Source organism: Flavobacterium sp. 38-13, from assembly GCF_001899155.1.
GTDB classification, from domain to species: Bacteria; Bacteroidota; Bacteroidia; order Flavobacteriales; family Flavobacteriaceae; genus Flavobacterium; species Flavobacterium lindanitolerans.
The window spans coordinates 57,672-115,342 of record NZ_MKVG01000016.1 but is presented as its reverse complement, the minus strand read 5'-3'; the positions used below and the strand labels follow the sequence as shown (position 1 = coordinate 115,342).

Genomic DNA, 57,671 nt, shown 5'->3' with positions numbered 1-57,671 from the left:
TCAAGCTCAGGAAGTCAAATGGATGACATTAGACCAGGCTTTGGCAGCACAGAAGAAAAAAGCAAAACCAATTTTTATGGACGTATACACAGATTGGTGCGGACCATGCAAAATGTTAGATAAGAATACTTTTCAGGCAAAAGAAGTAGCAGATTATATCAATGCTAACTACTATGCTGTGAAATTTAATGCAGAAGGCGATTCTGAAGTGAATTACAAAGGGAAAAAATATACAAACCCAAAATACGATGCTACCAGGAAAGGACGTAATGCAGTTCACGATTTTACAATGTTCCTGAAAGTACAAGGTTATCCTTCAATGTATATTTTTGACAGCAAAGGAGAAGTAAAGAGCCCTATTGTAGGATACCATACTCCTGAGCAGCTTTTACCGCTAATTAAAGTCTAAATCATTTTTAGATAAACTATAAAATCCCTTTTCAACAGTTGAGTGAAAAGGGATTTTTTCTTTTACGCATGTTCTTTTCCATCTTTCCACATCAGTCCGGTAATTGGAAGCATCTGCAATAACCATTTTTGGCTTTGCATCTTGTATAGTCCTTTCAAGGTTTATTTTTGGCGATTGTGACAGGATAATAATATCAGGCCGCTGGCTTTTAGGAAAAACGCCAAGGCTGTCAATGACCAAAATTTTATTCTGATTGAAATACATTAAATTCCCAATTTTTTCAGTTGAAGCAATCCGGCTAAAACTTCCAACCAGATAAGGTTTCAGGATGAAGTTTATTGTTTGTTCCGATAATTCCTGATGGCTAAAAACGCTTAGTTGCTCTCCTTTTTTTCGGGCAATAATCGTATTCCTTTTGGCATTAAATACTATCAGTTCTTCATGGTTTTTTGTAAAGTATCTATTTCCCAGATAAGCCAGTTGAAACAAAATTATACTCGCCAGTGCAAAGGCAAGTTTTTTGAAATTTGGTTTTTTGAGCCAAAAAACAGCGGTAAACAAAAACAGGTAGCACGTTACCAGCATTTGCCAATTGAAAGGAATGTCCTGAAACACGAAAGATTCAAAAGAAGCAACCTTACTAATTATCTTATTCAGGATATAAAGGCTCCATTCCAGGCATTTGACAAGATAGGACGGTACACTGCTAAAAGAAGCCCACAACATCACAAAAACGCCCAGAGCCATTATAATTCCCAATAAGGGAAGAATAAGAAGGTTAGTTATAAAGAACAGTCCGGGGAATTGATGGAAATAATAAAGGCTTAGCGGGAAAGTACCCATCTGGGCTGCCAACGAAACGGTAAGTATGTCCCAAAAATACTTTCCGATTTTATTTTTAGGTTGCCACAAGGAACTTAACAATGGCTGTAACCATACAATAAAAAACAGGGCACTATAACTAAGCTGAAATCCTACGTCAAAGATAAAGGAGGGTTCAAACAGCAGTATCATAAAAACAGAAACCAAAAGTGTATGGTAAATGTTGGTTTTACGCCGGGCATATTTCCCTATGGCAACAAAGCTGAACATAACCACAGAACGCGTAACCGATGGTGAAAAGTTGGCTATCAAGGCAAAAATCCAAAGAAAAGACAAGAGAATAGCAAGTCTTAGAATATTTCCTGTTTTGGTTTTGGGTAAAGGACTGAGAAGAAACCCGATAAAAAGCATCAGACATCCTACATGAAGTCCGGACACCGACAAGATATGCACGGCACCGGCAAACTGATAATCTTTCATCAGTTCCGGAGAAATGTCCTGTTGCTGCCCTAAAATTAAGGCTACGGCTACGTTAAGCTCTTCGTTTCTAAATCCGGAATCTTTAAGGTTTTTGATAATGGTATTTCGAAAATCTGCAGCATAATACCAAATGTTTTTTTCTTTTTTCGGGCTTATTTGTATTGTGGATACATCAGCATACATTTGCCCATAAACAGATTTAAATGCCAAATACTTTTTATAGTCAAATTGGTGTGGATTTCCAGGTGCCTGGGGTTCGTAGATGGTTCCTGTAATCAAAAGCCTTGTTCCTACAGGAAAATCCTGTGGCAGATTTTCTTTTTTGACCTGAAGCACAATTTTGCCTTCGGCTATTGCCGAATCGATTGCGGTAACTTTAGCAATATAACGGTGGTTGTAGGGATTGCTCCTGAGTTTTTCAAGAAGGACTACCTCTACGGAATGTGTATGTCCGTCTAATTTATGCCCATAATGATATTTGGAAAGCCTTTCATTATGTATAGCATGGGTAGTAATTCCAATACAGAAAAAAACGAAATAGGTTGCGTAGCCAAAATAGGACTTCTGGATAAAGTCTTTTCCGGAAAAATAAAAGGCCGTTCCAAAAAGGAGGATACTGACTCCGCAAAGAATCAGGGAGAGTAGTGGAATCGGTTCAAAATAAAATGCGGCGAGTACTCCTAGAACAAACCAGATGGTAATTCTAGCTAACGGGAATTTCAATATTTTCATAAACCGAAAATACCGAAAATATAACAAAAAGTGAAATTATTGCTGGATGATTCTGTTTACCTGAGCAAATGTTCTTTTGTAGTAAGGCTCACTTGTGGATGAAACCACGACACCTTTACTAGTTGAAGAGTGGATGAATTTTATTTCATCACCAATTTTTTCGATAACAACACCTACGTGGTTGATAACTCTTCTTCCATTGGTTCTGAAGAAAATCAGGTCTCCTTTTTTGATATCGTTCGTGTCAACTTTTTCACCAATCAAAGCCATGTCATGCGAACTTCTAGGCAATTTGATGTCAAAAAGATTAAAAACAGCAGTAACCATTCCTGAACAATCCATACCGGCAGTAGTAGTTCCGCCTCCACGGTATCTTACACCCAGGAAATTCATTGCGTTATTGATTAATTGAAGAGAAATGTAACTTTCAGTTGGAGCCACAGATGCGATAAGTTCCGGGTCTTCCTGTTCTACAATTACATTTTTTTTATTTTTAACCGTTTTGGTATTTTTTGTAGCTTTTGCTTTGTCTGCAACAGCAACGGGAGCCGGAGCAGGTTTATCTGCAGCAACAGTAGTTTTCTTTTCTACAGGTTTTTCGTAAACTCCTTTTTTAAGAGCTTCTTTTTTAGTGGTAATAATTTGCGAGTGGCCTGAGGTCGATACCAATAAAAATAGTGGTAAGAACAGTAAAAAGATTTTTTTTGCAGACATATTTATTTTTTATTTTTCAGCAAAAACAAAAACTTAGGGGCGAATTTGCTTTAGATTTATTAATAAAAATTCCGTAGAATTATTCGTTTTTCAAATGCTATATGTTTAGATATACAACGAGTTAATAACCTGATTATTATATAACAGATTCCAAATATAATGTAAAATTCATAAAACCAGCAAAAATCTTTTCAAGAAATTGTTGATAACTAATTTTTTAAAAGATTTTACGGATTGTAATAGTTTGAATTCTAGCGGATTATTTTTGGTGTTAAATAAGTGTTATTTTTTAAGCTTATCAACAATCAAACGCGCTGTTTTCTCGCTTGCGCCAATGCCTCCGAGCTTTTTTTCAAGAATTTCATAATCCTGCAAAAGCTTTTCCCTTTGGCTGGTTTCTAAAATTTTATGCAGCTCTTTCCTGATTCTTTTCGGATTGCATTCCCCCTGTATTAATTCGGTTACCACTTCTTTATCCATAATAAGATTCACCAGCGAAATGTATTTTAAAGTGATAATTCGCTTGGCAATCTGATAGGAAATCCAGTTTCCTTTGTAACAGACAACTTCCGGAACCTTAAATAATGCCGTTTCTAACGTAGCCGTTCCGGAAGTAACCAAAGCCGCAGAAGCTATGCTCAGCAAATCATAAGTTCGGTTGGAGATAAAATGTACATTTTGGTCTTTTAAAAATTGCTGATAAAAAGCAAATTCCTGGCTTGGAGCACCGGCAATCACAAATTGATAGGCCGGAAAGTCTTTTACAACAGCAAGCATTTCGGAAAGCATTTTTGAAATCTCCTGTTTTCGGCTTCCCGGTAGCAGTGCAATGACAGGCTTGTCATCCAAATCAAATTCTTTTCTAAAGGAATCTTCATCGATATGTTCTCTGTTGTGAATGGCATCAATTAGTGGATGGCCAACAAATTCTACAGGGAAATGGTGTTTCTTTTCGTAGAAATCTTTTTCAAACGGAAGAATCACATACATAAAATCGACATCGCGTTTGATGGCTTTGATACGATTTTCTTTCCAGGCCCAAATCTGTGGGGAAATATAATAATGGGTTGGTATTCCTATTTCTTTTGCCCATTTGGCTATCCTCATGTTGAATCCCGGATAATCAATAAAAATGATAGCGTCCGGCTTGAATTCCTGTATATCGGCCTTACATAATTTAATGTTATTAAGTATGGTTTTGAGGTTCATGACTACTTCTGCAAATCCCATGAAAGCCAAATCGCGGTAATGCTTTACTAAAGTGCCGCCGGCTTCCTGCATCAGGTCGCCGCCCCAAAACCGTATTTCGGCTTGAGGGTCTTTTTTGAAAATGGCTTTCATCAGGTTGGAACCATGCAGGTCGCCTGAAGCTTCTCCGGCAATAATATAGTACTTCATATTTTTGGGCAATTTTAATTGATATAATCAACTATTGTCATTTAGTTTCCAGCTGTTCAGGTTCTGTATGGCATGATGGGCTGTCAGGTCAAACTGAACCGGAACCAAAGAAATATAGCCATGTTTCAGAGCCCATTCATCAGTATCTTCGCCATTGTCCTGATTGACAAACTTTCCGGTTAGCCAGTAATAATCACGTCCCATTGGTGATGTCCTTTTGTCGAATTTCTCAGACCACATAGCCTTGGCCTGTCGGCATACCTTGATACCCTTAATATCTTTTTCAGATAATTTCGGGAAATTGACATTCAGGATTACACCTTCCGGCAGTCCGTTTTCCAGTACTTCCATTGCAATTTTTTTGACAAACTTTTTAACCGGTTCGAAATCGGCATTCCAGTCATAATCCAATAAAGAAAATCCAATGGCAGGAATCCCTTCAATCCCTGCTTCAACAGCGGCACTCATGGTTCCGGAGTAAATTACGTTTATGGAAGAATTCGAGCCGTGATTAATTCCTGAAACGCAAAGGTCGGGCTTTCTTCCCAATACTTCATTTACGGCAAATTTCACACAATCAACCGGAGTTCCGGAGCAGGAGTATTCAACCGGAGTTACATCTCCGTGGCTAATCTTGTTAAGGTATAAGGTGCTGTTAATGGTAATGGCATGGCCGGTTCCTGACTGTGGACTGTCTGGTGCTACGACAACAACTTCGCCAATTTCTTTCATTACGCTAATCAGAGCGCGGATTCCGGGAGCCGAAATCCCGTCGTCATTGGTAACTAAAATCAAAGGTTTCTTTTTCATGGATAATTTTTGTCTCTAAACGGGATGGAATGTATTTGTCTTGCTGTGGAATTTTGCCTTAAAAACGATAACACAGATTACAAAAATAACTTTTTTTAAAGTTTTTCAATGTTACAAAATTGTATAACTTTGAATCTTATAAAAATGTCATTACCTGCAATGATTTAACCTTATCTCTCAATCAAAATCATCTTTAACAAAAAATTATGCGGTTTAAGAAACCGTGGCATAATTTTTTCAGTAATTTAGAACAAAATTTGATGAATGCTATAATGGAGTTTATGAAAAGAAATTATAAGATAGTACTGGTTGTAGTTGCACTTTCTGCAGCCTTATGGAGTTTCGTTCCAAGAGAAGTAAAAAATGATCCCGAGAAAGATAGATTGCTTATTGAGCTTTTGACATTTGTCATTGAACGCGGACATTATGATCCTGCAAAAATTGATGATACCTTTTCAAAAGGAGTATACAAAGATTATTTGGAGGCGATAGATCCTTCCAAAAGATTTTTCCTTCAGTCGGATATTGATGAGTTTTCAAAATATGAAACTAAGCTTGACGACCAGATTTTGGCCAGAGACCTTACGTTTTTTGATTTGACATACAATCGTTTACTTCAAAGAATTGAAGAGAGCAAAAAATATTACAAAGATATTTTGGCAAAGCCTTTTGATTACAAAAAAGACGAGACCTTCAATACTGATTATGCAGAGCACTCGTATGCTAAAAATTCGGATGAGTTAAGAGACAGATGGTATAAGCAAATCAAACTTTCAACTCTGGCTTCGCTTACGAATAAACTGGAAATTCAGGAAGGTAAAAATGTAGCCGATAATGATGATTTTTCGGATTTGACAACTACAGAAAAAGCTAAAAAGGAAGAAGAACAGAAAAAAGAGAAAAAGGAAATTGAGAAAAAACCTTTTGATGTTCTTGAAAAAGAAACCAGAGAAAGCCAGTTGAAATCCTTAAATGAATATTTCGGATTTATTAAGGATCTGGACAGAGATGATTGGTTTTCGGTATACATCAATTCGATAGCAACCCGATTTGACCCGCATACTTCTTATTTTGCTCCAGACGACAAAGAGCGTTTTGATGTGAGCATGAGCGGTAAATTGGAAGGAATTGGAGCACGTCTGCAAAAGAAGAATGATTTTACCGAAATCACAGAATTGATTTCCGGAGGACCAGCATGGAGAGGAAAACAATTGGAGCCTGGTGATGTGGTTCTGAAAGTAGCTCAAGGTGATAAAGAACCGGTTGATGTGGTAGGTATGAGAATTGACGATGTGGTTAAGAAAATCAAAGGACCAAAAGGAACAGAGGTAAGACTTACCGTTAAAAAAACAGATGGTACCATCAAAATAATCTCGATTATTCGTGATGAGGTAGAAATCGAGGAAACCTACGCTAAATCAAGCGTTGTTGAAAAAAACGGCAAGAAATACGGAATCATCTATCTTCCTAAATTCTATATCGATTTTGAAAATGCAGACAGTCGTGATGCCGGAAAAGATATTGCCCTTGAAGTTGAAAGATTAAAACAGGCCGGAGTTGATGGAATTGTTATGGACGTTCGTGATAACGGAGGAGGTTCTTTGAAAACCGTTGTAGATATTGCAGGATTATTTATTGAAAAAGGACCTATTGTTCAGATTAAATCGGCTGGAAAAAAGAAAGAAATTCTGTATGATAAGGATTCAAGAGTACAATGGGACGGACCATTGGTAGTTATGGTGAACAGCTTTTCAGCATCGGCATCAGAGATTTTGGCGGCAGCCATTCAGGATTATAAGCGAGGTGTGATTATTGGAAGTACACAGACTTATGGAAAAGGAACCGTACAGAATGTAATTGACCTGAACCAGTTCTTAAGAAGCAATTCAATGGGAGATTTGGGTGCCTTAAAAACAACAACCCAGAAATTCTATAGAATTAACGGTGGTTCGACACAGTTGAATGGAGTTTCCAGTGATGTTGCCTTGCCAGACCGATATTCGTATATCAAGATGGGCGAACGCGATATTGACAATGCCATGCCATGGGACAAAATTGATGCAGCCGATTATAAAGTTTGGGACAAGCAGCCTAATTTTGACCTTGCCGTTGAAAACAGCAAGAGAAGAATGGAGAAAAGCGAACAGTTCAAACTGATTGAAGAAAATGCCAAATGGCTTAAACAAAGACAGGATGAAAAAGAATTTAGCCTGAATATTGATAAATTCAAACAGGAACAGGCTCAGCTTGAAGAAAAGGCAAAAAAATACAAAGCTATTTCCAACTATAAAAACAACTTGAAATTTACTTCATTGCCATACGAAAATGAAATGGTAAAGAACGATAATCTTTTAAAAGAAAAAAGAGATCGTTGGCATGAAAGCCTTTCAAAAGATGTTTATGTAGAAGAAGCTTTAAATGTTTTGGATGATTTACAGCCAAATGCATCTATTAAAGGAACTGTAAACGTTAAAAAGAAAGATAAGTTAGTGAAGTCATAAATTGGCTTAAAGGCATTTGAATGAATAAATCCACACAATCATTAACAGGAATAGCGCTCCGGAAATTCAAAAAGAATTTCTGGGGCGTTTTCAGTTTAGGGTTTATACTATTGCTCATGCTGCTTTCGATTTTTGCCTATGTTTTAGCGCCTGATAATTCAGAAAATGCCAATTGGGGCGATCTGACTATTCGTTCCAAAAAACCGGGATTTGAAGTGAAAATTCTTTCCATTCCTTTAAAAGAACAGGCAGAATCCGGATTTTGGGATTTCTTTTTGGGACACGAACAGCAATTCTCAAAAGAACCGATTTCGGATTTTAAAATTGAAAAAGACAAAATCGTTTATACGTTATATAATGACGACCCGAAAGTCATTATCCAAAAAGAAACCACCCTCAAAGATTTCCCGGGATATAACAGCCTAGAAGAGGCTGCAAAAGACCACATAAAAAACCAAAAATTTTATTTGGGAACCGATAAAGCCGGAAGGGATTATCTAAGCCGAATGCTGGTAGGTTCACGCGTTTCCATAGCAATTGGTTTCGTGGCTGTTTTTATCTCTCTTGTTGTAGGGCTCTTTTTTGGCGCATTGGGAGGGTACTATGGTGGAAAAGTAGATGCATTTGTGATGTGGCTCGTCAATATAATATGGTCGATTCCTACCTTATTGCTGGTTATTGCAATTACATTAAGCCTTGGAAAAGGATTCTGGCAGGTTTTTGTAGCAGTTGGACTTACAATGTGGGTTGAAGTAGCCAGAGTCGTTCGCGGGCAGATTATTTCTGTAAAGGAAATGCAATATGTTACGGCGGCCAAAGCCTTGGGATATACCAATTGGAGAATAATAATCCACCACATACTTCCTAATATTATGGCTCCGGTTATTGTCATTTCTGCGGCAAACTTTGCTTCGGCAATCCTGGTCGAAAGCGGACTTAGCTTTTTGGGTCTTGGGGCTCAGCCTCCGGTTCCTAGTTGGGGAGGCATGATAAAAGATTATTATGGCGATATCATTCTCGACAAGCCTTACCTTGCAATGGTTCCGGGAACAGCTATAATGTTGCTGACCCTGGCCTTTATGATGATGGGTAATGCATTGCGGGATGCATTGGATGTCAGGAATTAAGAGAATTAGGGGCTTACCGTTCATCGGTTTTTTCATGTTATTAGGTCTTAGTGAAAAAAAATAGTATATTTTTACTATAACTAAACTTAACGCTATGTACTTAAAAATTACTTGCCTCCCCCTAAAGGCTGGATTTTTTCAGTTACTCCTTTTTACTTTTTTTCTCTTATCCTGTAACCTGACCAAAGCCCAATGTGCTGGTGAAGATGCATCCATCACAATATGTAATATTCCGGATCCAACCAATCAAAACATCAATCTTTTCAATCTGCTTGGCGGGACACCCACACCCGGAGGAACATGGACAGACCTTCAGCAATCCGGCGGTCTCAACATTTCAACAGGAATTCTCAATGTTTGGGGCATTAACGAAAGCGATACCTATGTTTTTGTATACACCGTAAATGATGCCTCCTGTGCTGATAATGTAGCTACGGTTACAGTTACTATAGGCGGTTACGCAGGAATTAGCAATCCAAATGCTTCTGCCTGTGACGATAACAATAGTGTCAATCTTTTCCAGTTTTTAGGGAATTTCCCAAATCCGCAACAGAACGGTTATTGGAGAGATGACAGCGGAAGTGGGGCATTAAGAGGAAACTTTCTGGATGCTACAGTATCAGGTTTGGGAACTTTTTCATTTACCTACACAATGCCGGCTATTGGATCATGCCCATCTGTTTCTGCTACTGTTGATGTGACCGTACACCCGGCTCCGGAACCGGGAGTAACATCAGACCTGATTTTATGTGATTCCGACGATATGTCTATATATACCAACCTCAATCTGCTGGATTATATTTTTGGGCAGGATCCCGGAGGTAAATGGTCAGAAGGTGGTACTTCAGAACTGTCCAGCCCTGAAGATACTTTTATTAATGTCCAGAACATATACAATACTTTTGGTCCCGGAGAATACGGATTTACTTACACAGTACAACCCTCACATCCGGTATGTAACCCGAAATCTTCAACAATCAAAATAATTATCGAAGAACAATTGGATTTCACAGGCTCTACGTTGGTGATAGCTTCTGATATCTGTGAAGATGAAATTGGAAGGGCTACTTTTGTTGCAACGCTCACACAGGGTTTGGAAAATATCCCAAACGGAAACTACAATTTGCAATATCAGATTACGGGTCCCATTTCCTCCGGTAACACTATATTGGTCCGGTTTGAAAATGGAGTGGTGACTTTTCCTATACCTGCTATTTCTTTTCCTTTTGTTGGAGCCTATACCGTAAGCATTGTCAACATTCACGAAACTACCGGATATAATGCCTGTGACCATATCATTGGTGATATTTCGGATATTCTGAACGTATATCCATTGCCAAAGATTAATGCCGGAACATTGACCATTGAAAATGCCTGCCAGGAATCTGATGTTGAGGTAAGGCTGTCCGGAAATATAAATTTGGCCGACGGCAATTACAGGATTACATACGATTTGGGCGGAAGCAATACCGCATCGGCACAACAGGTGGTCATGACAGTTGTAGGTGGCGTAGGGACTTTTATTTTGCCGTCCAGTCTGCTCAGTAATCCGGGCAATATGACGATTGTTATTACCCATATCATTAATTTGCAGACACTCTGTGAAAACACGGCCTCATTATCCCAATCTTTTATGATATTGCCAAAACCTGACGTTTCAAATGTAAGGGTAACGATTAACGATGTTTGTGAAAGCCAGCCCGTCATAGCAAATTTTTCAGGATTTGGGATGCTGACAAGTATCCAGATTACTTATTCTTTGACCGGAGCAAATACGGCTTCCGGAATTGTAACCATAGCAGCGGTAAATGGAACGGCGGTGTTTACCATACCGGCAAACCAACTTTTGAATACCGGAACAACAACTTTTACGATTTCGGAAATCGTCAATAATGAAACTTCTTGCGGAGCAGGAAATCTTTCCATAACCGACAGTTTTACGATTTACAGGCTCCCTGAAACTCCGGTTGTAAATAATATGGAGTTTTGCCAAAGCGAAAATGCTACGGTAGCCGACCTGGTTCCAAATGGCACATCTTACATTTGGTATGCCAGCGAGAGTGGTTCACCATTAAGCAGTGATACGGTATTGACGTCTGGAAATTATTATGTTGCCACAGTTTCTCCTTTTGGCTGCGTATCACAAAAAGCAATTGTAGCAGTAATAATAACAGATTTACCGCCACCTGTTTTAGAAACTGGCGGACAGAATTTTTGTGGTTTGGATTCACCTGCGCCAACGTTGGCCAATCTTTCGGCCAATGTAAACGGAACCGGAACCATAGTCTGGTTTGATGCCTTACACAATGGAAACCAATTGCCGGATTCGCAGGTTTTACAGGATGGAATGACCTATTATGGATTTGATTCCTCAGCGACTTCCAGTTGTATTTCAGAAAATGCATTGGCGGTAACGGTTTCTTTATCTCATTGTGGCGAGGATGAATATGAACTGATGATTCCGGACGGATTTTCGCCTAATGGGGACGGTATCAATGACACGTTTAATATTCCAAACATAGAGTTTTTATTTCCTGATTTTACGCTTGAAATATACAATCGCTACGGAAATGTGATGTATAAAGGAAACCGCAATACGCCCGATTGGGACGGAAGAAGTAATCAGTCGACTGTAATTGATGGAGTAGCCCCAAATGGAGTTTACTTCTACATCGTTAATTTCAACAAAGGCAACAAGCCTGCGAAGCAGGGAAGGCTTTACTTGAATCGGTAATTTAATCGGAACCAGATGAAAAAAATACTACTCCTTATACTTTTTACAGGCTTTTTAAATAGGGCGACGGCACAGCAGGATCCGCAGTATACGCATTACATGTATAATTTAAGTGTAGTGAATCCGGCCTATGCAACCGCTACGCCGGGAGTGCTTAATTTGGGCGGATTATACCGTACGCAATGGGTTGGTGCAGTTGGAGCGCCAAAAACATTTACCTTTTTTGGGCACATGCCGGCAAGCAAAAATGTTGAACTCGGTCTTTCTTTTATTTCGGATGATATTGGAGACGGTGCCAAGAAAGAAAATAACATATTTGGCGATTTCGCTTATGTATTACAATTGAATAGTAACCACAGGCTTTCTTTAGGTCTGAAAGCAGGAGTGACTATTTTTGAAACCAACTTTAATGGTTTTGTATTGGAAAGCGGTCCGAATGGAACAGACCCTGCTTTTGCCCAGAATATCAACAGCGTTTTCCCAAACCTTGGAGCCGGAGTGTTCTATTTCACGGATAACTATTATATAGGTTTGTCTGCTCCCAATCTTCTGAATACGAAACATCTGGAAGAGCGGCAGGGAATCAACCGTTTTGGTTCTGAAAATGTCCATGTTTTTTTTACCGGGGGTTATGTCTTTCAGATTAACCAGGACCTGAAACTAAAACCATCATTTATGGCCAAAGCAGTGAAAGGCGCTCCGGGCGTAGTTGATGTTTCTGCAAATGTTTTGCTGTATGATAAATTTGAGCTTGGCGCTTCCTACAGACTCGATGATGCTATTTGTGGTTTAGTGAATATAAAAGTTACGCCCGATTTAAGAATTGGATATGCCTATGATTACACTACAACCAATTTAGGGCAATTCAATTCAGGAACCCATGAAGTGTTTCTGTTATTTGACCTGAATTTTATGAAAAAAGGATATGATAAATCTCCAAGATTTTTTTAAAATGAGAATCATGAAAAAGATACTATATGTGCTGATTGTCATTCTTAATTTTCATAATGGGAATGCACAGGATTTAAAAAAAGCAAATGCTTATTTTGAACGGACTTTCTATAGCGAAGCCATTCCGTTATATGAAAACATTATTAAGGATAATCATAGTTTTGAAGTCGTAAATAATCTGGCCAATGCCTATTATTATACGAATGACCTTAAAAATGCTGAAAGATGGTATCGTTTTCTTTTAAAGAACCATAGTGCTGATTTTGGAGACGATTATTATTTCCGGTACATGCACGCGCTAAAGGCTATAGGAAAATACGAAGAAGCCAATGCTTTAGCAAGAAGCAGGATAGAGTTGAGAGGCAAAACAGAAGATGTCGCAGCATTTGATAAACAGGTTGACATTCTGGAAGATATAGCGGCTTTGGGTAAACGTTTTGAAATCAAAAATTTGGAAATCAATACCAAAAACTCTGATTTCGGAGCAGTAAAAAAAGGTTCGGACCTGATTTATGCTTCGCCTGGAAAAAGTAAAGTTTATAAATGGAATAATGAGAACTATCTGGACTTGTATGTAATTCCAATTGAGAATGTCAAAAAAGGCGATTCGATAGCAAAAGACTTTTCCAATTCGATAAATACTAAAATGCACGAATCCAGTGCGGTCTTTACCAAAGACGGCAAGAAAATGTATTTTACCAGAAACAATTTTAATAACGGAAAAAAGGGGAAGGATAACAAAAAGGTTTCGCATTTGCAGATTTTCAGTGCTGAATTTGAAGATGGCGAATGGAAAAATATAAAATCATTGCCGTTTAACAGCGATAATTATTCTACAGAGCATCCGGCTTTGAGTCCTGACGAACAGACGCTTTACTTTGCTTCGGATATGCCCGGAAGTATAGGCTCTTTTGATATTTATTATGTAGCGGTTAATGAAGGTAAATTCAGTACGCCTGTGAATCTGGGTACTAATATAAACACCATACACAAAGAGCAGTTTCCTTTTATTTCAAAAGATGGGAAGCTCTATTTTTCATCTGATGGACATCTTGGATTTGGCTCGTTGGACGTATTTGTTTCGACTGGTGATAATGGAGAATTTTCAAAACCGGTAAACATTGGATTTCCTGTCAATTCAGAATATGATGATTTTGCTTTTACCATCGATTCAGATACAAAAGAAGGATACTTTTCTTCCAATCGCATTGGTGGGAAAGGCAATGATGATATTTATCAGATTAACGAAACCAAACCTTTGATTGTTAAAGATTGTAAGCAATTGATTTCGGGTGTTATTACCGATGAAATTACAAAACTGCCTTTAGAAGGAGCTTTGGTTGTTTTGCAAAACTCAGAAAAAGTAGAAGTCCAAAGAAAAATTACGGCTGCGGATGGGAAGTTTCTTTTTGACGCAGCCTGTGCGTCTGCTTATACGGTTTTGGCATCAAAAGAAAAATATACGGATAATTCAAGAAGTTTGAAATTATCAAAAGAACGGAATAAAAATAATGATGCTTCAATGGCCTTGAAGTCGTTGGCAACCATTAAGCAGGAACAGGAAACAGCATTACAGCAAAAGAAAAAAGAGGAAGAGGCTGCAAAGCAAAAAGAAAAGGAATTGGCAGAAGCCGATAAAAAGAAACGCATTGAAAAACTTCTGGCTGATGAAAAAGATGTGGTCAGGGATAAAGACAGGCTGCTGATTAAGACAGAACCGATTTATTTTGATTATGATTTGTGGTATATCCGAAAAGAATCCAAACCGATATTAAACAAGGTAATCGCCCTGATGAAAAAATATCCGGATATGGTTGTCGAAATTGGTTCGCATACGGATGTACGGGGCAATAACAAGTACAATCTTGATTTATCCGAAAAGCGTGCTGCTTCAACAAGAGAATATTTTATAGAACAGGGCATACCGAACAGCCGAATCTTTTCGCGCGGTTATGGTGAAACGGTGCAAATTGTAAAATGTGTACCCGAAGAGTCCTGCACAGAAGAACAGCACGAATTAAACCGTCGTAGTGAATTTGTTATTAAAGGAATATAAAAAAACCGCCTGTATTGGCGGTTTTTTGTTTTTAGGACCTTACTTTGATAAGGCTGCTTTCTTCGTTTTGTACTTTTAGCTCCAGTTCTTTGATTTTGACTTCCTGTTTGCTGATTTTGATTTCTTCTTCCTGAATTTCAATAGGAGTAAGTTTGCCCTTGGCTTTCTTTTTATCCAATTTGCTTTTGTTTTTTTCTAAAGATTTTTTTTCATCAGCAAGCTTTGTCTTGGCTTTTAAAACGCTCTTTTCTGCCGAAAGTATTTTTTTCTGTCTTTTTTCAAAATCTTTCTTTTCGCGTTCCATTTCTTTTTGAGCCTTTTCTAACTTACGCTGTTCTTTTTCAAATTCTTTCGCTTTTTTCTCTGCTTCTTTTAATGCTTTTGCATCGGCTTTTGCCTTTTCTTCAAGCTGTGTCTGTGTCAGTAATGCTGTCTGTGCAGAAGCCATGACGGCTACTGAATCTTTTACCACCAGCGGTGTTTCCTGTTTTTCCTGGGCTGATACTGTTTGAAGTGCAGTACATAAAATAGAAGTTAAAATAATTTTGGCTTTCATAAATAGTCGTATTTTAGTTAGCGATTTCGTTTGCTGGTAAATATAACAAATACTATTCCGAAAAATAAAAATATAACACAGATATCGACGAATGAATAAAAAAACCGTTTTATATGCATTATTATCAGTAATTGTTGCAATTGCTTATTTTTTAAAAAACAATAAAAAGGAAGTAAGCAGTAATAAGCTGCCTGCTGAAATTTCATCTACTGAAACAAAAAAAGATACTGTTGGGTTAGAAACCCTAATTGTAAAAGACAAGTATCTGCCTACTTCTACTACGAATCAGTTGGTCATGCACCAAAATTTTACATTATCCTATCATGAAAAGTATGAACAGGCAGAATGGGTGTTCTACGAAGCCAAAGCCTCTGGCGGAAGAAGTTCTGATTTCAAAAGACCTTTTTTTATTCAGGACCCTTTAGTAAAAACAGGCTCGGCAGATTGGAAAAACTACAGGAATTCCGGCTATGATAAAGGGCATTTGTGTCCGGCTGGCGATATGAAATTTTCAAAACAGGCATTTGATGATACGTTTTATACCTCAAATATTTCGCCCCAAAAGAAAGATTTCAACTCTGGTGTTTGGAACAGACTGGAACAGAAAATACGTTACTGGGCTGATAAGTACGATGGTATTTATGTAGTGACCGGTGGTGTACTGTCTGACGGACTCAAAACAATAGGACATGAAGAAGTAGCGGTGCCAAAATATTTCTATAAAGTTTTATTGGATGTTGACAAAGAACAATATAGAATGATTGGTTTTTTAGTGCCGCATGAAAACAGCCAGAAACCATTATATGAATTTGTAGTTCCTGTTGATGAAATTGAGCGTATGACCGGAATTGATTTCTTTCCTGTATTGCCTGATGCTATAGAGAACAAATTAGAAAAAAGCAGTGATTATAAAACCTGGAGTTTCTAAAATTACCACTCATTAACTTTGTTCGCGTCCATCTTAATAAAAATGAATAAGAGGATACTGAAAGCAAAAAGGCTCGAACCTCCATACGAGAAGAAAGGCAAGGGTACTCCAATTGTTGGGAATAGCCTGATGAGCATTGTAATATTTACAAAGAAGTGCGCAAACAGGAAGGTAGCAACACAATAACCATAAACCCGGCTGAATTTGGTTTTTTGGTTTTCAGCCAGATAAATAATACGTAAGAAAAGGGCAACGAATAGCGCTATTACAATAACAGCACCTACAAACCCCCATTCTTCTCCAACAGTTGTAAAAATATAATCAGTGTGCTGCTCCGGAACAAAGCCTCCTTTGGTCTGTGTGCCTTCCAGAAATCCTTTTCCAAACCATCCTCCGGAACCAATAGCAATCATGGACTGGTTGAGGTTATATCCTTCGTTTTTTAAATCGACATTTTGTCCAAAAAGTACATTGATTCTGTCTTTCTGGTGCGCTTCCAATACGTTGTCATATACAAAGTCTACCGAATAGGTAAAACCGGCAATCAGCACGAAAATAATGGCGGACGCTAATGGATTTCTGTTGATTCTTTTAGAAAGCAAAAACTGAATCAGTATAACAACCAAAGCTATAAGCAAAACAAAGTGTGGCTCAATAAGCAACGACATAAAAAACAAGAGTACGGCAAGAAATCCGGTCCATAAATACCACGCAGGCAATCCTTCACGATACAGTACAAAAACCAGGGCAACGAAAATCATGGCCGTTCCCGTGTCATGCACCAAAATAAGCAATAACGGAACACCCATAATGGCAAAGGCCTTTAACTGGTCGTTAAAGTTTTTCAGGTTCACCTGTACGTCGCTCAGGTATTTTGCCAGAAGCAGCGCCGTTGAGGTCTTTACAAATTCTGAAGGCTGTAAAGTAAAACCGCCAATGCTGTACCAGTTGGTTTGTCCTTTGATGGTCTTTCCAAAAACAAAAAGTCCCAGTAAGGATATCAATCCGGCTATATAAAAGACAAAAGCATATTTTTCATAGATTTTGGCATCTACCGTAAGCACAACCAAAACCAAAGGAACAGTAAGGCAGATAAACAGAATCTGTTTTCCGTAAATCTGGCTGATATCAAAAATAGAGGTTTGCTCCAATGGTAACGAAGCAGAATAAATATTGAGCCATCCCATGATTACCAGAAGGATAAACAGGAGTATAGTAATCCAGTCGATATTACTTGTTACACTTTGGTTCTTCATTTAATATCTATTGATTTATTTTGAATGGCTTCCCACTTGTTACTTTAGCATATTCACTTTCGAGGCTTCCTTCCAGCATTCGTTTCTCTAAGTCGGTACGCGTAATTTTTGTTCGAAGATATTTTTCAATCATTAAACTGGCAATAGGACCTGCCCAACGAGCTCCCCAATATCCGTTTTCAATAAATACGGCCAATGCGATTTTTGGATTGTCTTTTGGTGCAAAGGCAACAAAAATGGAGTGATCCTGTAACTGGGTTCGCACACCATTGATTTTCGTAAAGTTCTCGGCCGTACCTGTTTTACCGCAAATGTCAATACCTTCTACTTTAAGAGAACGTGCAGTTCCTTCGTTATAAACGGCAAAAAGACCCTCAATTACAGGTTTGAAATACTGCTTGTCTACCGTAGTGACGTGTTTGGTAGTATATTTTTTATCAATCGTATGATTCTTGATTTTTTTGATGATATGAGGAGTGTAGTAATAACCTTCATTAGCTACGGCAGCCATCATATTGGCCAATTGTATTGGAGTGGTAGAAACTTCTCCCTGACCAATAGAATTGGAAATAATAGTCGTGCTTCTCCAGCCTCCGTTAGGATACCATCGTTTATAATATCTGGAATCCGGAATATGTCCTTTTCTTCCCGCAGGAAGGTCATAACCCATAAAATTTCCCAGTCCAAAGCTTTTCAGGTGATTGCTCCAGGCGTCAACTCCATAGCTAGGCTTTGGATATTTGTTTATTGTCCTCATGAAAACATTGGCAAAATAGGTATTGCATGAATGTGCTATTCCGGTATGGAGATTATTATTGCCGGAATCGTGACATTTCATAAAGGCACCGCGGCCGTAGGAAAATCCATGACTGCAATGAAAGGTCATGTTTTCATCGATAACTTCTTCTTGCAGGCCAATCAGTCCGGTCATAATTTTAAAAGGAGAACCCGGAGGATATTCTGCTAAAAGTCCTCTGTCAAACAAAGGCATGGCAAGTGTGTCCTGGCTAAGTTTTAAATAGTTTTTAGAACGGTCTCTTCCTACCAAAATGGCAGGGTCATAAGACGGAGCGGAAACCAGTGCCAGAATTTCTCCTGATTTTGGCTCTAAAGCAACAATACCGCCACGCTTGTTTATCATTAGTGACTCCCCGTATTTTTGAAGTTCGATGTCTAATGTGAGTGTAACATCTTCACCTTGTACGGCAATCGTATCATAAATACCTTCCTTATACGAACCGATATCGCGGTTAAAACGGTCTTTTTGGATGTATTTTACTCCTTTGGTTCCACGAAGAAATTCTTCATAGACTTCTTCAACGCCTTGTTTTCCAATTAAGTCTCCACTTTTGTAGTATGGGTTCTTTTTAATGATGGCATCGTTTACCTGTGCGATATATCCAAAAACATTGGCAGCCGCATTAACCTGATAATCCCTGAGCGAACGTTTCTGTATGTAAAATCCCTGATATTTTCTGATTTTTTCCTGAAAGCCGGCATATTCCTTTTTGTTTAGCTGAGGTAAGAATACAGAAGGAAGCCTCGGACTGTAAACAGTCGCTTTGTTCATTTTGGTTATGAATTCTTCTTTTGTAATCTTTAAAAGCTTGCAGAACTCTAAAGTATCAATCTCCTTGACGTCTTTTGGAATAACCATGACATCATATGAAGGTTGGTTTGCAACCAAAAGCACACCATTCCGGTCAAACATATAACCGCGTTCCGGATAATCGTATTTTATCTTGATGGCGTTGTTGTCCGACTTTTTGATAAAAGAGTCGTCGATAATCTGTAAATAAAAAAGCCGGGCCACAATCACAATTGCAGCTACAATTATTAAAGAGGGAAGAAGAAGTTTTCTCATCTTTTGGCAGTAGGCTTAAATATATAAATAATAACGATACAGAGAATTAATGTAAAAATTGAACTGAACAGTGTTCGCAATAAAATGTTGAGTATAAAGCTCAGTTTAAAAATTTCTAATAAGAATAATATGATGTGGTGTGTAAATACCGAAATCAAAAGAAATGAAAACCGTTCCGGGGTTAGCTTGTCGTTAATCTTTACCGTTTGGTACTCATAACTCACTCCAAAAGAAAATCTGAAGAATGTTGGCCTTACGTAGGCAAGAATAACACAGGCTGTGGCATGAACACCTCCCGAATCGCAAAACATATCCATAATAATGCCCAGGAAGAAGCTCGCCAGTAACAAACCGGCCCTGTTTCCGTTTACCGGATAAAGAAGGATGAAAAGGATATAGGGATACGGATTCACATAGCCCCAGAAATCAATTTCATTAAAAATCAATACCTGTGCGGCAAGCAAAAGTATAAAGCGGGCGATATTTAATAATAGCGTACTATTCATTTTTTTCTTCCGTTTTAGCCTCTAATTCTTCAATCTCTTTTCGTTCATAGTTTTCCAGAACATACACATGCCCAAGATTTGTCATGTCATTGAAAAGACGTATGTTCAGGGTGAAATAATTCGTTTCCTTGTCAGTATAAATCTTATCGATTACGCCAATGTTTATATTTGGAGGGAATGTAACAGATTCGTTTCCGGTTACAATCGTATCGCCTTTTCGAACATTTGCCAATCGGGGCACATCAATCAACTGTACAAAACCGGTACTTTTTCCATCCCAGCGCAATGTTCCGAAATGGTTCGATTTTTTAATACGCGCATTGATTTCCGATTTAACATTCAGAATACTGATTACCGTAGCATAGTTTTTTGAAGTATGCTCCACAATTCCAATGATTCCTAAGCTATTAACAACTCCCATATCCGGTTTGATTCCCGCCTTGCTGCCTTCATCCAATGTCAGATAGTTTTCTTTTACATTGTAGGAGTTTTTAATAACCTTGGCTTGTACAATATTGATTTTTCCATATCCTTTCAAGCTGTCTCTCACTACAATTCCGGTGGAATCCTTAGCATTAAAAAGCATTTTTTTAAGGATAGCATTCTCTTTGGCAAGCTGTTCGTTCTGTGTTTTCAGATTCAGGTATTCCTGGACGCTGTGGATTTTTTCATAGACGCCACCACTAATAAAATTAGCAGAAGTTACGGCCTTGCTTCTATGATAGGAATGCGATTGTATGGTAAGCACTAACGAGATGCCCAAAAGCAGCAAAAACAGCAACCTGTTGCTGTTTTTAAGTATAAAATTAAATATTTGCTGCATGAACTATGCTTGTTATTTTATTAATATGCTTCTGAATTTTGGGATGTTTTTAAGTGCCATTCCCGTTCCTCGGACTACCGCTCTTAAAGGGTCTTCTGCGATGTAAACCGGAAGGTCGGTTTTTTGTGAAATTCGTTTGTCTAATCCTCTCAGCATCGAACCTCCTCCTGCAAGATAAATACCCGTGTTGTAAATATCGGCTGCCAATTCCGGTGGTGTCTGTGATAAGGTTTCCATAACGGCATCCTCAATTCTTTGGATGGACTTGTCTAAAGCTTTGGCAATTTCTCTGAAAGAAACTTCTACCTGTTTTGGCTTTCCGGTTAACAAGTCACGACCCTGAACCGACATGTCGTCTGGCGGGCTTTCCAAATCTTCGATGGCAGCACCGATTTCAATTTTTATTTTTTCGGCAGTACTTTCTCCAACGAAAAGGTTGTGCTGGGTTCTCATGTAATAAACAATGTCGTTTGTGAAAACGTCTCCCGCAATTTTTACCGATTTGTCACATACAATTCCTCCAAGAGCAATAACGGCAATTTCGGTTGTACCTCCACCTATGTCAACAATCATGTTTCCTTTTGGCTGCATGATATCTACACCAATACCAATTGCCGCAGCCATTGGTTCGTGGATCAGGTAAACTTCTTTTCCATTTACACGCTCTGCAGATTCTTTTACCGCTCTCATCTCCACTTCTGTAATTCCGGACGGAATACAGATTACCATTCTCAAGGCTGGCGTAAACAATCTTTTCTTTAAGGCAGGAATGCTTTTTATAAACATGCTGATCATCTTTTCAGATGCGTCAAAGTCAGCAATAACCCCATCTTTCAAGGGCCTTATCGTTTTTATGTTTTCATGGGTTTTACCTTGCATCATACTCGCTTCCTTACCAACGGCAATAATTTTGCCGGATACTCTGTCGCGAGCTACAATTGATGGGCTGTCAATCACAACCTTATCGTTGTGAATAATCAGGGTGTTGGCTGTACCAAGGTCTATTGCGATGTCCTCGGTCATGAAATCAAAAAATCCCATAAGTAATTTTAGGGTTTAAAAATGTTTATAAAATTTTAACATGCAAAGTTACATAATTTAATGTTTGAAATGACGCGTTCCTGTAAATACCATTGCAACTTTATTTTCATTGCAGTAATTGATACTTAATTCGTCTTTTATGGAGCCACCAGGCTGAATTACAGCAGTAATTCCGGCGTTATGAGCAATTTCCACGCAATCCGGGAAAGGGAAAAATGCATCACTTGCCATCACGGCGCCTTTCAAATCAAAATTAAAACTATTTGCTTTTTCTATTGCTTGTTTTAAAGCATCAACACGTGACGTTTGTCCTGTTCCTGATGCGATAAGTTGTTTGTTTTTTGCCAATACGATTGTATTGGATTTTGTGTTTTTGCAGATTTTTGACGCAAACAACAAATCTTCAGTTTCTCCTGAAGATGGGGGAGTTGTAGTAACGGTCTTTAAGTGCTCTTTATTGTCTGTTACATTGTCTTTATCTTGCACTAACAATCCGTTCAGACACGTACGAACCTGTTTTTGTGGAAGTTCGATATCGTTTTGAACTAAAATTATTCGGTTTTTCTTTTCAGATAATATTTCAATTGCGGTTTCGTCATAGCCTGGAGCTATTACAACTTCACAGAATAGCTGGTTAATTTCCTTTGCTGTTTCTGTATCGATTTTTCCATTAGCAATAAGAACACCCCCAAATGCAGAAGTAGGGTCGCCTGCCAAAGCATCAAGATAGGCTGCTCTCATTGTGCTTCTTGTTGCTAATCCGCAAGCGTTGTTGTGCTTTAGGATGGCAAAAGTCGGATCGTCGTTTTTGAATTCCAGGATAAGGTTTACGGCCGCATCAACATCTAAAAGGTTGTTGTATGATAATTCTTTACCGTGAAGCTTTTTGAACATGGCGTCAAAATCTCCGAAGAAAAATCCTTTTTGGTGCGGATTTTCTCCATAACGCAAAATCTGGCCCTCTGCAACACTTGCTTTGTAGACAGTATCGTCTGTATTGAAATAATTAAAAATAGCCGTGTCATAATGTGACGAAACATGGAACGCTTTTGTAGCAAACAGTTTTCTGTCTTCCAGTGTCAGGGCTCCGTTTTGTTTTGTGATTACCTCAAGGAAATCAGCATACTGGTCTACAGAAGCCACAATTACGGTGTCCTTGAAGTTTTTTGCGGCAGCACGGATTAGGGAAATACCGCCAATGTCAATTTTTTCTATGATGTCCGCTTCCGAAGCACCGGAGGCTACTGTTTTTTCAAAAGGATATAAATCAACAATTACCAAATCAATCTGTGGAATCTGATATTCTTCCATCTGCTGAACATCACCTTCATGATCCTGGCGGTTTAGGATACCACCAAAAATTTTTGGGTGTAATGTTTTTACTCTCCCTCCTAAGATTGACGGATAAGAAGTCACATCTTCTACAGGAACTACAGGTATTCCAAGATTTTTGATAAAATCTTCTGTTCCTCCGGTAGAATAAAAGGTTACATTTTGCTCATGCAGTTTTCTCACGATTGGCTCCAGTCCGTCTTTCGAAAAGACTGAAATCAAGGCCGATTTGATAGTTTTTGAAGTACTCATTGTGTTGTTGTGTTTAAAGGTGCAAAAGTAGCTATTGTAAGTTTAACTATAAAACAATAAATACATGTTTTTTAGGTTTTTTTCAAGATTTATTTCGAGTGGGAGTTTAGGCTTTTGGAAGCTGTTTTTATGAGTGGATTTATGTTTGAAAAATTTTACCTGCGAAGCTTCTTACGGGTAGTATGCCTGTTGCTATTTTTCTTTTTCAGAGAAATATGGAAGTTTTTTTAGGAAATTGTATTAAAATTACTGAATTTTACAGAGACTCAAATTCGGCTTTATGGTTGTATATCTGCGCTTGCTGCGAGAAAGTTTTGGCTTTGCCCTGAATGCGTTACGCAATAATAAATTGCGGACCATTCTTTCGCTTCTTGGTGTCACCATAGGGATTTTTTCTATCATAGCCGTATTAACGGCAGTTGATTCTCTGGATAGAAAGATTAAAAGTGATATGAGTACATTGGATAAAAACACGATGTATCTGAAACGTTTTCCTTTTGGTCCGTCTGAAGTGCCGCGTTGGAAAAGAGACCAGTATCCGAATGTGACTTATGAAGAGTATGATTATCTCAAGAATGCGGTAAATGGTATGGACAAATCTACCTACCAGTTATTTACAAAACGTGAGATTGTAAAATACGATACCAAATCGGTCAGCGATGTCAATATTGTTCCTGCTACTTATGAATTTGTTGAAATTCAGCCCCAAAAGATAAAGGAAGGCCGCTTTTTTAATGAATCGGAGTCCAATTCAGGAACGCCAGTTGCCATAATTGGTTATGAGGTTGCCAACAGCCTTTTTGGAAATATGGACCCGATAGGAAAAAAAATCAGGTTGTATGGCCAGCGGTTTACCGTAATTGGAGTTCTGGAAAAACAGGGACAGGGGATGTTTGGTGAAAATAATGATATTTCAGCATTTATTCCCGTCAATTTTTTAAGAAATAAGTTTGGAGACCATAATGATTCCATGACGCCAATCATCATCATTAAGCCTGATCCTGGTGTTGATGTTGATGCGTTTAAAGGCGAAATCATTCAAAAGTTGCGAAACAAAAGAGGACTGAAAGTAGGAAATGAGGATAACTTTTTTATTGATGTGTTGTCTGGTTTTACAGATTTTATTGATGAAATTGTAGGAAGGATGAATTTGATAGGATGGATTATAAGTTTCTTCTCACTTTTGGTCGGTGGTTTTGGCGTGGCCAATATTATGTTCGTATCGGTAAAAGAACGTACCAATCTGATTGGAATCCAAAAATCATTAGGGGCAAAAAATAAGTTTATCTTATTGCAATTCCTGTTTGAAGCTATCATATTGTGTCTGATAGGTGGTGTGGTAGGTTTATTAATGGTATGGGGAATTGCAGCTATACTGACTAATACCTTGGATTTTGAGTTTGTGCTTGGTTTTAAGAATATTGTTATAGGAACAACTCTGGCTGCTCTTATAGGACTGGTGTCCGGAATATTACCGGCTGTTTCAGCTTCGCGATTGGATCCGGTTGAAGCCATCAGGACAGGAATGTAAAAACAGAAAAAACAGATATAAAAAAATCCCGATGCAATAAACATCGGGATTTTTTTGTTTTATCGGATTGGATTGTTAAGAATCAAATCCAGGTATAAATTTATTTTGTTTTTCAACTCTTTTCTAGGAGTAATAAAATCTAAGAAACCGTGTTCTAAGACGAATTCTGCAGTCTGGAAACCTTCAGGAAGGTCTTTTCCTGTTGTGTCTTTTACAACACGAGGTCCTGCAAATCCAATCAGGGCTCCCGGCTCAGAAATGTTAACGTCACCCAACATTGCATAGGATGCTGTTGTTCCTCCGGTAGTAGGATCAGTACATAAAGAGATGTATGGAATTTTAGCTTCAGCTAATTGAGCCAATTTTGCAGAAGTTTTTGCCAACTGCATCAAAGAGTAGGCCGCTTCCATCATTCTCGCTCCTCCTGATTTTGAAATCATTAGGAAAGGGATGTTGTTTTTGATAGAATAATCAATTCCTCTTGCAATTTTTTCACCTACTACAGCTCCCATAGAACCACCAATAAAAGCAAAATCCATACAGCAAACGACCAGGTCTTTTCCTTTTGATTTTCCTACTGCTGTTCTAACCGCATCTTTCAGCTTGGTTTTTTCCATAGCGTCTTTTAGTCGGTCTGAGTATTTTTTAGTATCCACGAAATGTAGCGGATCCTTCGATGTCATTTTAGCATCCAATTCCTTAAATTCGTTATTGTCGAACAAAATCTCGAAATATTCCTTGCTTCCAATTCTAACGTGAAATCCGTCTTCCGGGCTCACATATAAATTTCTTGCCAATTCATCTGCATCTACGATTTTTCCGGTAGGCGACTTATACCAAAGTCCCTTAGGAACATCTTTCTTGTCTTCTGTAGCGGTAGTAATTCCTTTTTCTGTTCTTTTAAACCAAGCCATATTTACTTATTTATGGTTAATTGTGAATTATATAAAAAAATAAATTCCAGACACTAATAGCATTAGCATCTGGAATTTGATATTACAAAGTGTTTACATTGTTCAGGTCTTTGAAAGCCTGCTCTAATCGGGTGTTGAAAGTAACTTCTCCCTCACGGATCCATTTTCTTGGATCGTAATATTTTTTATTTGGAGCTTCAGGTCCTTCCGGATTTCCGATTTGGGTTTTCAGATAGTCAATATTCTTAACGATATAATCTCTGATTCCTTCCGTGAAAGCAAATTGCAGGTCTGTATCGATGTTCATCTTGATAACACCATATCCAATAGCTTCTCTGATTTCTTCCAAAGTTGATCCGGAACCTCCGTGGAATACGAAATCTACAGGATTGTGTCCTGTGTTGAATTTGTTCTGTACGTATTCTTGTGAATTTCTAAGGATTTTTGGCGTAAGCTTTACGTTTCCTGGTTTGTATACGCCATGAACGTTTCCGAAAGCAGCTGCTACTGTAAAACGAGGGCTGATTTTTAGAAGTTCTTCATAAGCATAGGCTACTTCTTCAGGCTGTGTATATAATTTAGAACTGTCTACATCAGAATTGTCAACTCCGTCTTCTTCTCCACCTGTAATTCCAAGCTCGATTTCAAGAGTCATTCCTAATTTAGACATTCTTTTCAGGTATTCTTTGCAGATTTCGATGTTTTCTTCGATTGGCTCTTCAGACAGGTCAATCATGTGAGAACTGAAAAGCGGTTTTCCTGTTTCGGCAAAATGTTTTTCAGATGCATCCAAAAGCCCGTCAATCCAAGGCAATAATTTTTTTGCACAGTGGTCTGTATGTAAAATAACAGTTGCTCCATAAGCTTCTGCCAGGGTGTGGATGTGTTTTGCACCGGCAATGGCTCCTGCGATAGCTGCTTTTTCGTTTTCGTTAGATAAGCCTTTTCCGGCATTGAAGATGGCACCGCCATTTGAGAACTGTATGATAACCGGAGCTTTTAATTTTGCAGCAGTCTCTAAAACGCCATTAATTGTGCTTGAGCCTGTTACGTTTACTGCAGGCAGTGCAAAGCCTTTTTCTTTTGCGTATTTGAAAATCTCCTGTACTTGATCCCCGGTTGCAACTCCTGGTTTTATATTATGAGCCATTGTGTTTTTTGTTTATAGTTAAAGGTTACAAAAATAATAATTTCTGAAATTAGAATGGGTAATTAATTCCAATATTTAATACGGAGTGGCCTAAATTGTAATCTTTGAACCATCTGCCACCTACTTCTTTGGCAGGGTCATAGGTCTTGAAGCCTATGTCCAGACGGATAACAAAGAAGTTGAAGTCATATCGGAATCCAAATCCGGAACCTATAGCAATATTCTCCAAAGAACGTATTCCTGTGAAAGTTGATTTTGGGTCTTTTACATCATCCAGTACGTTCCAGATGTTTCCTGCATCCCCAAAAATAGCACCGTTTAGTTTTCCTAACATTTTGAATCGGAGTTCAGCGCTGTATAGAATTTTTAAGTTAGCCTCGTTGAAGTCGTTAATGCTTCCGCTACTTCCTGGTCCAAGTCCGTAAGACTGCCAGGCCCGGTTGTCATTGGAACCTCCTGCAAAGTAACTTCGAGAAAAGGGAATGTTGTTTGAATTTCCGTAAGGGATTGCTATTCCGAAAAAAGCGCGCATGGCCAATACCCTGTTGCCGGATAATCCCCAGTGTTTTATGAAATCAAGCTCTCCTTTAACATATTGCGAATATTCAACCTGGAGGATGGTTTTGTTGCCCAAAGAATTTTTAGGCTGTTTGGCAATGTCTGAAATCAGCCCTAAAAAGTTTCCGGCAGATTCGATTTTGGTCTTAAAAATCCAGAAATTGTTATCAAGCAGGTCGGTTTTTGTGTTTTTAGTATAGGTATAGCTGGAAGCAAAAATCAGGTTGTTTTCTGTCAATCGGTCTTTTCTTTCAGAAATACTTTCGATTACCCTTAAATCTTCCGGACTTGTTACAATGGTTGGGTTAGGTCCGGTTACATCCTGAAGGAATCCGTTTGTTCCGGATTCTATAATAAGGTCGCCATTGGCATTAAAATAATCCGGATTAACCTGGCTGGCATAATCTCTTGCCACGTCATTTAATCTTCCGTAAGACGAACGGTACACATTAAAATAATTCGCCTTATTGATGTTTTTTACATATTGTATATTAAACAGGTCGAAACGGGAAGTTGTATTTCGTTTCGGACTCCAGGTGTAATACATTGAAGCCGTCAGATTCTCTTTGTCCAAACCTATATTTTGCTGTTTTGCAAAACCAAGACTGAAAACAGTGTTGGGAATCATGTTTTTTGCAATAAGCTTGTCCGTATTAAAAGGAGAAAAGAATCGCGGAATGTTTAACTTAACGTCAGCACCATATTCTGACAGGTTAAAAAACACGTTGTTTGGATTTGCAATTCCTAAATCTGTTGATGAACCGATATTGCCCCTAAGTGATAGCTCTAAGGTTTCCGCGCCCCGGAAAAGGTTACGGAATGTTCCTGTCATACTGCCTGAAATACCAAAGTTCTGTATGTTAGAATGTGTTACGTCTGCTGAAGCACCAAAGCTAAACTTCTTACGGGGCGTAAGGTAGATGTTTGCAATGAGTGAAGATTCATTGACATCTGTCGAATCTTCTACAAACTGTATGTTTGGATAGTTGAAAACGCGAAGGTTATTCAGAGACCTGGAAGTTGCTGTTCTTCTAAAATCGGCATAGGTGCTTCCTTTTGAAATAAAAATAGCATCGGTCAATGCTTTTGGTCTGTAACGCAGTTTGTCTTTACTATAAATATTAAAGTTGTTGTAGATAGCGCTGTCAGCAACCTTAACCCGATTGCTATTGGAAGGACTGTCTGTAAAGATATTTACTTCGCTTATTTTATAAAGTTTGAAAGGTTTTGTGATGGTAGTATCGCCAACGCGTACGTTACGGTCTGATATTTTCAGGTTCACGTGGGTTTTATGATTCGTATCAATCGAGTCGCAAACAAAATTAATATTGGTTGGCTGGAAATAATAGGCTCCGTTATTTCTGAAGTTTGTGGTAATACGCTCGCGTTCAGCCTCAAAGTTTACAGATTTGAATTGCTGTCCGGGAATGATAAGCGTTTTATTTTTGTTCTTTTCATATAGCGAATCCAGTGCGGGTGTTGCTATTTCTCTGTAAAGGGAGTCTATAATATAGGGTTCGCCGGTGGTTACCGTATATTGTATCTGTCCTTTTTTGTTAGGAAGCGTATCAATTTTATAAGATGTTTTTGCATTGAAGAAACCATTGTTGAAATAATAGGCACGCAGTCGTGCTGTTGATTTCTTGGCTCTTGCCTCATCAATAATAACCGGAGGCTCACCGGTTCTTTTCAGGAAGTTATGAAAGCCGGAATAGAAAAAAGATTTTCCTAAACGTTCCACCTGTTTCTTTGAAAGTAATTTGGAAAGCCTTTCGTATTTTTTTGGATTGGCGTTCATTTTGGCCTTAAAGGAAGAATCCGGATTCTGCTTGGCAAGATTATATAAATTCAATCGCAGGTTATATCCCAGAATGGTGCTGTTGGGTTTTTGGTACAGGAGATTACCTATAGCCTCGTCTTTTGTGATCTGGTCATTTACAACAATTTCATTCTTTGTTAAAAGCCTTTTTCCTTCCGGAACTCTTTTTACAGTGTTACAGGCGGTAAATATGATTCCTATTAGAAGAAATAGTGATATTTTTGTGCTTATCTTTTTCAAGTGTCGGGCATATTTAATTCAAAAATACATTTTTTATGGTTAGCAAAAACCAAATAAAATTAATAACGGGCTTACAGCAGAAAAAATTCAGAAAAGAGCACCAATTATTTTTTGCCGAAGGCAAAAAAGTGATTCAGGAACTAATCCATTCTGATTTTTTTCTGGAATATTTATTTACGACAACTGCGGTTTTTCCTGATGTAAATCCAAAAAAGATAATAAACATTTCCGAAAGCGAATTGAAAAAGATCAGTGCCCTGACTACTCCAAATGATTGTCTTGCCGTTTTCAGAAAACCGGAACCTAAAAAGATAAACGAAACCGGATTGATTGTTGCGCTGGATGACATCCGCGACCCGGGAAATCTGGGCACTATAATACGTTTATGTGATTGGTTTGGCATCTCCGAATTGGTCTGTTCTGAGGAAACGGTTGATATTTATAATCCTAAAGTCGTGCAGGCTACTATGGGTTCAATTGCGCGGGTGAATGTTAGTTATGTAAATCTTGAAAAGTTTATATCCGAAACTAATTTGCCTATTTTTGGAACTTTCATGGACGGTGACAACATTTATAAGACTGAATTACCGAAAGAAGGAATTATTGTCATGGGTAATGAGGCTAACGGAATTTCATCCCAAATTGAACAAACCGTGAATCATAGGCTGGCTATTCCGAGATTTGGAAATCTACAGTTAACGGAAAGCCTTAATGTGGCTACTGCTACTGCCATTATCCTAAGCGAATTTAAAAGAAGCTAAGTCTATTGGAAAGTAAAATTGACAAAAACACCTCTGGTTTTCATTGAACCGACATTGCTTGTCCATGGACTGTTTGGGTCATTATCACGAATTAACTCATCATCCAATCCGAATATGCCCCGGATAGAAGGAGAAAATTTGAAATATTCCAGGTATAAATCAACTCCAAATCCCAGTTCGTAATTATTTGTCCATTGTTTCATTCTGAAACGGTCATTTAAGTTGTCTTCTTTTGACTTTGAATTACTGCCCAGGTTTAGGGAAGTTGAAACACCACCAACTAAAAACGGACGGATATTTCCGGTTCTCATCGAAGAAAACTTTAATAATAAAGGGAAATGGATATAAGTCGACTTTACTTGTCTTAAAGCATCGCTTTCACTCTCAAAGCCTGGGAAAAGAAGGTCTCTTTGCGTATAGTATAATCCGGGTTCAAAGCGAAGGTCGATATATTCGTGCAGCCTTAAATTTCCTATAAGACCGACGTTAAATCCGGTTGTTCCTTTCACTTGTATTTCTTTTCCGGGCTGCTTATAATCGAATTTAAAGTCATAGGCATTAAATCCGAGGAAGTAGCCCCAATGGACACGCTGTTTATCCCAGTTTTCCAAATTGATAATAGGGTCTTTGCTGAATAGGTTGGTGCCAAATTGCGCCTGACTATTCAAGGAAAGGGATAAAAGAAGAATCGCAAATATTTTTTTCATATTTATTTCTTAGAGGCAGAGTAAATGGTTGCAACTCCAAAGGTTTGTGGTTGGTCTGCAACTTCTATAAACCCAATTTTTCTCAAAATATTGTTTAAGGCTTCGCCAAAAGGAAAAACTGACGCAGATTCTGAAAGATAGCCATAGGCGGCATTGTCTTTAGAAAACAGCTTTCCTATAAGAGGAAGGATGTTTTTTGTATAGAAATTATAGAATTGTTTATAGGGTGATTTTGTTGGATTCGAAGTTTCTAAAATAACAAAAATTCCGCCAGGTTTAAGTACACGCAGGATTTCTGATAGTCCTTTTTCAAGATGTTCAAAGTTTCTGACTCCAAAAGCAACCGTAATGGCATCAAAAGAATTGTCCTCAAAAGGCATATTTTCTGAATCGGCCTGAATCATTTCGATTTTGTCTGAAAGGTTTTTGGCTTCGATTTTTTTTCTTCCCACTTCCAGCATTCCTGCGGAAATATCAAGTCCTATTATTTTTGAAGCCTTGGTCTGTGACATTAATATGGCCAAATCTCCCGTTCCGGTAGCAATATCTAAAATGGTTTCCGGTTGTTTTGAGGCTACAATCTTCAATACTTTTTTTCTCCATTTGATATCGATACCAAAAGAGATAACGCGGTTTAATCCGTCGTATTTTCCGGAAATCGTATCAAACATTTGCTCAACCTGCTCTTTCTTTCCTAAAGAAGAACCTTTATAGGGAGTGACGTTCTCTGACATTTTCAATAGTTTGCGCAAAGATAAACTATTATAATTGATAACAAACAACATCAATTTAATATGGTTGAGTTGTTTTAAGAACGGGTAGGCAGAGGGTCACTAAATTAGGTTAGAAAAAAATTTACCAAAATTAGGCGATTGCGCTGCGTATTTATATTGTGCAATTTTACATTGTTAAACAAAACAATTCAATCACATGTTTTCAAGGTTATTAATAGCAGAACTGAAATGGATACTACTGGCACTAGCTATCTCATTTTTTCTTGTGAACAGTATCGACGGCGGCGTTTTTAAAAGCGATGCCGAAATTGGGGTGCCACAAACGTTCTTAGGGTTAAATTTGTTTTTGGAAATTTTAGTTTTTTTCGTTTTTAGTACCTTTGTGGTATTTGGTATTAAAGGCTTTTTTGAGATGTATTCTCGAAAATTTGCCAATGTCATTATCTTCATCTCCGGAGTTTTGATGGCGGCACTAATATTTATTTTAAGTTATCAGATACTGTCTATAGAGTAGTTGTTTTCTGAGAAAATAGTATTGAATCGTTTAACTATGAACATCCTGGAATTTTTTCAGGATGTTTTTTTTTGATAGGTATCAGGCAGTTATGTCAAATCAGGGAATGGCGGATTTTAGCCATGGATTAGAATGATTAGACCCCATTTAAAGATTCCATATAAAACGAAAAGAGACTCGGAAAAGACTCACTTTCAAAACATTCCTTCAAAAAGATTTTAATTACTTTGCGGCTCTGCGCCTTTGCGTTAAATAATTGCCCGCAAAGGCGCAGAGCCACAAAAGAGGACAAGTTTATAAACCTATATGTAAAAATCTTTTTGGCGAAAAAATCCCTGATAATCAATTTTTATTTTCTTGCGAAAGTCTGAAAACTGAAATCAACTTTGTGTTTTTCATCGGCTGGATGGTATTCTTCAGAAATCAATTCCCATTCGTTACGGTCTATTTCAGGAAAGAAGGCATCGGCTTCAAACGAATCATGAACTCTTGTGAGTTCGATTGTGTCGGCAAACGGCATTCCGAGGTTGTAGATTTCGCCTCCGCCAATAATAAAAATATCTTCATCTTTAGGGCACGCGGCAATGGCATTTTCCATGCTGTCAACCACAATGCATCCTTCCGGAGCATATTTTTTCTGACGGGTTATGATGACATGAGTACGGTTAGGTAAGGGTTTGGGAAAGCTTTCAAAAGTTTTTCTTCCCATAATAATATGATGCCCTGTAGTGATTGCTTTAAACCGTTTAAAGTCATCCGGTAAGTGCCAAAGCATGGCATTGTCTTTTCCAAGAGCGTTATTTTCTGCAGCAGCAGCAATTAGGGTAATCATCAGGAAGGTATTTAAGATTGTGGGTTGTTGTCGATTTTAGACTGCAATTGCTGTATTTTTCGTTCTTGTTTTGCGACCAGTTTGTCAATTTGGGACCTTTCCCAGTTTTTGTTCATGAAGCTATCAGTAATAAATACCCGTATAAAATGAAGAACAAAGATAAATGCCCAGACGACTATAGCCCATAAATCCCAATTAGATCCCGGATAAATGTCGAGGTCTAGTACCCTGTGAATGATGAGGAAAAAAATACTTCCAACAAAGAACAGGATAAAGTGGAAATACAGACGTTTTTTCTGTTTCATCCTGCGACGGGCATATTCGTAGAGTTCGTGTTGGTTATTTTCCATACGATAGAAATTTGATTTTAAAGATAAGATTTATTTTTAAAATTTTAAAAGCTACTGAAGAATGTTTTTTATTAGTCGATGTGAATAGCTATTGGCAAAGCCAAAGAGATTCTGGCGAACATTCCTCTGACTTTTCCCGGCTTCCATCCGTTATATTTTTTTACAATTCGTTTGGCTTCCAGGTCTAATTGTCCGCCTAAGCCTTTTAGTATTTTTATATTGGCTACCGAACCGTCTTTTTCAACGATAAAACTCACAATGATTTTGTCACTAACTGGAGTGTCGACATTCTCAATATGAAAATTTGCTGCCACATATTTATAAAAATTTGTCATTCCTTTGTAGGGTTCCGGATTTTCAAGGATTTCACGATAAGGGTATTTTTGAGAATCAGAATCCGTACTTTCACCGGAGATAAGATTTCCTGCGTTGTAAAATTCTATAAAAGTAGCTTTTGTGGTAGTGTTGCTACCTTTCCATTCCCCTTCCTTGAGGCCATTTTTTATTTTGCCGCTGGATTTTCCGCCATAACTTTCCTCTTCATAGACGCCGTTTCCATCTTTGACGGTCTGTTTTCCTTTGGCATCATAAAATTGATTGATTTTTAAATTCCCGATTGTTTTTTCTGTATCAAAATATTCGGCATCCATTTGTAATTTGCCGTTTTCATACCAGGTTTTATAAGGGCCTGTAGGGTTAGAGTTGGTATAACTTCCTTCGCTTTTTTTGTTGCCGTTTTCGTAATATGTTATGAATTTTCCGGTTTTGTTATAGCCAAGACTGTCGGTGGTTTTTCCTTCTGCATACAGTTTTCCGGAACGATAATAATTTCTTATTTCATAAGAATCGCTCGGAATATTATGGTTTTTTACAATCTTATAATACGTATAATTGTCCTTGACTGTTGGGTTTTCCAGAGAATCCAGGAGCGTTTTTTTGTCTTTTCCGTCTTGCGCCAATAGCAAGACAGGCATCATTAAAAATAATACCGAAAGTAGAACTGATTTCATAAGTGTAAATTAGTTTTAAACCGCGACTGCTCCTTTAATGTGAGGGTGCGGCTCATAGCCTTCTAAAGTAAAGTCCTCAAATTTAAAATCGAAAATGTTTTTGACATTCGGATTCAGAATCATTTTTGGCAGCGGTTTCGGGTCGCGGGAAAGCTGCAACTCTAACTGTTCAATATGATTGTTGTAGATGTGCGCGTCACCAAAAGTATGGATGAAATCTCCCGGTTTTAAATCGCAAACCTGAGCAATCATCAATGTCAATAATGCATAAGATGCTATGTTAAAAGGTACTCCTAAAAAGATATCGGCACTTCTTTGGTATAACTGGCAGGATAATTTGCCGTCTGCTACATAAAACTGAAAAAAGGCGTGGCAGGGAGGAAGTGCTACTTTTCCGTTGGCAACATTTTCTGCGAAAGATTTGGAAGTATCCGGTAAAACAGAAGGGTTCCATGCAGAAACCAGCATTCTTCTGCTGTTTGGATTGGTTTTTAATATTTCAATCAGTTCTGTAATCTGGTCGATTTCTTCGCTGTTCCAGTTTCTCCATTGATGGCCATAAACCGGACCGAGTTCGCCATTTTCATCTGCCCACTCGTCCCAGATTTTTACTCCGTTTTCATTTAAATAGCCAATATTCGTATCGCCTTTCAGAAACCACAACAGTTCGTAGATGATAGATTTAAGATGCAGTTTTTTGGTAGTAACCATAGGAAAACCTTCAGACAGGTCAAAGCGCATCTGATAACCAAAAACGCTTTTTGTTCCGGTTCCGGTTCTGTCTCCTTTTTGTGTTCCTGTTTCGAGAACGTGCTTTACTAAATCTAAATATTGTTGCATCTTTCTAGGCTTTAGGCTGTTTTAATACGTTGTAAAGAACCCTGATTAAGATTCTCTTTTACTAATTTCATCCCGAATTTTGGCGGCCTTCTCATAATCTTCATTCTGAACAGCCGTTTCCAGTTGTTCGTGCAGTTCAGACAGGCTGAGTTTGTTATAGGTTTCGCCAGCTTCGTTAGATTCTTCCATGCCAAATGTTTCCGGATTGGAAAGAACATCTTCTACCTGTTCCTGGTTGTCGCTTTCCTGCGGATTTGTTTTTAAGAAAATCCCAGCTTTGTCTAAAATGTTTTTATACGTAAAAATAGGAGCGTTAAAACGTAGTGCCAAAGCAATGGCATCTGATGTTCTGGCGTCAATGATTTCTTCTATTTTATCTCTTTCACAGATGATACTGGAATAAAAAACACCGTCGACAAGCTTATGGATAATGACCTGCTTTACTATAATATCGAACCTTTCGGCGAAATTTTTAAACAAGTCATGAGTTAGAGGCCTGGGCGGCTTTATCTCTTTTTCTAAAGCAATAGCAATTGATTGAGCCTCAAAAGCGCCAATTACGATTGGCAGTTTTCGCTCTCCGTCCACTTCATTTAAAATCAGCGCATAAGCGCCATTTTGTGTTTGGCTGTATGAAATTCCTTTTATGGTTAGTTTTACTAAACTCATTAGTAAGGTCTATGTTTGTTTGTTGTTTTTTAAAAAGGCTTGAACTGAATCTTTCGATATTCAATGGGCAAAAATAATGAAAAAAAAGGGCTATCTAAATTTTTGATATTCCTATCTAATTTAGATAGCCCTAATATGGGCACAATTTAAAAAATTATTTACGAATTATTTGCCTTGAATTCTTTTAATTTTTCCGTGAGTTTCGGAACGATTTCAAAAGCATCTCCAACAACACCGTAATCGGCTACTTTGAAGAAAGGCGCATCCGGGTCCTGATTGATAACAACTTTTACTTTAGAAGAGTTGATTCCGGCAATATGCTGAATAGCTCCGGAGATTCCAATTGCAATATAAAGGTTGGTTGCTACAGGTTTTCCTGTTTGTCCAACGTGTTCGCTGTGAGGTCTCCATCCTAAATCTGAAACCGGTTTTGAACAAGCTGTAGCAGCGCCTAAAACGGCAGCCAAGTCTTCAAGCATTCCCCAGTTTTCAGGGCCTTTTAGTCCTCTTCCTCCGGAAACTACAACTTCAGCATCAGCAATAGTTACTTTTCCGGTTACTTTTTCTACATTTTCTACTTTTACCCCAAAATCAGCATCGCTAATGGATGGAGCGAAATCTTCCTGAGTCAGGGAAACAGCATTTTCAAAAACTCCGTATGAGTTTTTAGCCAAGCCTAAAACTTTTACTTCAGTGTTGATTTCTGTAATGTTGAAAGCCTTGTTTGAGAATGCATTTCTTTTTACCTGAAAAGGAGAAGTGCTAACCGGTAATCCAACTACGTTTGAAGCATATCCTGCGTTTAGGGAAACAGCAACAAGAGGAGCCAGGTAAAGGCTGTCTGTTGTAGAAGAAAGCAAAATTACTTTTGTGTTTTCTTTCTGGGCAGCCTGTTTGATAGTGTCAGCATAGGCCTTGGCTGTGAATTTTGATAATTTATCGTCGTTTACTTTCAGTACCTTATCGACTCCGTATTTCGACAATTCAGAAACGTCACCGGCGTTAATAGTCACGGCTGTAACGGTAGTGCCTAAAGATTCTGCAACTTTTTTACCGTAAGAAGCTAATTCGAAAGCTACTTTCTTGAATTTTCCTTCTGCAGATTCTGCGTATATTAATATTGACATGATAATTTATGATTTGTGATTTATGATTTATGATTTGTGAAATGCAAATCCTAAAACGTTATTTTTAATTTTACTAAAATCTGAAATCTAAAATCTCAAATTATATAACTTTTGCTTCGTTGTGTAAAAGGTTGATAAGTTCATCCAGGTTATCAGGGCTGATTAATTTTACCGCTGATTTTGGAGCTGGCTTTTCAAATTTTACCGCTTTTGTATTTGAATCTGCTGTTACAGGCTCAAGGATTGTCAAAGCTTTTGTTCTGGCCGTCATGATTCCTCTCATGTTAGGAATACGAAGGTCTTTTTCTTCAACAAGTCCTTTTTGACCGCCAATAATCAAAGGCAATGTAGTCGCTACAGTTTCTTTACCGCCATCAATTTCGCGTACTGCTTTTACATTGTTTCCTTCAACTGTTAAGCCAATACAAGAGTTTACGAAATTGGAGTTTGTCAATCCGGCAATCATTCCCGGAACCATTCCGCCATTATAATCCAAAGATTCTTTTCCGGCAATTACCAGGTCATAACCTCCGCTTTTAATTACTTCTGCCAATTGTTTTGCCACGAAGAAACCGTCTGTAGGATTTGCGTTGACACGGATAGCTTCGTTAGCCCCAATTGCCAATGCTTTTCTAAGTGTTGCTTCGGTTTCTGGTCCGCCAACGTTCACTACGGTAACATTAGCACCTTGTTGTTCCTGGAACCATATCGCTCTTGTCAAACCAAATTCATCGTTTGGGTTGATTACAAATTGTACTCCGTTTGTGTCAAATTCTGAATCGCCATTCGTAAAGTTGATTTTTGAAGTAGTATCAGGAACGTGACTGATGCAAACTAATATTTTCATTTTATGTAAAATTATAGTGTTGATATTTAAGGCTCCGAAATTAAGGATTATAATTTAAATAAAAAACTATGCATGCATAATATTTTAATAATTTTTCCCGAACTATTTCGTTTTCGTAGCGGTTTAGGGGATTTTAATAAAAATTTGAGAAAATCTTTAACAGATAGCTCCCGTTATGTTTGGTATCTTTGCAGCCTTAAAAATGCCTGATGGATACTTCTGTAAATAAGCCTAATTCCATATACAATGTTCATTTTGGATTAGTCTGCCTGAGTTCTCTGCTGTTTTCGGCAAGTTTTAATATGCTGATTCCGGAATTGCCGGACTATCTGAGCAGTATGGGTGGTGCGGAATACAAAGGACTTATTGTGGCGCTTTTTACATTGACAGCAGGTATTTCGCGTCCGTTTAGCGGTAGGCTAACGGATACTTTGGGAAGAGTTCCTGTAATGGCGGTAGGCTCCATAGTCTGTTTTGTTTGCGGTATTTTATATCCGGTTTTAACAACAGTTTCCGGCTTTTTGTTTTTACGTCTGATTCATGGTTTTTCTACGGGTTTTAAACCTACGGCAACGGCTGCTTATGTGGCCGATATTATTCCAAGGGAACGTTGGGGAGAAGCACTTGGAATTCACGGGCTGTGTTTCAGTACCGGTATGGCTATTGGTCCGGCGATAGGAAGTACAATTAAGCTGCATTTTTCAATGAATATGCTGTTTTATGCCTCTTCGGTATTTGCGCTGTTATCTATTGTTATCCTGATGAACATGAAAGAAACATTGAAGCACAAACACCGATTCAGCCTGCATGTTTTGAAAATTTCAAGAAAAGATATCATAGCAAAAGAAGTACTCCCGGCAGCGATAGTAACTTTCCTTTCCTATATGGCGTATGGTGTGATTCTAACACTGATTCCGGATTGGAGCCATCATTTGGGAATTGCTAATAAGGGTCTGTTTTTTATGGTCTTTACGGTTACTTCGTTACTGATTCGTTTTGGAGCCGGAAAAGCTTCGGATAAATACGGTCGTTTAAAACCAATGGGGATTGGCCTGGCCATTCTGATAGTTTCATTAGGGGTTATCGCTTTTTCACAGTCCGTAACAGGTTTGCTTGTTGGTGCCGCATTATACGGAATCGCGACAGGCATCGTTTCTCCGGCACTAAATGCCTGGACAGTCGATATGAGTTATCCGGAACATCGCGGTAAAGCCATGGCTACAATGTATATTGCCCTTGAAGCCGGTATTGGCCTAGGAGCTTTGTTTGCAGGATGGATTTATCAGGATGTTATAGGTAAAATTCCGCTTATTATGTATTTGAGTGGTGGAATGACGTTTTTGGCGTTGGTTTATGTGGCAATTCGTGTCAAGAAAACCGAAGTTACTGTTTAAGGTAGTGACTAATGAGGCAGGCTATATCGTTTTCGTAGAAAAAACATTTAGCTTGAAAAGAATAATTAGTAATTGATTATTATAATTTATTCTATTTAGTTGTTTAAAATAATTATTTTTGCCTTTCAATTTTAAGAAGATAATAAAACATAATATGAGAACAATCCAGTTTAGAGAAGCAATCTGCGAGGCGATGAGTGAAGAAATGCGTCGTGATGAATCTATATATTTAATGGGTGAAGAAGTTGCCGAATACAACGGTGCTTACAAGGCCTCAAAAGGAATGTTGGACGAGTTTGGACCAAAAAGAGTAATCGACACTCCGATTGCCGAGCTTGGTTTTGCGGGTATTGCAGTAGGTTCTGCAATGAACGGGAACCGTCCGATTGTAGAATTCATGACATTTAACTTTTCGTTGGTGGGGATTGACCAGATTATCAACAATGCCGCTAAAATGCGTCAGATGTCGGCTGGACAATTTCCAATGCCGATGGTTTTCAGAGGACCTACAGCTTCTGCCGGACAGTTGGCCGCAACGCACTCACAGGCTTTTGAAAACTGGTTTGCCAATACTCCGGGATTAAAAGTAGTTGTTCCGTCAAACCCGTATGATGCAAAAGGATTGTTGAAATCGGCAATTCGTGATAATGACCCTGTGATTTTCATGGAATCAGAGCAGATGTATGGTGATAAAGGCGAAGTTCCGGAAGGAGAATACACTATTCCATTGGGTGTTGCCGATATCAAAAGAGAAGGAACTGATGTAACTATCGTTTCTTTTGGAAAAATTATCAAAGAAGCATACGCTGCTGCGGAAGAATTACAGAAAGACGGAATTTCTTGTGAAATCATCGACTTAAGAACAGTGCGTCCAATGGACCACGATACGATTTTAAAATCGGTTAAGAAAACAAACAGATTGGTAGTCTTGGAAGAAGCCTGGCCATTTGCAAGTGTGGCTTCTGAAATTACTTATATCGTTCAGGAAAGAGCTTTTGATTACCTTGATGCTCCAATCCAGAGAATTACAACTGCAGATACACCGGCTCCTTATTCTCCAACATTACTTAAAGAATGGTTGCCAAATGCGGAAGATGTTGTTAAAGCAGTAAAAAAAGTAATGTATAGATAGATTTTTGGGTCCTTTTGGATGCCGGATTTTCCGAATAATCAAAAAATCGGAATATCAGAAAATCAAATAACAAATTGATTATATTTGGAACTTCATCAGACTGATTCTGATGAAGTTTTTTTTTGCAGCACAATATGACTAAGAAAATATTTGTAAGCCTAAGCTTTTTCTTTCTTTGTATAAACTTTCTGACCGCCCAAACCAAAGTAAGCGGTATTGTTTATGATGAGTTCAAGCAGCCGCTTCCTTATGCAAACGTAGTTTTCAAAGGAACCACAGAAGGAATTATTACCAACGAGGAAGGAAAATTCTATTTGGAATCCAAATCAACCCAAAGTGCCATAGTGGTAACTTTTGTTGGAATGGAACCGAAAGAAGTTCCAATCGAAAAAGCGGTTACCTACAATATGGAAATCAATCTGGGAGCCGGAAAAATGCTGAACGAGGTGGTTATTTATACCGGAAAGACTTCAAAAAAGAATAATCCGGCCATAGACATTTTAAGGAAAATATGGGCCCGCAAGAAAAAAAACGGACTGCGCCAATTCAAACAATACCAGTATGACAAATACGAAAAGGTTGAATTTGACCTGAATACTATTGACAGTGCCCTGATGAAAAGCAAGCTGTTCAAAGGGATGGAATTTGTTTTTGAACAGGTCGATACTTCAGATGTAACAGGAAAATCATACCTCCCTATTTTCATTAATGAAGCCCTGAGTCAGGTTTATGGCGACAATACCAACGGAAAGCTAAAAGAAATTACCAAAGCCAATAAAAACTCCGGATTTAGTAACAACCAGCAGTTAATCGCTTTCATAAAAGATTTGTATGCAGAATACGATATCTATGACAATTACCTGAAGTTTTTTGATAAGGATTTCGTGAGCCCGCTTTCAAGAACCGGAATTAATGTCTATAATTATGTGCTGCATGACAGTACTTATATTGATAATAAATGGTGCTACAATATTGTATTTTATCCCAGACGAAAAAACGAACTTACATTTAAAGGAGATTTCTGGGTAAACGATACGACATTTGCCATTAAGAAAATCAACCTTACGGCAAGCCGTGGTGCCAATATCAACTGGGTTAAGGAAATCTATATCGAACAGGAATTTGAAGTACTGAACGATTCGGTTTTTTTGCTGACAAGAGACCATATGATGTCTGATTTTGCCTTCTCTAAAAAAGACAAATCCAGGGGGGTATATGGAAAAAGAACAACACTTTTCCGAAACCATAAATTTGATATCAAAAAAGAAGACAAATTCTATAAAGAAGATGTCAATTTCTACGACCCGGAAATCTATACCAAATCGGATGATTTTTGGAACGAAAACCGCTTCGAAAGTCTGAACAAGGATGAAAAAGGGGTTTATAAGATGTTGGATACGCTCAAGACCGTCAAGAAATTCAAGCGGCTTTACAATCTCGTCTCCATATTGGGAAGTGGCTATATCGAAATGGATAATTTTGATTACGGACCTATATTCTCCACATTCGGATATAATGATGTAGAAGGAATTCGTGTCCGTACAGGAGGAAGGACCTATTTCGGACCAAATGACCCGTGGCGTATTCAGGCTTATACAGCTTATGGATTTAAAGACAACCAGTTCAAATATGGTATTTCCGGAAAGATTTTACTGGACAAGAAAAACCGATTTATAATTTCGGGAGGAAACAGACGCGACATTGAACAGATAGGTGTTAGTCTTACGACCTCCAATGACCTTCTGGGAAGAAGTTTCGCTTCGTCTTCTTTATTTGCCAGTGGTGATAACAGCAAGCTGACTTCGGTGAATCTGACCAACTTTTCTGCCGAAGTAGAACCTTTAAAGAACCTCGTTTTTCAGGCAGGAATGTCTTATAGAACTTTAAAATCGGCTTCGCCAAACACATTTAGTCTGGATTATTATAAAGTTATGCCCGATTCGCAAAATCCGCAGGGTGTAATAGAAAACGAAGTCAACCAATACGAATTTAATGCTTCAATTGATTATATGCCGGGCAGAAGACCAATTGGGTATGGTGTGGAACGCACCAATGTAGACTCGAATTTTGCCAGATTATACCTTAGTTTCAGCCAGGGAATAAAAGGAGTTTTTGGAAGTGACTTTGATTATGAAAAAGTACAGCTCTATTACAGGCAGCCGCTATTGGTAGGAGGTTTTGGACGACTTTTTACTACGTTTGAAGCCGGTAAGATTTTTGGAACTGTTCCGCTTGGATTAATGGGAGTTGTGCCTGGAAACCAGTCATTCTTTATCATTGACAATACCTATAACCTCATGAACTATTATGAGTTTATGGCCGATGAATATGTTTCGCTCCATTTTGAGCATAATTTCAACGGAAGATTATTTGCAAGGGTTCCTTTCCTTCGCAAACTGAATTGGAGGGAAATTATTGGAATCAAAGGTGTGTATGGAACCATTTCTGACGAGAATAGGGCTATAAATGCTCAGACAGCAATACCTTACAGAGCACCGGAAGATGTGTATTGGGAATACCATGCTGGAATCGGGAACATTTTCAAGGTTTTGCGTATTGATTTTGCCTGGAGAGGAAACTATCTTGACCTTCCTGATGCCAATAAATTTACCGTAAAGGCGTCTTTTGGTTTCTATTTTTAAGAAATCCTTATTTTTAAATTGTTTGTGTGCGTTTTTATTGTTTCAATGTATCTTAATGCTTATTTTTGCACCCGCTAAAATAGTATTGAAAACAAATTTAGAATATGAGTGCAGCAAAGCAAAAATCTTTTGATGTATTGATCGAAATACCAAAAGGAAGCAGAAATAAATACGAATACGATTTCAACCTGAAAAAAATACGTTACGACAGAATGTTGTTTTCTTCGATGATGTATCCTGCAGATTACGGATTTATTCCGGAAACTTTGGCATTAGACGGTGATCCGCTTGATGTATTAGTGTTGGTAACAGAGCCTACTTTCCCAGGCTGTGTAATGGAAGTAAAGCCAATCGGTGTTTTCCACATGGCAGATGAAAAAGGACCAGACGAGAAAATTATCTGTGTTCCGGTATCTGATCCAATCTGGAATAAATTGAATGACTTGAGCGATATGAATCCACACATGTTGAAAGAAATCGAGCATTTCTTCCAGGTATATAAAGATTTGGAGCAGAAAAAAGTTGATGTAGAAGGATGGGGTGATGTAAATGAAGCGAAAGAAATCATCGAAAAATGTGTTGATCGTTTCGAATCTTTAGAAAACAGACCGGAAGAATTATTTAGCATTAGATAATCGAATTCCTAAAAAATTATTAAAAAAGCAATATTCAATCAAGAATATTGCTTTTTTATTTATGTTGGTTTCGTTACATTTACACTTATTAACCAAAACCAACAAACTTTATATGGAGTCAATAATGATTTATGTGCCGGCGATACTTGCTGTAGTCGGACTTCTTTTTATGGCGATTAAAAGATCTTGGGTTTTAAAACAAGATCCTGGAGATGGAAAGATGAAAGAAATTTCAGAATACATCTACGAGGGAGCTTTAGCCTTTCTTAAAGCAGAATACAAATTATTAACTTTTTTCGTTATTGGCGCTAGTATCGCATTAGCAGCAATCACATTTTTACCGGGAGCTACCACACACTTATCCATAGTGATAGCTTTTATCTTCGGGGCAGTATTCTCTGCTTTGGCAGGTAATATGGGAATGAAGATTGCCACAAAAACAAATGTCAGGACGACTCAGGCAGCCCGTACAAGCCTGCCGCAAGCATTAAAAATATCTTTTGGAGGTGGAACGGTTATGGGACTTGGGGTTGCAGGTCTTGCCGTTTTAGGACTTACCGCCTTTTTCATTTTCTTTTTCCATTTCTTTATGAACGGACAATGGGTTGAGGGAATTTATGATGGAGAAACAAGGACCGCAAATGAATTAATGACCGTCTTGCTCGAAACATTGGCAGGATTCTCTTTGGGAGCAGAATCAATTGCCCTGTTTGCTCGTGTAGGTGGTGGAATCTATACAAAAGCTGCCGACGTTGGAGCGGATTTGGTAGGGAAGGTAGAAGCCGGAATTCCGGAAGATGACCCAAGAAACCCCGCCACAATTGCCGATAACGTTGGGGATAACGTAGGTGATGTTGCAGGTATGGGAGCCGACTTGTTCGGTTCGTATGTAGCAACCGTTTTGGCTGCAATGGTTTTAGGAAACTATGTAATCAAAGATATGGGCGGAAGCATTTCAGATGCATTCGGAGGAATAGGGCCTATTCTTTTGCCAATGGCTATAGCCGGTGTGGGAATCATTATCTCAATCATCGGAACAATGCTGGTTAAGATTAAAAATAATGACGCTAAAGAAGCTCAGGTTCAAGGCGCGTTAAACGTTGGGAACTGGGTTTCTATCGGATTGATAGCGGTTGCCTGTTACTTTTTAGTGACATGGATGCTTCCGGAAACAATGAAAATGAAATTCTATGGTGAGGGTTATCATGAAATTTCTTCAATGAGGGTATTTTATGCGACTTTGGTAGGATTGTTTGTAGGAGCCGTAATTTCTTCGGTTACGGAATATTATACAGGATTAGGTAAGAAGCCGATTTTGGCTATCGTACAAAAATCAAGTACAGGAGCAGGAACCAATATTATTGCCGGTTTGGCAACAGGAATGGTTTCGACTTTCCCGACCGTATTGCTATTTGCTTCTGCAATTTGGGCTTCCTATGCTTTTGCAGGATTCTACGGAGTTGCTTTGGCGGCTTCTGCTATGATGGCAACAACAGCAATGCAGTTGGCAATTGACGCTTTCGGTCCTATTTCGGATAATGCCGGAGGAATTGCAGAAATGAGCGAATTGCCAAAAGAAGTGCGCCAGCGTACCGATATTCTGGATTCAGTAGGAAACACGACTGCAGCAACAGGAAAAGGTTTTGCCATTGCCTCTGCGGCTTTGACATCATTGGCCTTGTTTGCGGCTTATGTAACCTTTACAGGAATTGACGGAATCAACATCTTTAAGGCTCCGGTTCTGGCAATGCTTTTTGTTGGAGGTATGATTCCGGTGGTATTCTCTGCATTGGCGATGAACTCTGTTGGAAAAGCCGCAATGGATATGGTGTATGAAGTAAGAAGACAGTTCCGCGAAATTCCTGGAATCATGGAAGGAACAGGAAAGCCGGAATATGCAAAATGTGTCGATATTTCTACAAAGGCTGCTTTAAGAGAAATGATGCTTCCCGGAATTCTTACGATTGGTTTCCCTATACTGATTGTTGTTATCGGAAAATTAGTTTATGCAGACAATAACCAACTGATTGCAGAAATGCTCGGCGGATATATGGCGGGAGTTACCGTTTCGGGTGTGCTATGGGCAGTTTTCCAGAATAATGCAGGAGGTGCCTGGGATAATGCTAAAAAATCATTTGAAGCAGGCGTAATGATTAACGGAGAAATGACCTATAAAGGCTCTGATGCCCACAAAGCGGCGGTAACTGGTGATACGGTTGGAGACCCGTTTAAAGATACGTCCGGACCTTCTATGAACATTCTGATTAAACTTACCTGTCTGATTGGTTTGGTAATTGCTCCTATTTTGGGCGGCCATGAAGCAAAACCGGTAATTGACCAATTGGAAGGAGTTGAAATCGTTCTTGATGAAACAACACCTGCTCCTGAAGTAAAACAATCAACAAAAGAAATCAGGATTGAATCTGTAAAAGATGCCGACGGAAAAGTAAAAGCTACCGTTACTACTGTAACAGATTCTGCTGAAGCTGTTGAGGTATTTGAAGGAACTGAAGCAGAAGTTGCTGCAAAACTCGAAGCCTACAAAAAGAAATAAGTTTTATAAAAGAAAAAGCCTTCCAATTGGAAGGCTTTTTTATGTTTTAAGATTAAAATAATCCGTTGATTTCTGCATTGATTCGGTTAATGATACCTCCCAGGTCTTCCGGATTATCTACAAAATTGATATTGTCAACATCTATAATCAGTAGTTTTCCGTTGGTATAGCTTTGAATCCAGGCTTCATACCTTTCATTTAACCGGCTAAGATAATCAATAGAAATAGAGTTTTCATATTCTCTTCCCCGCTTATGGATTTGGTTTACCAAATTCGGGATAGAGCTTCTCAGATAGATTAGCAAATCCGGACCTTCTACCAACGATTCCATTAATTCGAAAAGCGATTTGTAGTTGTTGAAATCACGATTGGTCATCAATCCCATGGCATGCAGGTTGGGAGCGAAAATATGGGCATCTTCATAAATCGTTCTGTCCTGAATAATGTTTTTTCCGCTTTCGCGTATCTGAAGTACCTGTCTGAAACGGCTGTTCAGGAAATAAATCTGAAGGTTGAACGACCAACGTTCCATCTGGTGGTAAAAATCATCAAGATAAGGATTGTCTACTACGTCTTCAAAGTGCGGTTCCCATTTAAAATGTTTTGCTAACAATTTTGTCAGTGTTGTTTTTCCGGCTCCAATATTTCCTGCTACTGCTATGTGCATTACGGTAATGTGATTTTATATTGACTGATTTCGTTTTCGGTAAAAATAGATAAAATTTGGTCTTTAAAAGAAAAATGGCTGAAGCTTTTTTCATTTAATTGAATAGGTGATAACGACTCGTCTTCTAAATTGTAGAGAAACAAACCATTATCAATTTTCATCAAAATTTGTTTAGGAGAGACAACCTGCAACTGATTGTAATCAGGAACATGACCAAGAAAATTTACTTTTCCAAACAGGTTGGAAACATATAAGTTTTGTTTGGTGTCTATCCAATAAAAATAGTTGTAATCTGATTGGTAGAATTTTACGTTTTCTTTAAAAGAAGGCGTTATCGACTGAAAAGTACTTTTCTGAATATCAAACAGTCCCAGTTTTTGGGTCAACATGTCATAAACCCATAATCTGTTTTGCGAAGCCAGACTCACAGCTTCCGGATTTAAGGGTGTTTGCAGTTCTGAAAAATTAATTCTTGTGGTTTCATTCAACTGATTGTCAAGAAGGACGGCTGTTGTAAACTGTTTGTAAAACAAAACCAATTGAAGAGGGTTTTGCAAATCGACCTGATGGATTTTACCTAAGGAAACATTTTTATAGAAATACACCTGATTTGGACTGGTCTTTTTAAATTCATTTTGGTTGATTGAATAAAAATTACCAAAATTATCTTTCCCTATATACTGCCCTGTTTCCCATTTTTCAGAGTTGGAAAAAAAAGGAATGATGCTTTGTTGTTGTGAGAATGTCAACAAGGGAATCAGGGTCAGGGCTATAAAAATAATTTTTCTCATAGTAGGTGCCAATTTACGAATATCCTTTCAGATGCATACGATGTAACAAATATTTAATAGTGATGGGTTGTGACTTTTAATAGCTTAAAATTATTTAACAAAAGCTTTGTAGCAAATATTGTTCAAATCCGTCATATTTGTATACTAAATTTTGTTTTATGAAAAAACACCTGATTTTTTTAATGATGTTGGCTTCGATATCCAACTCTTATGCTCAAAAGCAAGGAACTTCTGCAATGGGTTCTCAGGAATTTCAAGGAATGGCAGTCTATGAGACCAAAACAAGTGCTCCGGATATGAAGTCAAGATTTTCGGGAAATAGAGAAATAACACCTGAAATGCAAAAGTCTATCGAAGAAAGAATGAAGAAAATGCTGGAGAAAACCTTTATTCTCAATTTCGATAAGGCAGCATCCATCTACAAGGAAGATGAAAAACTGGATACTCCGGGTCAGAATAACGGAGGATTCAGAATGATGTCTTCTATGATGGGAGGCGGTGGCACCTATTATAAAAATGTAAAAGAAAAGACATTTGCCGTTGATAAGGAATTTATGGGTAAGGAATTTTTAATAAAAGACACATTGCCAAAATTACAATGGAAATTAGAAGGTGAAACTAAAAAGATAGGAGATTATACCTGCTATAAAGCTACAGCTGTAAAAAAAGTAGTCCAGTCCGATTTCAGGAACTTCAGACAGAAAAAGCAGGAAGAAACAAAAGACAAGAAAGAGGAAAAAACAGAAGAAAAGAAAACCAATTTCATGGATGATTTCGAAATGCCGAAAGAAGTAAACGTTATAGCATGGTATACTCCGGAAATACCTGTCAATCAAGGTCCGGAAGGCTATTGGGGATTGCCGGGGCTAATCCTTGAGGTTAGTGATGATAAAACGGTCATTCTGTGTTCGAAAATTGTACTCAATTCAAAAGAAAAGACATCTATTAAAGCGCCTACCAAAGGCAAGGTCGTTACTCAAAAAGAATACGATGAAATTGTAACGACAAAAATGGAGGAAATGAAAGAGCAATTCAGGAGAGGTGGCGGTAGGCCGGGAATCAGAATCGGGAATTAATTCTGTAAAATAATTTCAAAAGGGAGACGGATAAAATCTTTCTTTTTTAGCTCTTGCTTATGCAATCAATTTATAGCCTTGGCTTCTAACATTTATAATCTGGATGTTGGGGTCAAGGCTAAGTTTTTTTCGCAGTTTTGTGATGAAAACGTCCATGCTCCTGCCGTTAAAAAAATCATCATCACCCCATATTTTTTTTAATACCAGTGAACGGTCCAATATATCGTTCTTGTTTTCGATTAAAAGGTGAAGCAATGATGCCTCACGATGTGTGAGAAACTGTATATTTCCGGAATAATCCAGTGTTTGTTTGGTCAGGTTGAAGATATAATTGCCAATAGCAATACTGTCATCATTTTTTTCCAATTGTATCCTGCCTAAAAGAGAATGCACCCGTACAATCAATTCCTCCATACTAAAAGGTTTTTTCAGATAGTCATTCCCGCCTAGCTGAAAACCTTCTACAACATCCTGGGTTTGTGATTTCGCAGTAAGGAAAATAATAGGTGTTTTTTTGTCCAGCTTACGGATTTCCTTTGCCAGTGTAAACCCATCCTTTTTGGGCATCATCACATCGAGTACCAAAAGTTCCGGTTTTTCTTTTGAGAAAACTTCAAAAGCCTCTTCGCCATTTTTGCATAACAAGACCTCAAAGTTTCGCGTTTCCAAACTTTCTTTTATAATCTGGGCCAGGGCAGGCTCGTCTTCTGCCAATATGATTTTTATTTTGCTAGACATCAGCTAATCTTATTTTAAAAACAGTCCATTCAGGGTTAGGAAGCAATTCCAGTGTTCCGCCGTGTTTTTCTATAATTTTTTTAGAATAATAAAGACCAATACCAAATCCTTTTACATCATGTCTGTTGCCTTTAGGAATTCGGTAAAACTTTTCAAAAACTTTTTCTCTTTGGCTTTTTTCGATTCCCGACCCGTTATCCTGTACAATGATTTCAAGATTTGGAGACAGGTATTTTAAATGAATGTCAATGCTGTCACCTCCATATTTGATGGCATTGTCAATCAGGTTGGAAAGCGTATTTTCGAAATGAAAAGGATCAATCTCAACAATTAGCTGTTCCATATTGGAATGGAAGGAAATGTTTTTTTCAGGGTGAATCACCTTGTGCTTTTCTACAAGATTCCGTATCGTCGAAATTATATTGGTAGGCTCTTTATGAAGAAAAAGTTTATCAGTGTCTAAAGTGGCTGTTTCTAAAAGCTTTTCGACCATAATTTCGAGCTTTTTTAGTTGCTGGTTGGAAATGTCGAGATAACGGTTGGTCTTTTCAGTATCGTTTACAGCGTTGAAATTCCGGATACCCTCAATAGCTGTAGCAACCGTTGTAATTGGTGTCTTGAATTCGTGGGTGATATTGCTGATAAGGTCATTTTTGATTTCATCTATCTTTTTCTGTTTATTAATTGTTTTTAATAAATAAAACAGGCAGCCAATTATTGACAAGGAAAGAAGAAATGAAAGAATGATTTCAACCATACTGCGCTTTAAAATCACGACTATCGGATTTGAAAAAAACAGTTTCAGCTTTTGGTTTTGGGGAAGAAATGTAGAATTAGAAGTTGTGCTCAAAGGGAAATGGCTGTTCTTTTCCAGATGATAATTTTGAAATACCGTATCGGCTTTTATGTGCTGCATGCCATATTGGATAGTAATATCCTTTCGTGCCAATTCTTTGTCCAGTGTATTGCTTACTTTTTCAAATTCGATAGAATCCCGGGTCAGCGAAATAAGTATTTTATTGGTGAAATTCTGGATTTTTGAAACGCTGTCCATGGCACGTTTTCCGGTAAGAACCTTGACTTCGGAGAGCTTTCCAGGCCCTAGTCCAAAAGGCGTCATATGCATTTCAGTGGTTTTACCTTTTATTCCCTTGGGATTTTTAGACTTTGGAGAATCCGTAAGCTTGATTACTTGTGTGGGAGTATTCCCGGAATTGTTGATTTTTATAACAGTTGTGGTTTTGGGCGAACTGTCATCCGTGAAAGTACTGCTAGCCATGACACTTTTCGTCGACTTTACTTTTCGCTTCGTAATCGCATTGATAAAAACGGAGTCAGAAACAATGCTGTTTACAAAATTAGGACTCTTGACAGAATCATTTCCAACAAAAGTCATGAAATCGGTTTTTACATCTTCTGCATAATAATGCTCTATGCTGTTGTCAAACGCAATCTGTACATCGTTGATAAGGCGTTGCTTGTTTTCTGCATAGTTTTTTATATTCCAGTAAATCTGCAAACTGATTGTAGCAATGATAGTTACGGAAATAAAAAATAAAATGTATTTATAATTCTTTGATTTCATTTTTCAAAAGTATAAACAAAAAGCATTGAAAAAATGCCGTTAACAATCGTTAACGTTGGTTAACCGAAAATAAGATTTCATGTGGTTTACTTTGTGTCATTAATTAAAAAAAAGACAAACATGATAAAATCAGCAGTTACAGCGGCAATAGCAGTAGCCCTTTTTTCTTTTCAGCATATGAAAGCTCAGGAATTTACAGGGCGGGCAACCTATGAAACAAAAACAATAATGAATGATATCCAGATAAGCGGGTCTAACATGACTCCTGATATGAAGGCTTCACTTGAAGAAAAAATGAAAAAAGGTCTTGAAAAAACCTATGAATTGAGTTTCAATAAAACAGAATCGGTTTACGAAGAACCGGCAAAATTAGAATCTCCGGGTGGTTCGTCAGGAAGGGTAATGGTTGTTAAAACCACTTCGTCTTCAGATGGGAAATCGTATAAAAATATAAAAGACAAGACTGTGATGTCTGAAGAAGATTTTTTTGGTAAAGAATTTCTCGTATCGGACTCTTTGCCAAAATGGGATTGGAAACTGGTGAACGAAACTAAAAAAATTGGAAACTACACCTGTTACAAGGCCATAGCCGTAATTCCTGTGACTAAAGAAGCTATGGAGAGTTATGAAAAAATGAAGAATAAAAAAAGTGAGGGCAAGACACAATTATTTACTCCAAGCGAACCTAAAGAAAAAACAATAACCGTTTGGTATACGCCGGAAATTCCGGTAAGCCATGGGCCGGCAGAATATTGGGGGTTGCCAGGCCTGATTATGGAAGTTAATGATGCTAAAACGGTAATATTATGTTCGAAAATTATATTAAATCCGAAAGATAAGGTAGTTATTAAAATACCCAAAAAAGGAAAAAAAGTAACAAAAAAGGAATATGATGCACTAATTGAAAAGTATTTTGAAAGCATGAAAGATTCAAAAGGCAACATCCATATCAATTTAGGTAATTAATCATTAGTTTTACATTTCCAATTTCTCTTACAAAATGAAAAAAATACTTCTCCTTATATTTTTATTCCTTTCCATTTCAGGATATTCCCAGAACATCCGTTTTTCAGGTATTGTGGCTGATGCAAATGCCACTGGTTTGGAAATGGCCAATGTTATGGCGGTAAACCAGTCCACAAAAGCAATGGATGCTTATGCAATTACAGATGATAAAGGGAGGTTCCAATTATCACTCAAGGCAAATACCCTCTATAAAATAAAGGTGAGCTACATTGGTTATCAACCAAAAGAAATCGATGTCCAGACTGAAGCAATAAATATGGTTCAGACCCTGGTGCTTGAGCAGGGAGTTGATTTGGATGCAGTAGAAATTGTACAGGAAATGCCGGTTTCCATACAGGGAGATACGATTGTCTATAATGCAGATTCTTTTAAAACAGGAACAGAAAGAAAATTGGAAGACGTTTTGAAAAAACTTCCTGGAGTTGAGGTAAATGCCGATGGCCAGATTGAAGTGGAAGGGAAAAAAGTCCAGAAACTAATGGTAGAAGGCAAAGACTTTTTTGATGGCGATACAAAGTTGGGTGTGAAAAATATTCCGGCAGATGCTGTAGATAAGGTTCAGGTATTGCGAAATTATAATGAAATCGGGGCATTGAAAGGCCTTGAAAATAATGAGGAAAATGTAGCAATGAACATCAAGCTGAAAGAAGGAAAAAAGAATTTTTGGTTTGGTGACATGAGTGCAGGAATAGGAGTCGGGCATGAAGACAGCCGTTACATAGTAAACCCTAAGCTGTTTTACTACAATCCGAAATACAGTATCAATCTCATCTCAAACTTCAATAACATTGGAGAGTTGCCCCTAACAATACAGGATTATTTCAAATTCACAGGAGGTTTTAGAGGCATGATGCAAAAAGGAGGAAGTTCTTTTAATGTTTCCTCCAATGATTTGGGAATAGCCATGCTAAGGAATAACAGAGCCAAAGAAATTGAAACTAAATTCGGGGCAACCAACTTTTCGTATAATGTCACTAAACAATGGAGCTTAAGCGGTTTTGCAATTCTTTCTTCTTCCGAAACGGACTTGGAAACCCGCTCAAGAAGCACTATTCTTGAAACAGGCGTTAGACAGAAAAACGAAGAAATGGCACACCAGAAAAGCAATCTGGGACTGTTCAAGTTTAGTTCCAGTTATAAACCAAACACAAAGTTGCAGTTTGATTATGATGTGCTGATGAAACAATCAAAACAGGACGAAAATAATAACCTGTTAAGAGAATTTACCGTTAACAATGTTACTTCTGCCGAAGACATTTATACGACTAAGAAGCAAAATCCAACTTCAATAAACCAAAACGCAAGCTTGTATTATACAGCTAATGATAAGAACGTTTTTGCTTTTGAAATGCAACACCTTTATCAGGATGAAGACCCTTTTTACAATGCCAATTTATTAACCCAGCCTTTTGCATTGTCGGGTTATGTAGGAGGCCAAAACAGGAACAATTTGAACCAGAGCCGTTTTGTTAAAACCAATAAACTGGATGCCAAGCTGGATTATTACTATATGCTTACACCCAAAAGCAACATTAATGTGACTTTAGGGAATACAAATTCGCATCAGAATTTCAACTCCGGTATTTTTCAGATTTTAGACAACGGCAATAAAAACAATCTGGAAGCTCCGGAAAATAATAACAAGGTTACTTATGATTTTAATGATGCTTTTATCGGGCTGCATTATAAATTCCTGACCGGAAAATTTACCTTCACCCCAGGATTCAGTACCCATTATTATACTATGGATAATGCACAATTGGGAACAAACTACAAACAAAATTTTACCAGATTGTTGCCGGATTTTTATGCCCTGTATCAGATTAAGAAATCAGAAACGCTGACTTATAATTTTGCACTGACAAACAATTTTACAGACATCAACAATCTGGCCATGGGAAATGTACTTTCCGGATACAGCAGTCTTTACAACGGAAACAGGTTTCTTGAAAATTCAACATCACAAGTACATTCGTTGAGGTATTTCAAATACAGCATGTTCAATCTGGAAAATATTTTTGCCAATATTTCATATAGTAAAGTAACGGATGCCGTGAAAAGCCGAATCGTTTTTGATAATGTAAACCAGACTCTAGCTCCATATAATTCCAATCTGGCCGACGAAACTATTAATGCCAATGGGGCTTACGGAAGGTCTTTCCTAAGATATTATAAGGCATCCGCAGGAATAGGGCTAAACTGGTCAAAATTCAATAACATCCAAAACGGAAATGTAAGAACGCAGGAAAGTTTCATGCAGAATTACACTCTTAAGGCTTCTACAAATTACAGAGAACTGCCTAATCTTGAAGTTGGATATAATTTTGTAGTAAACGATTATGCAGGCTCAAAATTCTATACTGACAAGCCATTTGCCAAATTGGATTATTATTTCCTGGATAGTTTTTCTTTTGTGGCAGAATATGAATTCTATCACTACTATAACAGCAGTAAGACCGTAGAAAACGAATATGATTTTTTAAATGCCAGCCTAATATACCAAAAGAAAAACAGCAAGTTTGAATATAAAATCGGAGCCACAAACATTTTAAACACAAAGACACTAAATGATGACAGTTTTAATCAATACCGTACGACTACATCACAATACAGAGTACAGCCAAGGTATGTAATACTGACTTTAAAATACAACCTATAATAAATAATAAATTTCGGTCGGGCTGTAGGCCAGGATGATAAGAGATTTTGGGTTAGTTACCCTCTTATCAGGAATATAGCCCGAATGGAATATAATTTTCTATTTTTGGATAAGAGGTAGATTTGCTGAAAAAATCGATTAAATTTGTAAGACAAATCATTTAAAAAGCCAAAATATGAAGAATTATTCTCTGGGATTTTTACTGTTCCTTTCTGTGGTTTCTTATGCACAGAATAAAACCGAAAAGACTGTTTATGTTTCCAATTCCCTGGGTCAGGACATCAAATTGAATCTTTATGATAATAAAAAATACGAACTCGTAGTATTTTATGGAGATTATGAAGTAAGGAATGACACATTGTTTTTCAATAACAATTATTCCACAGAGTCTGATTTTACGGTTGCTTTTTCTCCGGATGCCAATCCTGCAATGGGGAAAATCAAGGTAACTCTAAAAGGCGTTTCAGGTTATTATTCAGGAATATATATAGGAACGCAATCCGGTAAATCTGAACCAGATTATAAATCAGTATATGATTTGGCAGGCGAACTGAATTATGACGACACCGAGGTTAATTTTGAAATCAATAAAGCAGAATATATTTATCTGGCAAAGGAAGATTACAGTGGAGAAACATCTTTATACAAATATGCTTTACCGAGAAATGCCAACGAAATTCAAATCGAATATACTCCTAATTATTTAGGAAAAGTAAATCTTCAGGGCTATTACAATGAAAAGAACGAATTGGTAATTTCTGAAAATAAAAAAAATCCTCTGACTTTCATAAAAGAAAATGAAAAACCAAAAGTGGTTGAAATCAGGGAAAAGCCAATAGAAATAATAAAGAAAAAAGACTGGACCTTTCCTGGAAAAACGGATATGTACGGTTATGGTGTTGTAGATAGCGCAGCAGTTGCTCCTATGTCAAACTTTAAACTGGTGGTGCAGGACAATTTGCAGAAAGCCATTGAAGCAACCAAAAAAACGCCACAGAAATTTTTGGTAGTTTCTTATGACCCGGACAATAAAAATGCAAAAACTGCCTTTGATGAATTTGTCCAAAGCCAGCAATACACTATAGGAAATTATAGTTCTTATGGGTCAGATACAGATTATGACAAGTATAATTATTATTTAGCAACGGCAAAAGACAAGTCTTGGGCGACTAAGAATGTAATGTTTAAATCTGCAACCATAGTCATGGATGCGGATGGAAATATCTTGAGCCAGACTGAAAAGAATTTACCGGAAAATGCCAGCTTGTTTGATGTTTATTATAGTTCAATAGGGGAAAAGCTGAAGTATGTAAAAGCAACGGTAGATTTGAACAAGGTTTTGAATTCCAAAAAAGCGAAAGATTCTGAAATTGTAAAGAAACTGTTGCCGCTTTCAGATGAGAATCTATATAGCTGGTCTATTGAGCCGCCAATAAAAGTAGCTGTTGGTGTTGCAGACCCGTCTGATGTCGGGTCGGATACAATACAGGAATACCCGAATTATGAAAATCAGACAGCCTATACGAAAGTAAATTTTGATAAAAAGAAGCTGCTTTCTGCCTGGGACAGGATTGTCAATGGCCATGCAAAAGACAAAACACCAGATATGGATTTTGTAAAAATTGCATTAGCCGAAGTGCAAAACAGAGGGTTTTATTATAAAATTTTTAATGAAGAAAGACCATTAGATGAAACTAACTTTAAAGCTGTTGACTATTTGCTGAAGCATTATGATGCAATTCTCGAAGAGCAGAAAAAAACATCCGGACAGGGAGATACAATAGATTATTATGGTGATTATACCCCGACTATAGAAAGCCAATTACCATTGGCCATTTCCAGTGGCATTTCTCAAATTAGAGAAAATACCGATGAGAAATACAGAAACAGGATAATGGATGTTTATAAAAAAGTAATCGCAAAAAAACCTCAGGATTATACTACAAACATCGAATACTTAAGAATTTTACATGGTATTGCAGAAGCCCAGAATAAAGAAAATCCGTTTGTAGCAGAATATGAAGCATTCTTTAAGGAAGTTTTTAGAGGCAAAAATGAAATAGAGATTTTAGACGATTTATATACCTTGCAGAATAAAATTGATTATTCTTATAATGATTGGGCGTCTTTTAAAAATTCTTTTTCTAACCTGTCTAACGATGCAGCGTGGTTTGTGGTTCAAAAAAGCAAGGATTCGGAATCAATTAAAAAAGCAATCCAATGGTCGGAATCCAGCTTAAGAATAGAAAAAAACAATCCGTATTATTTAGATACTCTGGCGCAGCTTTATTACAAAAATGGCGAAAAGCAGAAAGCAATAGCCACACAGGAACAGGCGCTGAAATTTTCAGATATAATGGAAGAGGAAAGCAAAGCTGATTTGGAAGTTGTTCTTGAAAAAATGAAAAACGGAACCTATTAAAAACAAAAACCATCCTTTTTAGGATGGTTTTTTTATTGTCTGAATAAATTATTATAATCCAAAAGCCGCTTTTACTTTATCAACAAAGTCAAGCTTTTCCCAGGTGAATAACTCTACTGTAACTGTTTTCTCTTCACCGTTTGGAGTTTTGAACGTTTTGGTTACGGTTTCCGGTTTTCTTCCCATATGTCCGTAGGCGGCAGTTTCGCTATAAATTGGGTTTCTCAACTTCAACCTTTGCTCAATGAAATAAGGTCTCATATCGAATAGTTCTTCTACTTTTTTAGCAATTTCACCATCAGTAAGATTTACTTTTGAAGTGCCGTAAGTATTGATATAAATACCCATTGGCTTGGCTACACCAATAGCATAAGAAACCTGAACTAAGATTTCTTCTGCTACTCCTGCTGCTACCAGGTTTTTTGCAATGTGGCGTGTGGCGTAAGCTGCACTTC

At 37.8% G+C, this 57,671-nt stretch carries 47 protein-coding genes (2 of these 47 cut by a window edge); 19 read left to right on the top strand and 28 right to left on the bottom strand.

What is annotated here, in order from left to right:
• A protein-coding gene (locus BGO88_RS11045) for a thioredoxin family protein (protein ID WP_056072197.1) crosses the window boundary here: on the top strand, nt 1-409 show its 3' portion. 53 nt of this gene lie to the left of the window's left edge; 409 of the gene's 462 nt are visible here — the last part of the coding sequence; the start codon falls outside the window, past its left edge; its stop codon occupies nt 407-409.
• Here the strand turns inward: BGO88_RS11045 and BGO88_RS11040 are convergent.
• The 4 genes from BGO88_RS11040 to surE all read right to left on the bottom strand — a co-directional run bounded on the left by BGO88_RS11040 (nt 395) and on the right by surE (nt 5,365).
• Nucleotides 395-2,443: a ComEC/Rec2 family competence protein gene (locus BGO88_RS11040; RefSeq protein ID WP_286706912.1), complete on the bottom strand. Its 2,049-nt coding sequence runs from the start codon at nt 2,441-2,443 to the stop codon at nt 395-397. The two genes, BGO88_RS11045 and BGO88_RS11040, sit on opposite strands and share 15 nt — an antisense overlap.
• 36 nt (nt 2,444-2,479) lie before the next feature.
• A complete protein-coding gene (locus BGO88_RS11035) occupies nt 2,480-3,157 on the bottom strand; it encodes a C40 family peptidase (RefSeq protein ID WP_286706911.1) in 678 nt (225 codons plus the stop codon).
• 282 nt (nt 3,158-3,439) lie between these two features.
• The gene (lpxB, locus tag BGO88_RS11030; protein ID WP_286706910.1) at nt 3,440-4,555 is read right to left on the bottom strand and encodes a lipid-A-disaccharide synthase; all 1,116 of its coding nucleotides are present in this window, start codon (nt 4,553-4,555) and stop codon (nt 3,440-3,442) included.
• Between the two features lie 27 nt (nt 4,556-4,582).
• Entirely contained in the window at nt 4,583-5,365 is a 783-nt protein-coding gene (gene surE, locus BGO88_RS11025) for a 5'/3'-nucleotidase SurE (protein ID WP_286706909.1), read from the bottom strand.
• A gap of 260 nt (nt 5,366-5,625) precedes the next feature.
• On the opposite strand from surE, the gene BGO88_RS11020 reads away from it, so the two are divergent.
• The 5 genes from BGO88_RS11020 (at nt 5,626) to BGO88_RS11000 (ending at nt 14,734) form a co-directional block, all read left to right on the top strand.
• Entirely contained in the window at nt 5,626-7,866 is a 2,241-nt protein-coding gene (locus BGO88_RS11020; protein ID WP_056072210.1) for a carboxy terminal-processing peptidase, read from the top strand.
• 20 nt (nt 7,867-7,886) lie between these two features.
• Nucleotides 7,887-8,993, top strand: a complete 1,107-nt coding sequence (locus tag BGO88_RS11015) for an ABC transporter permease (RefSeq protein WP_286706908.1) — start codon at nt 7,887-7,889, stop codon at nt 8,991-8,993.
• Between the two features lie 94 nt (nt 8,994-9,087).
• Complete coding sequence (locus BGO88_RS11010; RefSeq protein ID WP_286706907.1) at nt 9,088-11,727, top strand: T9SS type B sorting domain-containing protein; 2,640 nt, start codon at nt 9,088-9,090, stop codon at nt 11,725-11,727.
• 15 nt (nt 11,728-11,742) lie between these two features.
• The gene (locus BGO88_RS11005) at nt 11,743-12,678 is read left to right on the top strand and encodes a PorP/SprF family type IX secretion system membrane protein (protein WP_286706906.1); all 936 of its coding nucleotides are present in this window, start codon (nt 11,743-11,745) and stop codon (nt 12,676-12,678) included.
• A 10-nt stretch (nt 12,679-12,688) separates the two neighbouring features.
• Entirely contained in the window at nt 12,689-14,734 is a 2,046-nt protein-coding gene (locus BGO88_RS11000) for an OmpA family protein (protein ID WP_286706905.1), read from the top strand.
• A gap of 31 nt (nt 14,735-14,765) precedes the next feature.
• Here the strand turns inward: BGO88_RS11000 and BGO88_RS10995 are convergent, their stop codons facing one another.
• Nucleotides 14,766-15,290 carry a hypothetical protein gene (locus BGO88_RS10995; RefSeq protein ID WP_286706904.1) on the bottom strand — a complete coding sequence of 175 codons (525 nt, stop codon included), beginning with the start codon at nt 15,288-15,290 and terminating at the stop codon, nt 14,766-14,768.
• A 91-nt stretch (nt 15,291-15,381) separates the two neighbouring features.
• Here BGO88_RS10995 and BGO88_RS10990 point away from each other — a divergent pair, with 91 nt between their 5' ends.
• The gene (locus BGO88_RS10990) at nt 15,382-16,218 is read left to right on the top strand and encodes a DNA/RNA non-specific endonuclease (RefSeq protein ID WP_286706903.1); all 837 of its coding nucleotides are present in this window, start codon (nt 15,382-15,384) and stop codon (nt 16,216-16,218) included.
• A 2-nt stretch (nt 16,219-16,220) separates the two neighbouring features.
• Here the strand turns inward: BGO88_RS10990 and rodA are convergent, their stop codons facing one another.
• The 6 genes from rodA to purH are packed head-to-tail and all read right to left on the bottom strand — an operon-like array spanning nt 16,221 to nt 23,292.
• Entirely contained in the window at nt 16,221-17,474 is a 1,254-nt protein-coding gene (rodA, locus tag BGO88_RS10985) for a rod shape-determining protein RodA (RefSeq protein ID WP_056072226.1), read from the bottom strand.
• A 7-nt stretch (nt 17,475-17,481) separates the two neighbouring features.
• A complete protein-coding gene (mrdA, locus tag BGO88_RS10980) occupies nt 17,482-19,338 on the bottom strand; it encodes a penicillin-binding protein 2 (RefSeq protein WP_056072230.1) in 1,857 nt (618 codons plus the stop codon).
• Complete coding sequence (locus BGO88_RS10975) at nt 19,335-19,844, bottom strand: hypothetical protein (RefSeq protein WP_056072233.1); 510 nt, start codon at nt 19,842-19,844, stop codon at nt 19,335-19,337. The genes mrdA and BGO88_RS10975 overlap by 4 nt, the downstream gene beginning before the upstream one ends.
• Entirely contained in the window at nt 19,837-20,667 is an 831-nt protein-coding gene (gene mreC, locus BGO88_RS10970) for a rod shape-determining protein MreC (RefSeq protein ID WP_056072236.1), read from the bottom strand. Before mreC ends, BGO88_RS10975 begins: the two co-directional genes overlap by 8 nt.
• A gap of 12 nt (nt 20,668-20,679) precedes the next feature.
• Nucleotides 20,680-21,708, bottom strand: a complete 1,029-nt coding sequence (locus BGO88_RS10965) for a rod shape-determining protein (RefSeq protein ID WP_056072239.1) — start codon at nt 21,706-21,708, stop codon at nt 20,680-20,682.
• 57 nt (nt 21,709-21,765) lie between these two features.
• Nucleotides 21,766-23,292, bottom strand: coding sequence for a bifunctional phosphoribosylaminoimidazolecarboxamide formyltransferase/IMP cyclohydrolase (purH, locus tag BGO88_RS10960; protein ID WP_101470716.1), 1,527 nt, complete (start codon nt 23,290-23,292; stop codon nt 21,766-21,768).
• Nucleotides 23,293-23,572: 280 nt separating this feature from the next.
• Here purH and BGO88_RS10955 point away from each other — a divergent pair, with 280 nt between their 5' ends.
• Entirely contained in the window at nt 23,573-24,823 is a 1,251-nt protein-coding gene (locus BGO88_RS10955) for an ABC transporter permease (protein ID WP_286706902.1), read from the top strand.
• A gap of 59 nt (nt 24,824-24,882) precedes the next feature.
• Here the strand turns inward: BGO88_RS10955 and accD are convergent, their stop codons facing one another.
• The 3 genes from accD to tamL all read right to left on the bottom strand — a co-directional run bounded on the left by accD (nt 24,883) and on the right by tamL (nt 29,504).
• A complete protein-coding gene (gene accD / locus BGO88_RS10950; protein WP_056072248.1) occupies nt 24,883-25,737 on the bottom strand; it encodes an acetyl-CoA carboxylase, carboxyltransferase subunit beta in 855 nt (284 codons plus the stop codon).
• An 82-nt stretch (nt 25,738-25,819) separates the two neighbouring features.
• Entirely contained in the window at nt 25,820-26,887 is a 1,068-nt protein-coding gene (gene fbaA / locus BGO88_RS10945) for a class II fructose-bisphosphate aldolase (protein ID WP_056072251.1), read from the bottom strand.
• 49 nt (nt 26,888-26,936) lie between these two features.
• The gene (tamL, locus tag BGO88_RS10940) at nt 26,937-29,504 is read right to left on the bottom strand and encodes a translocation and assembly module lipoprotein TamL (protein ID WP_101470714.1); all 2,568 of its coding nucleotides are present in this window, start codon (nt 29,502-29,504) and stop codon (nt 26,937-26,939) included.
• Between the two features lie 35 nt (nt 29,505-29,539).
• Between tamL and BGO88_RS10935 the strand changes: the two genes are divergently transcribed.
• On the top strand, nt 29,540-30,265 hold the full coding sequence (locus tag BGO88_RS10935; protein WP_286706901.1) for a TrmH family RNA methyltransferase: 726 nt from the start codon (nt 29,540-29,542) through the stop codon (nt 30,263-30,265).
• Nucleotides 30,266-30,267: 2 nt separating this feature from the next.
• On the opposite strand, the gene porT is transcribed toward BGO88_RS10935, so the two are convergent.
• Both porT and ubiE read right to left on the bottom strand, forming a co-directional pair.
• Complete coding sequence (porT, locus tag BGO88_RS10930) at nt 30,268-30,972, bottom strand: type IX secretion/gliding motility protein PorT/SprT (protein ID WP_056072257.1); 705 nt, start codon at nt 30,970-30,972, stop codon at nt 30,268-30,270.
• 2 nt (nt 30,973-30,974) lie between these two features.
• Nucleotides 30,975-31,706, bottom strand: coding sequence for a bifunctional demethylmenaquinone methyltransferase/2-methoxy-6-polyprenyl-1,4-benzoquinol methylase UbiE (ubiE, locus tag BGO88_RS10925; protein WP_286706900.1), 732 nt, complete (start codon nt 31,704-31,706; stop codon nt 30,975-30,977).
• Between the two features lie 196 nt (nt 31,707-31,902).
• Between ubiE and BGO88_RS10920 the strand changes: the two genes are divergently transcribed.
• The gene (locus BGO88_RS10920) at nt 31,903-32,220 is read left to right on the top strand and encodes a hypothetical protein (protein WP_235498598.1); all 318 of its coding nucleotides are present in this window, start codon (nt 31,903-31,905) and stop codon (nt 32,218-32,220) included.
• Nucleotides 32,221-32,569: 349 nt separating this feature from the next.
• Here BGO88_RS10920 and BGO88_RS10915 read toward each other — a convergent pair whose 3' ends face one another.
• The 7 genes from BGO88_RS10915 to BGO88_RS10885 form a co-directional block, all read right to left on the bottom strand.
• Nucleotides 32,570-33,052: a dihydrofolate reductase gene (locus BGO88_RS10915; RefSeq protein ID WP_056072262.1), complete on the bottom strand. Its 483-nt coding sequence runs from the start codon at nt 33,050-33,052 to the stop codon at nt 32,570-32,572.
• A gap of 11 nt (nt 33,053-33,063) precedes the next feature.
• Nucleotides 33,064-33,402: a 2TM domain-containing protein gene (locus tag BGO88_RS10910; protein WP_056072265.1), complete on the bottom strand. Its 339-nt coding sequence runs from the start codon at nt 33,400-33,402 to the stop codon at nt 33,064-33,066.
• Between the two features lie 71 nt (nt 33,403-33,473).
• Nucleotides 33,474-34,412, bottom strand: coding sequence for an energy transducer TonB (locus BGO88_RS10905; protein WP_286706899.1), 939 nt, complete (start codon nt 34,410-34,412; stop codon nt 33,474-33,476).
• A gap of 15 nt (nt 34,413-34,427) precedes the next feature.
• Nucleotides 34,428-35,252 (bottom strand): thymidylate synthase, encoded by an 825-nt coding sequence (locus BGO88_RS10900; RefSeq protein ID WP_056072271.1) that lies wholly within the window; start codon nt 35,250-35,252, stop codon nt 34,428-34,430.
• 45 nt (nt 35,253-35,297) lie between these two features.
• Nucleotides 35,298-35,921: a bifunctional nuclease family protein gene (locus tag BGO88_RS10895; protein WP_056072274.1), complete on the bottom strand. Its 624-nt coding sequence runs from the start codon at nt 35,919-35,921 to the stop codon at nt 35,298-35,300.
• A 158-nt stretch (nt 35,922-36,079) separates the two neighbouring features.
• Nucleotides 36,080-37,048 carry an electron transfer flavoprotein subunit alpha/FixB family protein gene (locus BGO88_RS10890; protein WP_286706898.1) on the bottom strand — a complete coding sequence of 323 codons (969 nt, stop codon included), beginning with the start codon at nt 37,046-37,048 and terminating at the stop codon, nt 36,080-36,082.
• A 100-nt stretch (nt 37,049-37,148) separates the two neighbouring features.
• The gene (locus BGO88_RS10885) at nt 37,149-37,895 is read right to left on the bottom strand and encodes an electron transfer flavoprotein subunit beta/FixA family protein (protein WP_286706897.1); all 747 of its coding nucleotides are present in this window, start codon (nt 37,893-37,895) and stop codon (nt 37,149-37,151) included.
• A gap of 209 nt (nt 37,896-38,104) precedes the next feature.
• Here BGO88_RS10885 and BGO88_RS10880 point away from each other — a divergent pair, with 209 nt between their 5' ends.
• From BGO88_RS10880 to BGO88_RS10860, 5 genes are all read left to right on the top strand, one after another.
• A complete protein-coding gene (locus BGO88_RS10880; RefSeq protein ID WP_286706896.1) occupies nt 38,105-39,289 on the top strand; it encodes an MFS transporter in 1,185 nt (394 codons plus the stop codon).
• Nucleotides 39,290-39,443: 154 nt separating this feature from the next.
• On the top strand, nt 39,444-40,421 hold the full coding sequence (locus BGO88_RS10875) for a pyruvate dehydrogenase complex E1 component subunit beta (protein ID WP_056072298.1): 978 nt from the start codon (nt 39,444-39,446) through the stop codon (nt 40,419-40,421).
• A gap of 134 nt (nt 40,422-40,555) precedes the next feature.
• Complete coding sequence (locus BGO88_RS10870; protein WP_286706895.1) at nt 40,556-43,063, top strand: DUF5686 and carboxypeptidase-like regulatory domain-containing protein; 2,508 nt, start codon at nt 40,556-40,558, stop codon at nt 43,061-43,063.
• Between the two features lie 104 nt (nt 43,064-43,167).
• The gene (locus BGO88_RS10865) at nt 43,168-43,698 is read left to right on the top strand and encodes an inorganic diphosphatase (protein ID WP_056072304.1); all 531 of its coding nucleotides are present in this window, start codon (nt 43,168-43,170) and stop codon (nt 43,696-43,698) included.
• A 112-nt stretch (nt 43,699-43,810) separates the two neighbouring features.
• On the top strand, nt 43,811-46,252 hold the full coding sequence (locus BGO88_RS10860) for a sodium-translocating pyrophosphatase (protein ID WP_286706894.1): 2,442 nt from the start codon (nt 43,811-43,813) through the stop codon (nt 46,250-46,252).
• Between the two features lie 52 nt (nt 46,253-46,304).
• On the opposite strand, the gene BGO88_RS10855 is transcribed toward BGO88_RS10860, so the two are convergent.
• A complete protein-coding gene (locus tag BGO88_RS10855; RefSeq protein WP_056072306.1) occupies nt 46,305-46,919 on the bottom strand; it encodes a deoxynucleoside kinase in 615 nt (204 codons plus the stop codon).
• Nucleotides 46,919-47,710, bottom strand: a complete 792-nt coding sequence (locus BGO88_RS10850) for a hypothetical protein (RefSeq protein WP_286706893.1) — start codon at nt 47,708-47,710, stop codon at nt 46,919-46,921. The genes BGO88_RS10855 and BGO88_RS10850 overlap by 1 nt, the downstream gene beginning before the upstream one ends.
• 158 nt (nt 47,711-47,868) lie before the next feature.
• Here BGO88_RS10850 and BGO88_RS10845 point away from each other — a divergent pair, with 158 nt between their 5' ends.
• Nucleotides 47,869-48,786, top strand: coding sequence for a GLPGLI family protein (locus tag BGO88_RS10845; RefSeq protein WP_101470697.1), 918 nt, complete (start codon nt 47,869-47,871; stop codon nt 48,784-48,786).
• Between the two features lie 57 nt (nt 48,787-48,843).
• Here BGO88_RS10845 and BGO88_RS10840 read toward each other — a convergent pair whose 3' ends face one another.
• Both BGO88_RS10840 and BGO88_RS10835 read right to left on the bottom strand, forming a co-directional pair.
• A complete protein-coding gene (locus tag BGO88_RS10840) occupies nt 48,844-49,524 on the bottom strand; it encodes a response regulator transcription factor (RefSeq protein WP_277014597.1) in 681 nt (226 codons plus the stop codon).
• The gene (locus BGO88_RS10835) at nt 49,517-51,109 is read right to left on the bottom strand and encodes a sensor histidine kinase (protein WP_286706892.1); all 1,593 of its coding nucleotides are present in this window, start codon (nt 51,107-51,109) and stop codon (nt 49,517-49,519) included. Before BGO88_RS10835 ends, BGO88_RS10840 begins: the two co-directional genes overlap by 8 nt.
• Before the next feature lie 120 nt (nt 51,110-51,229).
• Here BGO88_RS10835 and BGO88_RS10830 point away from each other — a divergent pair, with 120 nt between their 5' ends.
• The 3 genes from BGO88_RS10830 (at nt 51,230) to BGO88_RS10820 (ending at nt 57,216) form a co-directional block, all read left to right on the top strand.
• Entirely contained in the window at nt 51,230-52,075 is an 846-nt protein-coding gene (locus BGO88_RS10830) for a GLPGLI family protein (protein ID WP_286706891.1), read from the top strand.
• Between the two features lie 34 nt (nt 52,076-52,109).
• Nucleotides 52,110-54,794 (top strand): TonB-dependent receptor, encoded by a 2,685-nt coding sequence (locus BGO88_RS10825; protein WP_286706890.1) that lies wholly within the window; start codon nt 52,110-52,112, stop codon nt 54,792-54,794.
• A 175-nt stretch (nt 54,795-54,969) separates the two neighbouring features.
• Nucleotides 54,970-57,216, top strand: coding sequence for a hypothetical protein (locus tag BGO88_RS10820; protein WP_286706889.1), 2,247 nt, complete (start codon nt 54,970-54,972; stop codon nt 57,214-57,216).
• 51 nt (nt 57,217-57,267) lie between these two features.
• Here BGO88_RS10820 and metK read toward each other — a convergent pair whose 3' ends face one another.
• A protein-coding gene (metK, locus tag BGO88_RS10815; protein ID WP_056072329.1) for a methionine adenosyltransferase crosses the window boundary here: on the bottom strand, nt 57,268-57,671 show its end. Its footprint extends 847 nt past the window's final position; the window shows 404 of its 1,251 coding nt (coding positions 848-1,251); its start codon lies off the right edge, out of view; the stop codon is at nt 57,268-57,270.

What these genes read in the sequence shown, in the direction of transcription:
- BGO88_RS10885 (WP_286706897.1), bottom strand. Translation starts at nt 37,895, where the DNA reads ATGAAAATATTAGTTTGCATCAGTCACGTTCCTGATACTACTTCAAAA.
- BGO88_RS10840 (WP_277014597.1), bottom strand. Translation starts at nt 49,524, where the DNA reads ATGTCTAGCAAAATAAAAATCATATTGGCAGAAGACGAGCCTGCCCTG.
- BGO88_RS10880 (WP_286706896.1), top strand. Translation starts at nt 38,105, where the DNA reads ATGGATACTTCTGTAAATAAGCCTAATTCCATATACAATGTTCATTTT.
- BGO88_RS10915 (WP_056072262.1), bottom strand. Translation starts at nt 33,052, where the DNA reads ATGATTACCCTAATTGCTGCTGCTGCAGAAAATAACGCTCTTGGAAAA.
- BGO88_RS10860 (WP_286706894.1), top strand. Translation starts at nt 43,811, where the DNA reads ATGGAGTCAATAATGATTTATGTGCCGGCGATACTTGCTGTAGTCGGA.
- BGO88_RS10900 (WP_056072271.1), bottom strand. Translation starts at nt 35,252, where the DNA reads ATGCAACAATATTTAGATTTAGTAAAGCACGTTCTCGAAACAGGAACA.
- BGO88_RS10910 (WP_056072265.1), bottom strand. Translation starts at nt 33,402, where the DNA reads ATGGAAAATAACCAACACGAACTCTACGAATATGCCCGTCGCAGGATG.
- BGO88_RS11005 (WP_286706906.1), top strand. Translation starts at nt 11,743, where the DNA reads ATGAAAAAAATACTACTCCTTATACTTTTTACAGGCTTTTTAAATAGG.
- BGO88_RS10975 (WP_056072233.1), bottom strand. Translation starts at nt 19,844, where the DNA reads ATGAATAGTACGCTATTATTAAATATCGCCCGCTTTATACTTTTGCTT.
- ubiE (WP_286706900.1), bottom strand. Translation starts at nt 31,706, where the DNA reads ATGTCAGAGAACGTCACTCCCTATAAAGGTTCTTCTTTAGGAAAGAAA.
- porT (WP_056072257.1), bottom strand. Translation starts at nt 30,972, where the DNA reads ATGAAAAAAATATTTGCGATTCTTCTTTTATCCCTTTCCTTGAATAGT.
- BGO88_RS10825 (WP_286706890.1), top strand. Translation starts at nt 52,110, where the DNA reads ATGAAAAAAATACTTCTCCTTATATTTTTATTCCTTTCCATTTCAGGA.
- BGO88_RS10870 (WP_286706895.1), top strand. Translation starts at nt 40,556, where the DNA reads ATGACTAAGAAAATATTTGTAAGCCTAAGCTTTTTCTTTCTTTGTATA.
- accD (WP_056072248.1), bottom strand. Translation starts at nt 25,737, where the DNA reads ATGGCTTGGTTTAAAAGAACAGAAAAAGGAATTACTACCGCTACAGAA.
- BGO88_RS10905 (WP_286706899.1), bottom strand. Translation starts at nt 34,412, where the DNA reads ATGAAATCAGTTCTACTTTCGGTATTATTTTTAATGATGCCTGTCTTG.
- BGO88_RS10965 (WP_056072239.1), bottom strand. Translation starts at nt 21,708, where the DNA reads ATGGGATTTTTTGATTTCATGACCGAGGACATCGCAATAGACCTTGGT.
- BGO88_RS10865 (WP_056072304.1), top strand. Translation starts at nt 43,168, where the DNA reads ATGAGTGCAGCAAAGCAAAAATCTTTTGATGTATTGATCGAAATACCA.
- purH (WP_101470716.1), bottom strand. Translation starts at nt 23,292, where the DNA reads ATGAGTACTTCAAAAACTATCAAATCGGCCTTGATTTCAGTCTTTTCG.
- BGO88_RS10890 (WP_286706898.1), bottom strand. Translation starts at nt 37,048, where the DNA reads ATGTCAATATTAATATACGCAGAATCTGCAGAAGGAAAATTCAAGAAA.
- BGO88_RS10835 (WP_286706892.1), bottom strand. Translation starts at nt 51,109, where the DNA reads ATGAAATCAAAGAATTATAAATACATTTTATTTTTTATTTCCGTAACT.
- BGO88_RS10820 (WP_286706889.1), top strand. Translation starts at nt 54,970, where the DNA reads ATGAAGAATTATTCTCTGGGATTTTTACTGTTCCTTTCTGTGGTTTCT.
- BGO88_RS11015 (WP_286706908.1), top strand. Translation starts at nt 7,887, where the DNA reads ATGAATAAATCCACACAATCATTAACAGGAATAGCGCTCCGGAAATTC.
- BGO88_RS10845 (WP_101470697.1), top strand. Translation starts at nt 47,869, where the DNA reads ATGAAAAAACACCTGATTTTTTTAATGATGTTGGCTTCGATATCCAAC.
- BGO88_RS11000 (WP_286706905.1), top strand. Translation starts at nt 12,689, where the DNA reads ATGAAAAAGATACTATATGTGCTGATTGTCATTCTTAATTTTCATAAT.
- mrdA (WP_056072230.1), bottom strand. Translation starts at nt 19,338, where the DNA reads ATGAGAAAACTTCTTCTTCCCTCTTTAATAATTGTAGCTGCAATTGTG.
- BGO88_RS10850 (WP_286706893.1), bottom strand. Translation starts at nt 47,710, where the DNA reads ATGAGAAAAATTATTTTTATAGCCCTGACCCTGATTCCCTTGTTGACA.
- BGO88_RS10830 (WP_286706891.1), top strand. Translation starts at nt 51,230, where the DNA reads ATGATAAAATCAGCAGTTACAGCGGCAATAGCAGTAGCCCTTTTTTCT.
- BGO88_RS10955 (WP_286706902.1), top strand. Translation starts at nt 23,573, where the DNA reads ATGGTTGTATATCTGCGCTTGCTGCGAGAAAGTTTTGGCTTTGCCCTG.
- fbaA (WP_056072251.1), bottom strand. Translation starts at nt 26,887, where the DNA reads ATGGCTCATAATATAAAACCAGGAGTTGCAACCGGGGATCAAGTACAG.
- BGO88_RS10990 (WP_286706903.1), top strand. Translation starts at nt 15,382, where the DNA reads ATGAATAAAAAAACCGTTTTATATGCATTATTATCAGTAATTGTTGCA.
- BGO88_RS10855 (WP_056072306.1), bottom strand. Translation starts at nt 46,919, where the DNA reads ATGCACATAGCAGTAGCAGGAAATATTGGAGCCGGAAAAACAACACTG.
- BGO88_RS11010 (WP_286706907.1), top strand. Translation starts at nt 9,088, where the DNA reads ATGTACTTAAAAATTACTTGCCTCCCCCTAAAGGCTGGATTTTTTCAG.
- lpxB (WP_286706910.1), bottom strand. Translation starts at nt 4,555, where the DNA reads ATGAAGTACTATATTATTGCCGGAGAAGCTTCAGGCGACCTGCATGGT.
- BGO88_RS10920 (WP_235498598.1), top strand. Translation starts at nt 31,903, where the DNA reads ATGTTTTCAAGGTTATTAATAGCAGAACTGAAATGGATACTACTGGCA.
- BGO88_RS10995 (WP_286706904.1), bottom strand. Translation starts at nt 15,290, where the DNA reads ATGAAAGCCAAAATTATTTTAACTTCTATTTTATGTACTGCACTTCAA.
- BGO88_RS10875 (WP_056072298.1), top strand. Translation starts at nt 39,444, where the DNA reads ATGAGAACAATCCAGTTTAGAGAAGCAATCTGCGAGGCGATGAGTGAA.
- surE (WP_286706909.1), bottom strand. Translation starts at nt 5,365, where the DNA reads ATGAAAAAGAAACCTTTGATTTTAGTTACCAATGACGACGGGATTTCG.
- BGO88_RS10935 (WP_286706901.1), top strand. Translation starts at nt 29,540, where the DNA reads ATGGTTAGCAAAAACCAAATAAAATTAATAACGGGCTTACAGCAGAAA.
- BGO88_RS11020 (WP_056072210.1), top strand. Translation starts at nt 5,626, where the DNA reads ATGAATGCTATAATGGAGTTTATGAAAAGAAATTATAAGATAGTACTG.
- BGO88_RS10895 (WP_056072274.1), bottom strand. Translation starts at nt 35,921, where the DNA reads ATGAGTTTAGTAAAACTAACCATAAAAGGAATTTCATACAGCCAAACA.
- BGO88_RS11035 (WP_286706911.1), bottom strand. Translation starts at nt 3,157, where the DNA reads ATGTCTGCAAAAAAAATCTTTTTACTGTTCTTACCACTATTTTTATTG.
- mreC (WP_056072236.1), bottom strand. Translation starts at nt 20,667, where the DNA reads ATGCAGCAAATATTTAATTTTATACTTAAAAACAGCAACAGGTTGCTG.
- rodA (WP_056072226.1), bottom strand. Translation starts at nt 17,474, where the DNA reads ATGAAGAACCAAAGTGTAACAAGTAATATCGACTGGATTACTATACTC.
- BGO88_RS11040 (WP_286706912.1), bottom strand. Translation starts at nt 2,443, where the DNA reads ATGAAAATATTGAAATTCCCGTTAGCTAGAATTACCATCTGGTTTGTT.